Source organism: Mycobacterium sp. SA01 (assembly GCF_041287105.1).
In the GTDB taxonomy this organism is placed as follows: Bacteria; Actinomycetota; Actinomycetes; order Mycobacteriales; family Mycobacteriaceae; genus Mycobacterium.
In genome coordinates this window covers 57,260-112,625 of the sequence record NZ_JBGGNO010000016.1, presented here as the reverse complement: position 1 = coordinate 112,625, position 55,366 = coordinate 57,260, and the positions used below count along the sequence as shown (strand labels likewise).

The 55,366-nt window shown below is 66.9% G+C and carries 61 protein-coding genes and 3 tRNA genes (2 of these 64 cut by a window edge); 27 read left to right on the top strand and 37 right to left on the bottom strand.

Annotated elements, in window-relative coordinates; genetic code table 11:
• The 7 genes in view from AB4879_RS08330 to rpmH are tightly spaced (at most 47 nt apart) and all read right to left on the bottom strand, a layout consistent with a single transcriptional unit that may run on beyond the window.
• A protein-coding gene (locus AB4879_RS08330) for a ParA family protein (RefSeq protein WP_370507216.1) crosses the window boundary here: on the bottom strand, nt 1–375 show its start. Its footprint begins 567 nt before the window's first position; the window shows 375 of its 942 coding nt (coding positions 1–375); it begins with the start codon at nt 373–375; its stop codon lies off the left edge, out of view.
• Entirely contained in the window at nt 372–1,079 is a 708-nt protein-coding gene (gene rsmG, locus AB4879_RS08325; RefSeq protein ID WP_370507215.1) for a 16S rRNA (guanine(527)-N(7))-methyltransferase RsmG, read from the bottom strand. The genes AB4879_RS08330 and rsmG overlap by 4 nt, the downstream gene beginning before the upstream one ends.
• A 47-nt stretch (nt 1,080–1,126) precedes the next feature.
• On the bottom strand, nt 1,127–1,690 hold the full coding sequence (locus tag AB4879_RS08320) for a protein jag (RefSeq protein WP_370507214.1): 564 nt from the start codon (nt 1,688–1,690) through the stop codon (nt 1,127–1,129).
• A 34-nt stretch (nt 1,691–1,724) separates the two neighbouring features.
• Nucleotides 1,725–2,807, bottom strand: coding sequence for a membrane protein insertase YidC (yidC, locus tag AB4879_RS08315; protein WP_370507213.1), 1,083 nt, complete (start codon nt 2,805–2,807; stop codon nt 1,725–1,727).
• The gene (gene yidD / locus AB4879_RS08310) at nt 2,800–3,078 is read right to left on the bottom strand and encodes a membrane protein insertion efficiency factor YidD (protein WP_102805824.1); all 279 of its coding nucleotides are present in this window, start codon (nt 3,076–3,078) and stop codon (nt 2,800–2,802) included. Before yidD ends, yidC begins: the two co-directional genes overlap by 8 nt.
• Nucleotides 3,075–3,431, bottom strand: a complete 357-nt coding sequence (gene rnpA / locus AB4879_RS08305) for a ribonuclease P protein component (protein WP_102805823.1) — start codon at nt 3,429–3,431, stop codon at nt 3,075–3,077. Before rnpA ends, yidD begins: the two co-directional genes overlap by 4 nt.
• Before the next feature lie 18 nt (nt 3,432–3,449).
• Complete coding sequence (gene rpmH, locus AB4879_RS08300; protein ID WP_046365060.1) at nt 3,450–3,593, bottom strand: 50S ribosomal protein L34; 144 nt, start codon at nt 3,591–3,593, stop codon at nt 3,450–3,452.
• Nucleotides 3,594–4,150: 557 nt separating this feature from the next.
• On the opposite strand from rpmH, the gene dnaA reads away from it, so the two are divergent.
• The 10 genes from dnaA to AB4879_RS08250 all read left to right on the top strand — a co-directional run bounded on the left by dnaA (nt 4,151) and on the right by AB4879_RS08250 (nt 16,068).
• The gene (gene dnaA, locus AB4879_RS08295) at nt 4,151–5,653 is read left to right on the top strand and encodes a chromosomal replication initiator protein DnaA (RefSeq protein WP_102805822.1); all 1,503 of its coding nucleotides are present in this window, start codon (nt 4,151–4,153) and stop codon (nt 5,651–5,653) included.
• A gap of 511 nt (nt 5,654–6,164) precedes the next feature.
• Entirely contained in the window at nt 6,165–7,352 is a 1,188-nt protein-coding gene (dnaN, locus tag AB4879_RS08290; RefSeq protein ID WP_036342279.1) for a DNA polymerase III subunit beta, read from the top strand.
• Nucleotides 7,353–7,379: 27 nt separating this feature from the next.
• Nucleotides 7,380–8,273 (top strand): phosphogluconate dehydrogenase (NAD(+)-dependent, decarboxylating), encoded by an 894-nt coding sequence (gnd, locus tag AB4879_RS08285; protein WP_370507212.1) that lies wholly within the window; start codon nt 7,380–7,382, stop codon nt 8,271–8,273.
• A gap of 9 nt (nt 8,274–8,282) precedes the next feature.
• Nucleotides 8,283–9,431, top strand: a complete 1,149-nt coding sequence (gene recF / locus AB4879_RS08280; RefSeq protein WP_370507211.1) for a DNA replication/repair protein RecF — start codon at nt 8,283–8,285, stop codon at nt 9,429–9,431.
• Complete coding sequence (locus tag AB4879_RS08275; RefSeq protein ID WP_370507210.1) at nt 9,428–9,991, top strand: DUF721 family protein; 564 nt, start codon at nt 9,428–9,430, stop codon at nt 9,989–9,991. Before recF ends, AB4879_RS08275 begins: the two co-directional genes overlap by 4 nt.
• A gap of 223 nt (nt 9,992–10,214) precedes the next feature.
• Nucleotides 10,215–12,227, top strand: coding sequence for a DNA topoisomerase (ATP-hydrolyzing) subunit B (gene gyrB / locus AB4879_RS08270; RefSeq protein WP_370507209.1), 2,013 nt, complete (start codon nt 10,215–10,217; stop codon nt 12,225–12,227).
• A gap of 38 nt (nt 12,228–12,265) precedes the next feature.
• Nucleotides 12,266–14,797 (top strand): DNA gyrase subunit A, encoded by a 2,532-nt coding sequence (gene gyrA / locus AB4879_RS08265; protein WP_370507208.1) that lies wholly within the window; start codon nt 12,266–12,268, stop codon nt 14,795–14,797.
• 29 nt (nt 14,798–14,826) lie between these two features.
• On the top strand, nt 14,827–15,723 hold the full coding sequence (locus AB4879_RS08260) for a DUF3566 domain-containing protein (protein ID WP_370507207.1): 897 nt from the start codon (nt 14,827–14,829) through the stop codon (nt 15,721–15,723).
• A 69-nt stretch (nt 15,724–15,792) separates the two neighbouring features.
• Nucleotides 15,793–15,866: transfer RNA gene (locus AB4879_RS08255), tRNA-Ile, on the top strand.
• A 129-nt stretch (nt 15,867–15,995) separates the two neighbouring features.
• Nucleotides 15,996–16,068, top strand: a tRNA-Ala gene (locus AB4879_RS08250).
• A 21-nt stretch (nt 16,069–16,089) separates the two neighbouring features.
• On the opposite strand, the gene AB4879_RS08245 is transcribed toward AB4879_RS08250, so the two are convergent.
• Nucleotides 16,090–16,236, bottom strand: coding sequence for a hypothetical protein (locus AB4879_RS08245; protein ID WP_370507206.1), 147 nt, complete (start codon nt 16,234–16,236; stop codon nt 16,090–16,092).
• Between the two features lie 200 nt (nt 16,237–16,436).
• Nucleotides 16,437–16,844 carry a cell wall synthesis protein CwsA gene (cwsA, locus tag AB4879_RS08240; RefSeq protein ID WP_370507205.1) on the bottom strand — a complete coding sequence of 136 codons (408 nt, stop codon included), beginning with the start codon at nt 16,842–16,844 and terminating at the stop codon, nt 16,437–16,439.
• 107 nt (nt 16,845–16,951) lie between these two features.
• On the opposite strand from cwsA, the gene AB4879_RS08235 reads away from it, so the two are divergent.
• The gene (locus AB4879_RS08235) at nt 16,952–17,479 is read left to right on the top strand and encodes a peptidylprolyl isomerase (protein WP_036342285.1); all 528 of its coding nucleotides are present in this window, start codon (nt 16,952–16,954) and stop codon (nt 17,477–17,479) included.
• A gap of 69 nt (nt 17,480–17,548) precedes the next feature.
• Here the strand turns inward: AB4879_RS08235 and AB4879_RS08230 are convergent, their stop codons facing one another.
• Together AB4879_RS08230 and crgA are read right to left on the bottom strand one after the other, a co-directional pair.
• Nucleotides 17,549–17,968: a PH domain-containing protein gene (locus AB4879_RS08230; RefSeq protein ID WP_370507203.1), complete on the bottom strand. Its 420-nt coding sequence runs from the start codon at nt 17,966–17,968 to the stop codon at nt 17,549–17,551.
• 155 nt (nt 17,969–18,123) lie between these two features.
• Entirely contained in the window at nt 18,124–18,405 is a 282-nt protein-coding gene (gene crgA, locus AB4879_RS08225; RefSeq protein ID WP_036342287.1) for a cell division protein CrgA, read from the bottom strand.
• A 49-nt stretch (nt 18,406–18,454) separates the two neighbouring features.
• On the opposite strand from crgA, the gene AB4879_RS08220 reads away from it, so the two are divergent.
• Together AB4879_RS08220 and AB4879_RS08215 are read left to right on the top strand one after the other, a co-directional pair.
• A complete protein-coding gene (locus tag AB4879_RS08220; protein ID WP_370507202.1) occupies nt 18,455–19,246 on the top strand; it encodes a DUF881 domain-containing protein in 792 nt (263 codons plus the stop codon).
• Nucleotides 19,247–19,274: 28 nt separating this feature from the next.
• A complete protein-coding gene (locus AB4879_RS08215; RefSeq protein WP_370507201.1) occupies nt 19,275–19,997 on the top strand; it encodes an aminodeoxychorismate/anthranilate synthase component II in 723 nt (240 codons plus the stop codon).
• Here AB4879_RS08215 and pknB read toward each other — a convergent pair.
• From pknB to AB4879_RS08180, 7 genes are all read right to left on the bottom strand, one after another.
• Complete coding sequence (gene pknB, locus AB4879_RS08210) at nt 19,981–21,864, bottom strand: Stk1 family PASTA domain-containing Ser/Thr kinase (protein ID WP_370507200.1); 1,884 nt, start codon at nt 21,862–21,864, stop codon at nt 19,981–19,983. The genes AB4879_RS08215 and pknB overlap by 17 nt on opposite strands.
• Complete coding sequence (locus tag AB4879_RS08205; protein WP_370507199.1) at nt 21,861–23,138, bottom strand: protein kinase; 1,278 nt, start codon at nt 23,136–23,138, stop codon at nt 21,861–21,863. Before AB4879_RS08205 ends, pknB begins: the two co-directional genes overlap by 4 nt.
• Nucleotides 23,135–24,610, bottom strand: coding sequence for a D,D-transpeptidase PbpA (gene pbpA / locus AB4879_RS08200; RefSeq protein ID WP_370507198.1), 1,476 nt, complete (start codon nt 24,608–24,610; stop codon nt 23,135–23,137). Before pbpA ends, AB4879_RS08205 begins: the two co-directional genes overlap by 4 nt.
• The gene (locus AB4879_RS08195) at nt 24,607–26,010 is read right to left on the bottom strand and encodes an FtsW/RodA/SpoVE family cell cycle protein (protein WP_102805810.1); all 1,404 of its coding nucleotides are present in this window, start codon (nt 26,008–26,010) and stop codon (nt 24,607–24,609) included. The genes pbpA and AB4879_RS08195 overlap by 4 nt, the downstream gene beginning before the upstream one ends.
• Nucleotides 26,007–27,605, bottom strand: a complete 1,599-nt coding sequence (locus tag AB4879_RS08190; protein WP_370507197.1) for a PP2C family serine/threonine-protein phosphatase — start codon at nt 27,603–27,605, stop codon at nt 26,007–26,009. The genes AB4879_RS08195 and AB4879_RS08190 overlap by 4 nt, the downstream gene beginning before the upstream one ends.
• A complete protein-coding gene (locus tag AB4879_RS08185; RefSeq protein WP_370507196.1) occupies nt 27,602–28,069 on the bottom strand; it encodes an FHA domain-containing protein in 468 nt (155 codons plus the stop codon). Before AB4879_RS08185 ends, AB4879_RS08190 begins: the two co-directional genes overlap by 4 nt.
• Before the next feature lie 150 nt (nt 28,070–28,219).
• Entirely contained in the window at nt 28,220–29,665 is a 1,446-nt protein-coding gene (locus AB4879_RS08180; RefSeq protein ID WP_370507195.1) for an FhaA domain-containing protein, read from the bottom strand.
• A gap of 225 nt (nt 29,666–29,890) precedes the next feature.
• Here AB4879_RS08180 and AB4879_RS08175 point away from each other — a divergent pair.
• Nucleotides 29,891–29,973 (top strand) — tRNA-Leu (locus AB4879_RS08175).
• A gap of 72 nt (nt 29,974–30,045) precedes the next feature.
• Here AB4879_RS08175 and AB4879_RS08170 read toward each other — a convergent pair.
• From AB4879_RS08170 to AB4879_RS08160, 3 genes are all read right to left on the bottom strand, one after another.
• Entirely contained in the window at nt 30,046–30,312 is a 267-nt protein-coding gene (locus AB4879_RS08170; protein WP_370507194.1) for a hypothetical protein, read from the bottom strand.
• Complete coding sequence (locus AB4879_RS08165) at nt 30,309–31,382, bottom strand: GGDEF domain-containing protein (protein WP_370507193.1); 1,074 nt, start codon at nt 31,380–31,382, stop codon at nt 30,309–30,311. Before AB4879_RS08165 ends, AB4879_RS08170 begins: the two co-directional genes overlap by 4 nt.
• Nucleotides 31,383–31,545: 163 nt before the next feature.
• On the bottom strand, nt 31,546–32,646 hold the full coding sequence (locus AB4879_RS08160) for a GGDEF domain-containing protein (RefSeq protein WP_370507192.1): 1,101 nt from the start codon (nt 32,644–32,646) through the stop codon (nt 31,546–31,548).
• Nucleotides 32,647–32,798: 152 nt separating this feature from the next.
• Between AB4879_RS08160 and AB4879_RS08155 the strand changes: the two genes are divergently transcribed.
• Nucleotides 32,799–33,068, top strand: coding sequence for a YdeI/OmpD-associated family protein (locus AB4879_RS08155; protein WP_370507191.1), 270 nt, complete (start codon nt 32,799–32,801; stop codon nt 33,066–33,068).
• Here AB4879_RS08155 and AB4879_RS08150 read toward each other — a convergent pair.
• Complete coding sequence (locus AB4879_RS08150) at nt 33,065–33,670, bottom strand: TetR/AcrR family transcriptional regulator C-terminal domain-containing protein (protein WP_102805803.1); 606 nt, start codon at nt 33,668–33,670, stop codon at nt 33,065–33,067. The genes AB4879_RS08155 and AB4879_RS08150 overlap by 4 nt on opposite strands.
• Nucleotides 33,671–33,746: 76 nt before the next feature.
• On the opposite strand from AB4879_RS08150, the gene AB4879_RS08145 reads away from it, so the two are divergent.
• From AB4879_RS08145 to AB4879_RS08125, 5 genes are read left to right on the top strand one after another with little or no spacing between them, the layout of a single operon-like run.
• Nucleotides 33,747–34,730 (top strand): nitrilase-related carbon-nitrogen hydrolase, encoded by a 984-nt coding sequence (locus AB4879_RS08145; protein WP_370507190.1) that lies wholly within the window; start codon nt 33,747–33,749, stop codon nt 34,728–34,730.
• A complete protein-coding gene (locus tag AB4879_RS08140) occupies nt 34,727–36,358 on the top strand; it encodes an amidohydrolase (RefSeq protein WP_370507189.1) in 1,632 nt (543 codons plus the stop codon). The genes AB4879_RS08145 and AB4879_RS08140 overlap by 4 nt, the downstream gene beginning before the upstream one ends.
• Nucleotides 36,355–37,698, top strand: a complete 1,344-nt coding sequence (locus tag AB4879_RS08135) for an APC family permease (protein ID WP_102805800.1) — start codon at nt 36,355–36,357, stop codon at nt 37,696–37,698. Before AB4879_RS08140 ends, AB4879_RS08135 begins: the two co-directional genes overlap by 4 nt.
• The gene (locus tag AB4879_RS08130) at nt 37,695–38,438 is read left to right on the top strand and encodes a YqjF family protein (RefSeq protein ID WP_370507188.1); all 744 of its coding nucleotides are present in this window, start codon (nt 37,695–37,697) and stop codon (nt 38,436–38,438) included. Before AB4879_RS08135 ends, AB4879_RS08130 begins: the two co-directional genes overlap by 4 nt.
• A 27-nt stretch (nt 38,439–38,465) precedes the next feature.
• Nucleotides 38,466–38,741 carry a hypothetical protein gene (locus AB4879_RS08125; protein ID WP_370507187.1) on the top strand — a complete coding sequence of 92 codons (276 nt, stop codon included), beginning with the start codon at nt 38,466–38,468 and terminating at the stop codon, nt 38,739–38,741.
• Here AB4879_RS08125 and AB4879_RS08120 read toward each other — a convergent pair.
• The 12 genes from AB4879_RS08120 to AB4879_RS08065 all read right to left on the bottom strand — a co-directional run bounded on the left by AB4879_RS08120 (nt 38,738) and on the right by AB4879_RS08065 (nt 48,352).
• The gene (locus AB4879_RS08120; protein WP_370507186.1) at nt 38,738–39,616 is read right to left on the bottom strand and encodes a MerR family transcriptional regulator; all 879 of its coding nucleotides are present in this window, start codon (nt 39,614–39,616) and stop codon (nt 38,738–38,740) included. The genes AB4879_RS08125 and AB4879_RS08120 overlap by 4 nt on opposite strands.
• A 1-nt stretch (nt 39,617) precedes the next feature.
• Complete coding sequence (locus AB4879_RS08115; RefSeq protein WP_370507185.1) at nt 39,618–41,120, bottom strand: flavin-containing monooxygenase; 1,503 nt, start codon at nt 41,118–41,120, stop codon at nt 39,618–39,620.
• A 3-nt stretch (nt 41,121–41,123) separates the two neighbouring features.
• Nucleotides 41,124–42,044, bottom strand: a complete 921-nt coding sequence (locus AB4879_RS08110) for a ferritin-like domain-containing protein (protein WP_370507184.1) — start codon at nt 42,042–42,044, stop codon at nt 41,124–41,126.
• An 8-nt stretch (nt 42,045–42,052) separates the two neighbouring features.
• Nucleotides 42,053–42,871 (bottom strand): SDR family NAD(P)-dependent oxidoreductase, encoded by an 819-nt coding sequence (locus tag AB4879_RS08105; protein WP_370507183.1) that lies wholly within the window; start codon nt 42,869–42,871, stop codon nt 42,053–42,055.
• Nucleotides 42,872–42,873: 2 nt separating this feature from the next.
• Complete coding sequence (locus tag AB4879_RS08100) at nt 42,874–43,662, bottom strand: alpha/beta hydrolase (protein ID WP_370507182.1); 789 nt, start codon at nt 43,660–43,662, stop codon at nt 42,874–42,876.
• 247 nt (nt 43,663–43,909) lie between these two features.
• Nucleotides 43,910–44,683, bottom strand: coding sequence for a cyclase family protein (locus tag AB4879_RS08095; RefSeq protein ID WP_102805798.1), 774 nt, complete (start codon nt 44,681–44,683; stop codon nt 43,910–43,912).
• Nucleotides 44,684–44,712: 29 nt separating this feature from the next.
• The gene (locus AB4879_RS08090) at nt 44,713–45,534 is read right to left on the bottom strand and encodes an acyl-CoA thioesterase domain-containing protein (protein ID WP_370507181.1); all 822 of its coding nucleotides are present in this window, start codon (nt 45,532–45,534) and stop codon (nt 44,713–44,715) included.
• A gap of 26 nt (nt 45,535–45,560) precedes the next feature.
• A complete protein-coding gene (locus AB4879_RS08085) occupies nt 45,561–45,902 on the bottom strand; it encodes a GNAT family N-acetyltransferase (RefSeq protein ID WP_370507180.1) in 342 nt (113 codons plus the stop codon).
• Between the two features lie 8 nt (nt 45,903–45,910).
• Nucleotides 45,911–46,876, bottom strand: coding sequence for a pirin family protein (locus AB4879_RS08080; protein ID WP_370507179.1), 966 nt, complete (start codon nt 46,874–46,876; stop codon nt 45,911–45,913).
• Nucleotides 46,877–46,904: 28 nt separating this feature from the next.
• Complete coding sequence (locus AB4879_RS08075) at nt 46,905–47,321, bottom strand: EVE domain-containing protein (RefSeq protein WP_370507178.1); 417 nt, start codon at nt 47,319–47,321, stop codon at nt 46,905–46,907.
• Nucleotides 47,322–47,393: 72 nt separating this feature from the next.
• Complete coding sequence (locus AB4879_RS08070; RefSeq protein WP_370507177.1) at nt 47,394–47,708, bottom strand: hypothetical protein; 315 nt, start codon at nt 47,706–47,708, stop codon at nt 47,394–47,396.
• 44 nt (nt 47,709–47,752) lie between these two features.
• Nucleotides 47,753–48,352 (bottom strand): TetR family transcriptional regulator, encoded by a 600-nt coding sequence (locus AB4879_RS08065; protein WP_370507176.1) that lies wholly within the window; start codon nt 48,350–48,352, stop codon nt 47,753–47,755.
• A gap of 57 nt (nt 48,353–48,409) precedes the next feature.
• Between AB4879_RS08065 and AB4879_RS08060 the strand changes: the two genes are divergently transcribed.
• The gene (locus tag AB4879_RS08060; protein ID WP_102809769.1) at nt 48,410–49,558 is read left to right on the top strand and encodes a Rieske 2Fe-2S domain-containing protein; all 1,149 of its coding nucleotides are present in this window, start codon (nt 48,410–48,412) and stop codon (nt 49,556–49,558) included.
• 21 nt (nt 49,559–49,579) lie between these two features.
• Here AB4879_RS08060 and AB4879_RS08055 read toward each other — a convergent pair whose 3' ends face one another.
• Nucleotides 49,580–49,990: a WhiB family transcriptional regulator gene (locus AB4879_RS08055; protein ID WP_102809768.1), complete on the bottom strand. Its 411-nt coding sequence runs from the start codon at nt 49,988–49,990 to the stop codon at nt 49,580–49,582.
• 129 nt (nt 49,991–50,119) lie between these two features.
• Here AB4879_RS08055 and AB4879_RS08050 point away from each other — a divergent pair, with 129 nt between their 5' ends.
• From AB4879_RS08050 to AB4879_RS08025, 6 genes are read left to right on the top strand one after another with little or no spacing between them, the layout of a single operon-like run.
• Nucleotides 50,120–50,860 (top strand): helix-turn-helix domain-containing protein, encoded by a 741-nt coding sequence (locus AB4879_RS08050; RefSeq protein ID WP_370507175.1) that lies wholly within the window; start codon nt 50,120–50,122, stop codon nt 50,858–50,860.
• A complete protein-coding gene (locus AB4879_RS08045) occupies nt 50,857–51,645 on the top strand; it encodes a C40 family peptidase (RefSeq protein ID WP_370507174.1) in 789 nt (262 codons plus the stop codon). Before AB4879_RS08050 ends, AB4879_RS08045 begins: the two co-directional genes overlap by 4 nt.
• Before the next feature lie 47 nt (nt 51,646–51,692).
• Nucleotides 51,693–52,052 (top strand): DUF4226 domain-containing protein, encoded by a 360-nt coding sequence (locus AB4879_RS08040; RefSeq protein WP_370507173.1) that lies wholly within the window; start codon nt 51,693–51,695, stop codon nt 52,050–52,052.
• 58 nt (nt 52,053–52,110) lie between these two features.
• Entirely contained in the window at nt 52,111–53,508 is a 1,398-nt protein-coding gene (locus AB4879_RS08035) for a DUF4226 domain-containing protein (protein ID WP_370507172.1), read from the top strand.
• Between the two features lies 1 nt (nt 53,509).
• Complete coding sequence (locus AB4879_RS08030) at nt 53,510–53,827, top strand: ESX-1 secretion-associated protein (RefSeq protein WP_102809763.1); 318 nt, start codon at nt 53,510–53,512, stop codon at nt 53,825–53,827.
• Complete coding sequence (locus AB4879_RS08025) at nt 53,824–54,129, top strand: DUF2694 family protein (RefSeq protein ID WP_370507171.1); 306 nt, start codon at nt 53,824–53,826, stop codon at nt 54,127–54,129. Before AB4879_RS08030 ends, AB4879_RS08025 begins: the two co-directional genes overlap by 4 nt.
• Before the next feature lie 4 nt (nt 54,130–54,133).
• On the opposite strand, the gene AB4879_RS08020 is transcribed toward AB4879_RS08025, so the two are convergent.
• Nucleotides 54,134–54,259 (bottom strand): hypothetical protein, encoded by a 126-nt coding sequence (locus AB4879_RS08020; RefSeq protein WP_286145665.1) that lies wholly within the window; start codon nt 54,257–54,259, stop codon nt 54,134–54,136.
• Nucleotides 54,260–54,296: 37 nt separating this feature from the next.
• Nucleotides 54,297–55,366 carry the 3' portion of a lipase LipE gene (gene lipE / locus AB4879_RS08015; RefSeq protein WP_370507170.1) on the bottom strand. The gene runs 184 nt beyond the window's last position, so the window shows 1,070 of its 1,254 coding nt (coding positions 185–1,254); the start codon falls outside the window, past its right edge; the stop codon is at nt 54,297–54,299.

Genomic DNA, 55,366 nt, shown 5'->3' with positions numbered 1-55,366 from the left:
TAGCGGGATCTCCCCGAGGAGCACTTCGTAGGACGACGGCGTGCCGGATTGCCGATCGGCGATCCCGAGCGCGGTGCTGGCATTGCCTTGGGGATCGAGATCGACGACCAAGGTCTTCAGTCCTTGGACCGCGAGGGCGGCCGCCAAGTTCACCGCGGTCGTCGTCTTCCCGACCCCGCCCTTCTGATTGGCGACGGTGAACACCCGGCGCCGGCCGGGCCGCGGCAGCTGGCCGGCGGTGGTGTGGAGGACCTGCATCGCGCGTTGTGCTGCGGCGCCGATCGGGGTCTCGAAGTCGTCCGGCGGGTTCCATGTTTCACGTGAAACATCGGTGCCCGCGGTTCCGGAGGAATCCGGGTTCGATGGGATGGTCATGATCCCCTTTTCTCCGACGTTCGCGCGGACTTCTTCTTCCCGCCTGGCGCTCGCTCCCCCCGCACCGCGATCACCACGGTCGCGGGAGGATCCGAATAGCTCTCGCCACATCTCACCACCCTCACATCGGTTGCGCCCAACGACGCCATCCCGCGCCGTCCCTCGACGACTTCCTCTTCGGCACGTTCGCCTTTCATCGCCAGCATGCGCCCGCCGGGCCGCAGCAGCGGAAGGCACCATCGGGTCAGCTTGTCGAGCGACGCCACCGCCCGGGACACCACCACGTCCGCGCCGCCGGCCGAAGTGCGGACATCCGGCTCCTCCGCGCGGCCGCGGACGATCTCGATAGGAAGTCCCAGTGCCGAGACTGACTCCTCGAGGAATTCCGTCCGGCGCAACATCGGCTCGATCAGCGTCACCCGCACGTCGGGTCGCGCGATCGCGATCGGCAGTCCGGGCAGACCGCCACCGCTCCCGATATCGAGAACCTGGGCGTCGGGCTCGATGAGTTCCGCCACCGCGGCGCTGTTGAGGATGTGTCGCTCCCACAGGCGGTCGACTTCCCTTGGGCCGATCAAGCCCCGCTCGACGCCGGGGCCCGCGAGCAGATCCGCGTAGCGCTGAGCCAGATGCACCCGGTCGCCGAAGACGACCTCGGCCGCCGGCGGAGGAGGGGGCGCAGTGCCATGTTTCACGTGAAACATCCTCCGGTCATAGTGGCGTCCGGGTCACGAACTACACCGATGTAACTTCAGCCCTTCAGGACGACAACGCGGCGCGACGGTTCCACGCCTTCGCTCTCGCTGTGCACGCCGTCCACCGCGGCAACCGCGTCGTGCACGATCTTCCGCTCGAACGGAGTCATGGGGGCCAGTTCCTCGCGATCACCCGACTCCAGCACGCGGCGAGCCACCTTGTCGCCCAGTGCGCTGAGCTCTTCGCGGCGACGGCGGCGCCAGTTCGCGATGTCGAGCATCAATCGGCTGCGCTCGCCCGTCTTCTGGTGGACTGCCAGTCGGGTCAGCTCCTGCAGTGCATCGAGGATCTCGCCCTTGCGGCCGACCAGTTTCGAGAGGTCTTCGCCGCCGTCGATGCTGACGATCGCGCGGTTGCCCTCGACGTCGAGGTCGATGTCGCCGTCGAAGTCCAGGAGGTCCAGCAATTCCTCCAAGTAGTCGCCGGCGATCTCGCCTTCGGCGACGAGGCGCTCCTCGAGGTCCTCGCCCTTCACTTCGGCCTTGTCCGAGGTCTGGTCAAGGTCGTTGTCGACCGCGATGTCAGATTCGGTCACTTCAGTGGTGTCGGCATCCGCCATGTGTCTCTCCCTCTTTCGCCGGAGTGATCTCCGGTCAACGCTTACGTTTCTTGGGCCGCGCTCCCGGGCGCGGTGTGCGGCTGGCCGGTGCGTCGTCGGCCGCCTTCGCCGGTTCGGCGTCGGTGTCGATCTCCCCGTCGCCGGCTGCCGCGTCGGTTGCCTCGACCGCGGCACCGTTCGTCGCGGCGGGCGCACCCTTCTTCGGCTTGGTCGGCTTCACGCCGGGCGCCGGTGCGTTGGCCGCCCGACGGGCCAGCGCCTCTTCTTTCTTGGCTTCTTCTTCCTTCTCGATCCGGCCGAACACATAGTGCTGCTGGCCGAAGGTCCAGATGTTGTTGGACACCCAGTAGATGATGATCGCGATCGGCAGGAATGGACCGCCGACGACGACACCGAGCGGGAAGACGTACAGCGCGAGCTTGTTCATCATCGCGGTCTGCGGGTTGGCTGCCGCCTCCGGACTCTGGCGCGCGACCGACGCCCGGCTGTTGAAGTAGGTGGCGATACCGGCAAGAACCATGAGCGGAATGCCGACGGCGATGACGGCGGGTCGGCTGAAGTCGAAGTTCTTGAACGCCTCCAGGCCGGAGCTCTGGGTCATGCTCGCACTCAGCGGGGCACCGAACAGATTCGCGTCGAGGAAGTGTCCGACGTCGGTTGCACTGAAAACGTAGTTTCCGGTGGCCCGGTTCTCTTCCACCGAGAGGCCGAGCTGACCGAATCCGTGCTGGGTCCGGTTGAAGGAACGCAGCACGTGATAGAGACCGAGGAACACCGGGATCTGCGCAAGCATCGGCAGACAGCCCAGAATCGGATTGAACCCGTGTTCGCGCTGAAGCTTCTGCATCTCCAGCGCCATCCGCTGACGGTCCTTGCCGTACTTCTTCTGTAGCGCCTTGATCTGGGGCTGCAACTCCTGCATCTGCCGGGTGGTACGGATCTGGCGGACGAACGGCTTGTAGAGCAGAGCACGCAGGCTGAAGACCAGGAACATCACCGACAGCGCCCAGGCGAAGAAGTTCGTGGGTCCGAGGATGGCGGCAAACAGCTTGTACCAGAGCCACATGATCCCGGACACCGGGTAATAGATGAAGTCCAGGCTGAACCAATTAAACATGCGTGCTCCTGCGTTCGTTGCACTCGGACCCGGGCACCTGCGGGCGCCGCTCGGGTATTGGGTCCCATCCTCCCCGATGCCACGGACCACACTTCCCGAGGCGGATAACGGTCAGCCAACCACCGCGAATCAATCCGTACTCGGTCAGTGCGTCCACGGCGTACTGACTGCAGGTCGGGGTGAACCGACAGGTCGGCAGTCGTAGTGGCGAGATGGTGTGTCGGTAGAGCTCGACGAGAAAGATCACGACGCGAGCCGGGAGACGACTCACTGCGTTTTCTCCATCAACGAGTGGGTCCGCCGGATGCTCGTTCGCAGCTGCTGTTCGAGGCGGGCCGAGATCGCGTCGCGGCTACTGGGCAGCGCGCGGATCACGATGCGTTCATCTGCCGTCAGATCCGGGAGAACAGATCGGGCCACGTGGCGCAGACGACGAGACACCTGGTGTCGTTGCACCGCGTTACCGACCGACTTCGACACGACCAAGCCGATCCGGGGTCCGTCGGCGCAGTCGATCATCCGTCGTGCGTGCACGACAAGATCCGGCTGCGCCGCTCGCACCCCGTGCTTGATGGTGGCGCCGAACTCCGCAGACCGTGTCATCCGGAACTGAGCCGGGAGCACGCCGCGTGATCCCGTGGATCAGGCAGTCAGCGACTGACGACCCTTGCGGCGCCGGCCCGACACGATGGCGCGCCCGGCGCGCGTCCGCATGCGCAGACGGAAGCCGTGAACTCGCGCCCGGCGCCGGTTGTTCGGCTGGAAGGTCCGCTTGCCCTTGGCCACGGCTATATCTCCTCGTCGTTTGGCGGTCGCTGTCCGAAGCACACGCTTGCGCGTGTACACCGGCTTTCGCGACTGCCGTTGGTAAGCTCTGGTCTCGCTCTAACCGGCGCGGTCCCGAATCGGTCGCAGCCGTATCGCCGACGTATGGGCGACTGTTCGAGGGTACTGACCTCACTTCCCCTGGTCAAACCGCCTTGTCGTGCCGTCGATCACCGCACCGTCCACTGCTGCCACAGCCGTCACCGTTCCCGCACGGCGCCGTTATCTCGTCGTGATCCGAATGTTGCAGAACGGTTGGCACTCGCCCCGAAAACTGTTAGCTTCTGCCAAAGCCGTTTCAGATCGAGGCGGCGCGCAATCACCAAGCGGGGGAACAGGTCGGCGAGCGGTCCACACGAGATCAATGCGGGGATTACTGCCGACCCGTGACCCTTCGCCGATATGCTCCGAGGCGAGCCGACTGTCCTGTCCACACCTGTGGATAACTTTGTGGACAGATCGTTCGTCGGCTCAGCTATTGGTTTCTTGCCCGACCTTGCGACCAGGGGGATCTGTCGTTGACCGATGATCCCGGTTCAGCGTTCGCCACGGTGTGGAGTTCGGTTGTCGCCGAGCTCAACGGCGACGGAACTGCGGACCAGCGCCCCAGTAACGGAACTGGTGGCGATGCACCGCTGACTCCGCAGCAACGCGCGTGGCTCAAGTTGGTTCAACCACTCACCATCGCCGAAGGCTTCGCTCTGCTGTCAGTGCCGAGCAGCTTCGTGCAGAACGAGATCGAACGTCATCTGCGCACCCAGATCGTCGACGCCCTCAGCCGGCGCCTGGGTCAGCGGGTCGAGCTCGGTGTTCGGATCGCCCCGCCAGCCCTGGAAGAAGAGAGCGAACCCGCCGCCGCGGAGCCGGCCGTCGTCGACTCCGACCTCGACGAGGTGGACGAAGACCGCGAGGCACTAGCCAGCGCTCACGAGACCTGGCCGAGTTACTTCATCGAGCGGCCGCGCAGTAACCCGTCGGCCGAAGCGCCCGGCATCAGCCTCAATCGCCGCTATACCTTTGACACCTTCGTCATCGGTGCCTCGAATCGGTTCGCACACGCGGCGGCCCTGGCGATCGCCGAGGCACCGGCCCGCGCATACAACCCGTTGTTCATCTGGGGTGAGTCCGGACTGGGCAAGACCCACCTGCTGCACGCCGCCGGAAATTATGCGCAACGGCTGTTTCCCGGCATGCGGGTGAAGTACGTCTCCACCGAAGAGTTCACCAACGACTTCATCAACTCGCTGCGGGACGACCGCAAGGTCGCGTTCAAACGCAGCTATCGCGACATCGATGTGCTCCTGGTGGACGACATCCAGTTCATCGAAGGCAAAGAAGGTATCCAGGAAGAGTTCTTCCATACCTTCAATACGCTGCACAACGCCAACAAGCAGATCGTGATCTCCTCGGACCGGCCGCCCAAACAGCTGGCCACCCTCGAAGATCGGCTGCGGACCAGGTTCGAGTGGGGACTGATCACCGACGTCCAACCGCCCGAACTCGAAACCCGCATCGCGATTTTGCGGAAGAAGGCGCAGATGGAGCGTCTCGACGTCCCCGATGACGTCCTGGAGCTCATCGCCAGCAGCATCGAGCGCAACATTCGCGAGCTCGAGGGCGCGTTGATTCGTGTCACCGCGTTCGCCTCGCTGAACAAGACACCGATCGACAAGGCACTCGCCGAGATCGTGTTGCGCGACCTGATCGCCGATGCCGGCACGATGCAGATCAGCACCGCGGCCATCATGGCGGCCACCGCCGAGTACTTCGACACCACCGTCGAGGAATTGCGGGGGCCCGGCAAGACCCGGGCACTGGCTCAGTCGCGGCAGATCGCCATGTATCTGTGCCGGGAGCTCACTGACTTGTCACTGCCCAAGATCGGGCAGGCGTTCGGCCGTGATCACACCACGGTCATGTACGCGGAGAAGAAGATTCGCGGTGAAATGGCCCATCGGCGTGAGGTGTTCGATCACGTCAAGGAGCTCACCACCCGGATCCGCCAGCGTTCCAAGCGCTGAAATCTCCACTTTTTCTGTCATCGCCGCGAAAAACTTCGGCCACTGTCGTACCACCCGTCACACTCTGGGCTTGTGCACACAGTTGTGGACAACACCTCACATCGCGAGGGAAGTATCGGAATGACAATGAACAACCGCCGGCTGTGCACACCAGTCGTGTGATTCGCCCGCAGTCATGCACAACTGGTCCACATGCCGTCACACCGCCGGAGCAGGCAATCGATCGGCTAGTCCACAGGTTGCACAGGCCCTATTACTATTACCGTTCTTTCTCTTCCATTTACCTCTTTGAAGACAGGGTTGGGGAGCAGCCGGTTCACAGGGCATCCGGCACGGTGTCGCGGTGCTCTTGTCACCGCGATCGATTAGCTTTCAAGATGGCGTCCGACGCTCTACGGTTGTTGTTCTGACTGCCGTTCAGCGGCTGTCGCTCACAGATCACGCTCATCCGTGCTCCGGCACGCGGTGGACGCTGGTCGGGGTTATTGGGTGATGAAGGGACTGTGTAGACGTGGCAACGACGACGGTTGGCTCCGACCTGAAGTTCCGCTTGGTGCGGGAGGACTTCGCCGACGCGGTGGCCTGGGTTGCCCGTAACCTTCCGACCCGGCCGACGGTGCCGGTGCTGGCCGGCGTGCTGCTGACCGGCACCGATGAGGGTTTGACCATCTCCGGCTTCGATTACGAGGTGTCGGCCGAGGTCCGGGTCCCCGCCGAAATCGCTTCTCCTGGAAGCGTTTTGGTATCCGGTCGGTTGTTGTCCGACATCACCAGGGCGCTGCCGGCCAAGCCGGTCGACGTCAGCGTCGAAGGCACCCGCGTGGCGCTGAGCTGTGGAAGCGCGCGGTTCTCGCTGCCGACCATGGCGGTCGAGGACTACCCGGCCCTGCCGGAATTGCCGGAGGAGACCGGTGTCATCTCCGCCGATCTGTTCGGCGAGGCGATCGGCCAGGTGGCGGTTGCCGCAGGCCGCGACGACACGCTGCCGATGCTGACCGGCATCCGGGTGGAGATTTCCGGTGAGACAGTGGTTTTGGCGGCGACCGACCGGTTCCGGTTGGCCGTGCGTGAACTGACCTGGTCGACCTCCTCCCCCAGCCTGGAAGCCGCAGTGCTGGTGCCGGCCAAGACGTTGGCCGAAGCGGCCAAGGCGGGGACGTCCGGCTCTGAGGTTCACCTGGCTCTGGGTGCCGGTTCGGCCGTGGGCAAGGAAGGCCTGTTGGGAATCCGTAGCGGCGGCAAGCGCAGCACCACTCGCCTGCTGGACGCCGAGTTCCCGAAGTTCCGTCAGCTGCTGCCCGCCGAGCACACCGCGGTGGCGACCATCGGAGTCGGTGAGCTCACCGAAGCCATCAAGCGGGTGGCGTTGGTTGCCGATCGCGGCGCGCAGGTTCGGATGGAATTCGGCGACGGCGTGTTGCACCTGTCGGCTGGTGCCGACGACGTCGGCCGCGCCGAGGAGGACTTGGATGTCGAGTTCGCCGGCGAGCCGTTGACGATCGCCTTCAACCCCACCTACCTGACCGACGGTCTGGGGTCGCTGCATTCCGACCGAGTGACGTTCGGGTTCACCACTCCCAGCCGCCCAGCGGTGTTGCGGCCCGCGAATGCGGAAACACAGGTGGATGGCACCGGACCGTTCCCGGCCGTTCAGACCGACTACGTATACCTGTTGATGCCGGTCCGCCTGCCAGGCTGACCGGGTCCCCGACGTAGAGAGGTAGTCATGCAGCTGGGTTTGGTCGGTCTTGGAAAAATGGGCTTCAACATGCGCCAGCGGTTGCGCGAGGGCGGACACGAAGTCATCGGGTACGACCCGAGACCCGAGGTCACCGATGTACCGACCCTGGCCGCACTCGCCGAGGCGCTCAGCGCACCGCGGGTGATCTGGGTGATGGTGCCGTCCGGGCCGATCACCGATGACACGATCAGCTCACTGGCGGAGGTGCTCAGCCCGGGTGACCTGGTGGTCGACGGCGGCAACTCCAAGTACACCGAAGACGGTCGGCACGCGGAATTGCTTGGCAAGAACGGCATTTCGTTTGTCGACGCGGGTGTCTCCGGCGGTATCTGGGGTTTGGCTGAAGGCTACGGCCTGATGGTCGGCGGTAGCGACGAGGACGTCGCCCGGGTGATGCCGATCTTCGACACGCTGCGGCCGCCCGGGGATCTGGCCGACGGTTTCGTGCATGCCGGCCCGGTCGGTGCGGGTCACTACGCGAAAATGGTGCACAACGGTATCGAGTACGGGCTGATGATGGCCTATGCCGAGGGATATGAGCTGCTGGCCGCCGAACCGCTGATCACAGACACCCAAGCGGTGATCCAGGCGTGGACCAACGGCACAGTCGTGCGCTCGTGGCTGCAGCAGCTCCTGGCCAAGGCGCTCAAGGAAGACCCCGCGTTCGACGCGATCTCCGGATACACCGAGGATTCCGGTGAGGGCCGCTGGACGGTGGAAGAGGCCATCCGCCACCGGGTGCCGATGCCGGTGATCGCGGCATCGTTGTTCGCACGTTTCGCGTCGCGGCAAGAAGATTCACCGACCATGAAAGCCGTTTCGGCACTGCGTAATCAGTTCGGTGGGCACGCGGTCAAGCGGGTCTCGGTGTCGGGATAACCAGCCGCAATGTATGTCCGGCACCTGACGCTCCGCGACTTCCGGTCGTGGGAAAGCGTCGATCTCGAATTGGCGCCGGGCCGAACGGTGTTCGTCGGACCGAACGGATTCGGCAAAACCAATCTCGTTGAGGCGCTGTGGTATTGCGCAACGCTGGGATCGCACCGGGTCGCCACCGACGCGCCTCTGATCCGGGCCGGCGCCGAGCGTGCGGTGGTCTCGACGATCGTCGTCAACGAAGGTCGGGAATTGGCGATCGATCTCGAGATCGCGGCCGGGCGCACCAACAAGGCGCGCCTGAACCGCTCCCCGGTACGCAGTACCCGCGAAATCCTCGGTGCTGTTCGCGCCGTGCTGTTCGCGCCCGAGGATCTGGCCCTGGTCCGCGGCGACCCCGGCGAACGCCGGCGCTACCTCGACGAGCTTGCCTCAGTGCGGCGACCGCGGGTCGCGGCGATCCGCGCCGACTACGACAAGGTGCTCAAGCAGCGCACCGCCTTGTTGAAATCCGCTGCGGGAGCGCGCTTTCGGGGCGATTCTGGAGTTCTGGAAACCCTCGACGTGTGGGACGGCCACCTGGCCGCACACGGAGCCCAGCTGATGGCGGCCCGTATCGAGCTGACGAATCTCCTGGCGCCTGAGGTCGAGAAGGCTTATCAGCTACTGGCCCCGGCGTCGCGCCCGGCGGCGATCAGCTACCGCAGCAGTGTCCTTGACGGGACGGATGACGGTCACGACGTCGAGTATCTGGAGGCGGCGTTGCTGGCCGGCCTGGCGGCCCGGCGCGGCGCGGAACTGGAACGCGGGATGTGCCTGGTCGGACCACACCGCGACGATGTAGAACTGCGGCTCGGTGATCAGCCGGCCAAGGGGTTCGCCAGTCACGGCGAATCCTGGTCGATGGCCTTGGCGTTGCGGCTGGCGTCCTATGAACTGTTGCGCACCGAGGGCAGCGAACCGGTGCTGATCCTCGACGACGTGTTCGCCGAACTCGACAACGCGCGGCGGTGGGCCTTGGCCGGTGTGGCCGCCGACGCCGAGCAGGTACTCATCACCGCGGCTGTCGGGGAAGACATCCCGAGCGATTGGGACGCCACCCGGATCGGCATCAGCTTGCGCGACGACGACGGCGGCCGGATGTCGGAGGTGGTGACATGACCGAACCAGAGGACGAGCCGGCCGGTCCGCCCGAGCACCTCGCGAATCTGGCCGGGATGGATCTGGTGCGCCGCGCATTGGAGGAAGCCCGCGGTGCGGCCCGCAGCCAGGGCAAGGAAGTCGGTCGTGGCGGCCGCTCTCCCCGGGCCAGGCGAGGCGCCGAGCGGGGCAGTCGCCGGACCTGGTCGGGGCCCGGGCCGGATCGCCGTGATCCACAGACGTTCGGGACAGCCGCCAACGACCTGGCGAAATCGCGTGGTTGGACCGGCCGGGTCGCCGAGGGCGCGGTGTTCGCCCAGTGGGCGACGGTGGTCGGCGAACAGATCGCCGAGCACGCCCAGCCGACCACGCTGCGCGACGGTGTGTTGAGCGTGGCCGCCGAATCGACTGCGTGGGCGACCCAGTTGCGGATGGTGCAGTCGCAGCTGTTGGCCAAAATCGCCGCCGCTGTCGGCGACGGGGTGGTGAAGTCGATGAAGATCACCGGCCCGGTGGCTCCGTCGTGGCGAAAAGGCCCGCTGCACATCTCTGGGCGCGGGCCGCGCGACACCTACGGGTGAGCCGCACCGCCACTGTCGGCTGACAGCCACGAGACGCGCGCCGACCACCGTGTCAAGCGTCACCACGTATGGCAATCCGAGAAATTCCGTGCACGGGTCAACTAGGTGTGTAGAAACGCGGCCGCAGAATCAGTCCGGAACGCACTTACCGGTAGACTGGTCAAGACCCGCGCGCGGCCGGTGACACCGTGCGCTTGCGAACCCCAAGGAGAGCGTTCCGCTAGTGGCTGCCAATGAACAGTACGGTGCCGACTCGATCAAAGTCCTCGAAGGCTTGGAGGCGGTCCGCAAACGTCCCGGTATGTACATCGGTTCGACCGGTGAGCGAGGACTCCACCATCTCGTGTGGGAAGTCGTCGACAACTCGGTCGACGAGGCGATGGCCGGTTTCGCCACGAAGGTGACGGTGCGGATCCTCGAGGACGGCGGCGTCGAGGTCACCGACGACGGCCGCGGAATCCCGGTTGCCATGCACTCCACCGGAATCCCCACCATCGACGTGGTCATGACCGTGCTGCACGCCGGCGGCAAGTTCGAAGAGGGCGCCTATCAGGTGTCCGGCGGCCTGCACGGCGTGGGCGTTTCGGTGGTCAACGCGCTGTCGAGCCGGCTCGAGGCCGACGTCCGTACCGACGGTTACGAGTGGTTCCAGACCTATGACCATTCGGTACCGGGCACGCTTCGTCAGGGCGAGAAGACCAAGAAGACCGGCACCACCATCCGATTCTGGGCCGACCCCAACATCTTCGAGACCACCACCTACGACTTCGAAACCATTGCCCGCCGGCTGCAGGAGATGGCCTTCCTCAACAAGGGCCTCACCATTGAGTTGACCGATGAGCGGGTCACCCCGGAGCAGGTGGTGGACGAGGTCGTCAGTGATACGGCCGCGGCACCGAAGTCGGCCGAGGAGAAGGCCGCCGAGGCAGTGGCGCCGCACAAGGTCAAGCACCGGGTGTTCCACTACCCGGGCGGTCTCGTCGACTTCGTCAAGCACATCAACCGCACCAAGAATTCGATCCAGCCCAGCGTGATCGACTTCGACGGCAAGGGTGAGGGCCACGAGGTCGAGATCGCGATGCAGTGGAACGCCGGCTATTCGGAGTCGGTACACACTTTCGCCAACACCATCAACACCCACGAGGGCGGTACCCACGAAGAGGGGTTCCGTGCGGCGCTGACCACGGTGGTCAACAAATACGCCAAGGACAAGAAGCTCCTCAAGGAAAAGGACGCCAACCTCACCGGAGACGACATCCGCGAGGGCCTGGCCGCGGTCATCTCGGTGAAGGTTTCCCAGCCGCAGTTCGAGGGGCAGACGAAGACGAAACTCGGTAATACCGAAGTGAAGTCGTTTGTCCAGAAGATCTGCAACGAGCAGCTCACCCACTGGTTCGAGTCCAACCCGACCGAGGCCAAGACCGTCGTGAACAAGGCGGTGTCATCGGCGCAGGCACGGATCGCGGCGCGCAAGGCGCGAGAGCTGGTGCGACGCAAGAGCGCCACCGATATCGGTGGCCTGCCCGGCAAGCTCGCCGATTGCCGCTCCACCGATCCCAGCAAGTCCGAACTGTATGTGGTGGAGGGTGATTCGGCCGGCGGCTCGGCAAAGAGCGGCCGCGACTCGATGTTCCAGGCGATCCTGCCGTTGCGCGGCAAGATCATCAACGTCGAGAAGGCCCGCATCGACCGGGTGCTGAAGAACACCGAAGTCCAGGCCATCATCACCGCGCTGGGTACCGGCATCCACGACGAGTTCGATCTGGCCAAGCTGCGCTATCACAAGATTGTGCTGATGGCCGACGCCGACGTTGACGGACAACACATTTCGACGCTGCTGTTGACGCTGTTGTTCCGGTTCATGAAGCCGCTGGTGGAGAACGGCCACATCTTCCTGGCGCAGCCGCCGCTGTACAAGCTGAAGTGGCAGCGCAGCGAGCCCGAGTTCGCCTATTCCGACCGCGAACGCGACGGTCTGCTGGAGGCGGGTAAGGCGGCCGGCAAGAAGATCAACGTCGACGACGGTATCCAGCGCTACAAGGGTCTCGGCGAGATGGATGCCAAGGAGCTGTGGGAGACCACCATGGACCCGACGGTCCGGGTGCTGCGGCAGGTCACCCTCGACGACGCGGCCGCGGCCGACGAGCTGTTCTCCATCCTGATGGGCGAAGACGTTGAGGCACGTCGCAGCTTCATCACCCGTAACGCCAAAGACGTTCGCTTCCTTGATGTTTAGTGACGTTTCGCCCTTCGTAGGGACAACAGAGGAATCACATGACTGACACCACCCTGCCCCCCGGCGACGAGGCCGGCGACCGCATCGAACCGGTCGACATCCAGCAGGAGATGCAGCGCAGCTACATCGACTACGCGATGAGCGTCATCGTCGGCCGTGCGCTTCCCGAGGTTCGTGACGGCCTCAAGCCGGTACACCGCCGGGTGCTCTACGCCATGTTCGACTCCGGATTCCGGCCGGACCGCGGCCACGCCAAGTCGGCGCGGTCGGTCGCCGAGACGATGGGTAACTATCACCCGCACGGTGATTCGTCGATCTACGACACCTTGGTGCGGATGGCGCAGCCGTGGTCGCTGCGTTACCCGCTGGTCGACGGCCAAGGCAACTTCGGTTCACCGGGCAACGATCCGGCGGCCGCCATGCGGTACACCGAGGCGCGGCTGACGCCACTGGCCATGGAAATGTTGCGTGAAATCGACGAGGAGACAGTCGATTTCATCCCGAACTACGACGGCCGCGTCCAGGAACCCACCGTCCTGCCGAGCCGGTTCCCGAACCTGCTGGCCAACGGATCCGGCGGTATCGCCGTCGGTATGGCCACCAACATCCCGCCGCACAACCTGCGCGAGCTGGCCGAAGCCGTCTACTGGTGCCTGGAGAACCACGAAGCCGACGAAGAGGCGACGCTGGCCGCCTGCTGCGAGCGCGTCAAGGGTCCCGACTTCCCCACCCACGGTTTGATCGTCGGATCCCAGGGCATCCACGACGCGTACACCACCGGTCGCGGCTCGATCCGGATGCGCGGTGTCGTTGAGGTCGAAGAGGATTCGCGCGGTCGGACCTCGATCGTGATCACCGAGTTGCCGTATCAGGTCAACCACGACAACTTCATCACCTCGATCGCCGAGCAGGTCCGCGACGGAAAGCTCGGCGGCATCTCCAATATCGAAGACCAGTCCAGTGACCGGGTCGGCCTGCGCATCGTCGTCGAGATCAAGCGCGACGCCGTGGCCAAGGTGGTGCTGAACAACCTCTACAAGCACACCCAGCTGCAGACCAGCTTCGGTGCCAACATGCTGTCGATCGTCGACGGGGTGCCCCGGACGCTGCGCCTGGACCAGATGATCCGCTACTACGTCGAACACCAACTCGACGTGATCATCCGACGCACCCGGTACCGGTTGCGCAAGGCCAACGAGCGGGCCCACATCCTGCGCGGTCTGGTCAAGGCCCTCGATGCCCTCGACGAGGTCATCGCGTTGATCCGCGCGTCGGAAAGTGCCGACGTGGCCCGGGTGGGCTTGATGGAGCTGCTCGACGTCGACGAGATCCAGGCGCAGGCCATCCTCGACATGCAGCTCCGCCGTCTGGCCGCATTGGAGCGCCAGCGCATCGTCGACGATCTGGCCAAGATCGAGGCCGAGATCGCGGACCTGGAGGACATCCTCGCCAAGCCGGAGCGGCAGCGCGCGATCGTCCGCGACGAACTCAAGGAACTCGCCGACAAGCACGGCGACGACCGTCGCACCCGGATCGTGGCCAACGACGGCGACGTGTCCGACGAGGACCTGATCGCCCGCGAGGACGTCGTCGTCACCATCACCGAGACCGGCTACGCCAAGCGGACCAAGACCGACCTGTACCGCAGCCAGAAGCGCGGCGGTAAGGGTGTGCAGGGCGCCGGCCTCAAGCAGGACGACATCGTGCGGCACTTCTTCGTGTCGTCGACGCACGACTGGATCCTGTTCTTCACCACCCAGGGCCGGGTGTATCGAGCCAAGGCCTATGAGCTGCCGGAGGCCTCGCGCACCGCGCGCGGCCAGCATGTGGCCAATCTCCTGGCGTTCCAGCCCGAGGAGCGCATCGCTCAGGTCATCCAGATCAAGAGCTACGAGGACGCGCCGTATCTGGTGCTGGCTACCCGCAACGGCCTGGTGAAGAAGACCAAGCTCACCGACTTCGACTCCAACCGCTCGGGCGGAATCGTCGCGATCAACCTGCGCGACGGCGACGAACTGGTCGGTGCGGTGCTGTGCTCGGCGGAGGAAGACCTGTTGCTGGTCAGCGCCAACGGCCAGTCGATCCGGTTCTCGGCCACCGATGAGGCGCTGCGGCCGATGGGCCGGGCCACCTCGGGTGTGCAGGGCATGCGGTTCAACGAGGACGATCGACTGCTGTCGCTCAACGTCGTGCGGGAGGGAACGTATCTGCTGGTCGCGACCGCCGGCGGTTACGCCAAGCGCACCGCCATCGAGGAGTACACCGCCCAGGGCCGCGGCGGTAAAGGCATCCTGACCATTCAATACGACCGGCGACGTGGCAGTCTGGTGGGCGCATTGGTGGTCGATGAAGACAGCGAGTTGTACGCCATCACCTCAGGTGGGGGTGTCATTCGCACCGCTGCACGTCAGGTCCGCAAGGCCGGACGCCAGACCAAGGGCGTTCGCTTGATGAACCTGGGTGAGGGCGACACACTGTTGGCTATCGCCCGCAATGCCGAGGAGCAGGACAGCACGGACGAAGTGGGCGGGCTGGACTCCGAATCCGACGACACGTCCGACGAGACGTAGCGCGGCGGGGCGACAGGTTAGGAGTGGTGGTGAGCGCACCGAACGAGCCGGGTCAACCCGGACCGAGTGAGGGCCCGGCCAACGGGACCGGCTCGGCCGAGCGGACCGGTCCCCGACTCACCAACGGTGAGTCCGGCGAGGCCCCACCGTGGCAGCGCGGTGCTGCGCGAGCGCGGCAGGGCGGCGCACCCCAGCGACCGGCCGGTGAGGGGCAACCTCGCCAGGCGCAGCCGGGAGGCCCGGGCCTCGAGCAACGGGTGAACCGCTTCATCAGCGGCACCGCCGCACCCGATCAAGGGTCGGGCGGTCCGCAACAGCCGGAGCGCAAGCCGGAGCCGCGGGCCGAACTTCGTCCCGACGCCAGGCCCGAACCTCGTCCGGAAGCCAGGCCGGAGCCGCGCGCCGAGGGCAACCGTCCCGAGGGCTACGTCAGCGAGCTACCGGATCTGTCGGGCGTTACCCCGCCCAAGCCGGTTGCGCAGCAACGCAAACCGGCGCCCGAGCAGCCGACGCGATCGGCCGGGCCGTCCACCCGCGTTCAGGTCGGTGCCAACCGCGCTCGCGGACCGGTGCGGGCCAGCATGCAGATTCGGCGTATCGATCCGTGGAGCGCACTGAAGGTGTCGCTGCTGCTGTCGGTGGCGTTGTTCTTCGTGTGGATGGTCGCGGTGGCGTTCCTGTATCTGGTGCTCGGCGGTATGGGCGTGTGGAGCAAGCTGAACAGCAACGTCGGCGACTTGCTGACGGCCACCAGCGGTGGTGGCGGCGAGCTGGTGTCCAGCGGCGCGATCTTCGGCGGAGCGGCGCTCATCGGGCTGGTGAACATCGTGCTGCTGACGGCGATGGCCACCGTCGGAGCGTTCATCTACAACCTCAGCACCGACATCGTCGGCGGTATCGAGGTCACGCTGGCCGACCGGGACTAGCGCCGGTGCACCGGTTTGGGTGCAGCACCTCCGGTGCGGTAATCTCGGCGCTCGGTCGTATGCAAATACGGGCCTATAGCTCAGGCGGTTAGAGCGCTTCGCTGATAACGAAGAGGTCGGAGGTTCGAGTCCTCCTAGGCCCACGATGTCTCGGTCATCGGGAAGGGCGCCCGTGCGGATTGCATTGCTGTTGGCAATGTTGGTCGCGGGCGCCGCGGTCATTCGGGCCCGCCGCGGCGAGGTCTGGCACACCCTCGACGAGTGAGACGTACGGGGCCTTAGCTCAGTTGGTAGAGCGCTGCCTTTGCAAGGCAGATGTCAGGAGTTCGAATCTCCTAGGCTCCACAAGAATGGCGCGAGGCGCAATCAGCCCCTGGCCGGTACCGCCAGGCGACGCGGAAGCGTCTTCTTGCACCGGCGACAGGTGAACGTGTCCTTGTCGATGAACAGCGTCTGCTCGTGGCTGCAGATCGCGCACTTGACCTTCTGATGCGAAAGGCTCCCCCAACCCATGCCGAACATAATGCACGTTAGGGCGGACCCGGCAAAGCAAAATCGCTGACAGACCGCAATATGTAATTGAGTAGTTCAGCAAACTAAGATTCGGCGCTGTCGCGGGCAGGGCGATCGCGACCGCAAATGTTGTTGCGCAGCAACCGGACTCAATACCCAGCGGCATACCGACGGCTGGCAACAGCCGCCCGGCTGCCGGGTCAAATCTTCGGCGACACCTCGACGCTCGGCGGCCGGGGCGACGGCTCGGGCGTCGACGACCGTCGTGCGATTACGAACGCCACAGCCCCGCCGACGGTTGCCAGCCCCAGGAAGCCGAACACGAACAGCCGCCGACGCCGCCGATGCCGCGCGGTGCGGACGTCCTGAAGTATTTGGGGAAGCTCGGCCACCACCTGCTTGACCGCTTCGACCTCGGCGCCGACCTCCTGCTGCACGGCACGGGCCTCCCGAGCCCGGCGCCGGAGCGCGACCGCGGCCGATTCCGCTGAACGCGCGGTGATGCCCGCGACGCCGCGGGTGATGTCCACCGGGCCGACGGCGGTGTAGTGCAGTCCGCGGTTCAGCCGCTCCCGCGATGTGAGCGTGGGTTCACTCTTGCGGCCCATTTCGTCCTCCCGACACCGGCGCAGCGTTGATGCCGTCAACACTGCCACAGCGCCACGGGGGTGGCCGCGGGATCGGGCACCGGCTGCTAGTGGCACACTGAGTTCCCGTGACGAGCGACATCGCAACCGCAACAGCGACCCTGCACACGAACCGCGGCGACATCAAGATCGCCCTGTTCGGTAACCACGCCCCCAAGACCGTCGCCAACTTCGTTGGTCTGGCTCAGGGCACCAAGGAGTACTCGACGGAGAACGCGTCGGGCAGCACCTCGGGCCCCTTCTACGACGGCGCCGTCTTCCACCGCGTCATCGACGGATTCATGATCCAGGGCGGTGACCCGACGGGTACCGGCCGCGGCGGCCCGGGCTACAAGTTCGCCGACGAGTTCCACCCGGAGCTGCAGTTCGACAAGCCCTACCTGCTGGCGATGGCCAACGCAGGACCGGGCACCAACGGCTCACAGTTCTTCATCACTGTGGGCAAGACCCCGCACCTGAACCGTCGGCACACCATTTTCGGTGAGATCGTCGACCCCGAATCGCAGAAGGTCGTCGACGCGATCGCCACCACGGCGACCGATCGCAACGACCGGCCCACCGACGATGTGGTGATCGAGTCGATCACCATCTCCTGACCGCGCATTGAGGCAGTACTGAGGGCGAGGATTCCGCGGAATCCTCGCCCTCAGTGCGTTCTCAACGGGCTAGTGGCGGCCGGCGAATCCCGCGTCGGTCAATGCGTCCAGAACATCGACCGGGTTGGTTCCCAGGTCCCACCGACTGAGCACGATCAGCCGGTCGGCGGTCGTGTCGATCTCCAGTAGACGCGTCTTGCGGCCGAGCCGGCGGAACTCGGTGATCCGGATCAGTGTGATGTCGGATCGCCGCAATGTCTGGGCGCTGAACCATCCGCGATACACCAGCGCGTCACCGGTGATTGCCAGCCGGGGTCGCGCTCGCCATGATCCGACCGCGAAGGCGACCAGTCCGAGCGCAGCAATGCCGGTGAGAATCCGGCCAGGCACATCTGTGATGACGGTCACACAGACGATTGCCATCAAGAGACCGCCGATCCCCAGAGCTGCGATGGCAGCAGTTTTCGGGGCCCACTCAGTTTGCTGCATGGCTGCCCCCGGCACCTCTACCGCGTGGTATGCAGTTATCCACAGGTGCTATCAACAATGGGGATGAATCACACGCGTGTGATTGGGTGACCAGGAGGTTGCCAGCCTGGGAACGGCGTTCGCACAGCATGGGGCCGCCGAGGTGTCGCAGCCGCTCAGCGCCACCGCATCGTCAGCAACAACCCGGAGATCATGAAGCCGAAGGCGATCGCATAGTTCCAGGGGCCCAACTTGGCCATCCACTGCAGCGCGCTCGGGGTGTCATACCCGGACGCGGCCAACTGGAACACCAGCAGCCAGGCCAGCCCGATCAGCATCAGGCTGATGAACAGCACCACGAACCACACGCTCGACGGTCCGGCCTTCACCTTGACCGGAGTGCGGCTCACCGGATTGACCGTGAAGTCGTTTTTCTTGCGAACCTTGGACTTGGGCATGGGTACCTTCGGGACGGGATCTTCTGCGACGATGGTGCGCAGATCGCTTATGAGATTAACGCAGCGGCGCCGTGACCCGACAATTCCGGCGGCAGCGACGACGGGTGCCACGCGCTCGCCGTGGCGGTTCGGCGTCCCGGTGGTGTGCCTGTTGGCGGGCGTACTGCTGGCTACCACCCACGGTGTGTCCGGCGGCAGCGAGATCCGCCGCAGCGACTCCCCCCGGCTCGTCGACCTGGTGCACGACGCGCAGCAGTCGGTCGACCGGCTCAGCGCTCAGCGCGACGCCCTGGCGTCCCAGATCGACTCCACCCACGGCGGCGCATCCGGCACCGCGCTGGCGGCCATGCAGGCCCGCGCCGACGAGCTGGCTGCCACTGCCGGGCTGAATCCGGTACACGGGGCCGGCCTGGTGGTCACCCTCTCCGACGCACAGCGCGACGCCAATGGGCGCTTCCCCCGCGACGCCTCCCCCGACGACCTGGTGGTCCACCAGCAGGACATCCAGGCCGTCCTCAACGCGCTGTGGAGCGCCGGCGCCGAGGCGATCCAGATGCAGGATCAGCGCATCATCGGGACGTCCGCTCCGCGATGCGTCGGCAACACCCTGTTGCTCAACGGGCGTACGTACAGCCCGCCGTACAAAATCATGGCGATCGGCGACGCGTCCGCCATGCAGGCCGCACTGGCGTCGGCTCCCCTGGTCACGCTGTACAAGCAATACGTCGTGCGGTTCGGCCTGGGCTACAGCGAGCAGGTCCGCGACGACGTCCAGGTCGCCGGCTACACCGAACCGGTGCGGATGCGCTACGCCCAGCCGGCGGGTCCGGTGGGCTACTGACCTGCACCACCCCAGGTAACCTGGCCTGATGCAGGTTTTGGTCGTCGACAATTACGACAGCTTCGTGTTCAACCTCGTCCAGTATCTGGGGCAGCTCGGGGTCGACGCACAGGTCTGGCGCAACGACGACGAGCGCCTGGCCGACGAAGCCGGCGTCGCCGCCGAATTCGACGGGATCCTGCTCAGCCCGGGACCCGGCACGCCGGAACGGGCCGGAGCGTCGATCCCGCTGGTCCGTGCGTGCGCCACGGCGGGCACCCCGCTACTGGGCGTGTGCCTCGGGCACCAGGCGATCGGGGTGGCTTTCGGCGGCACGGTCGACCGCGCACCCGAGCTGCTGCACGGCAAGACCAGCACCGTCTACCACACGAATATCGGTGTGCTGCACGGACTTCCGGACCCTTTCACGGCGACGCGCTATCACTCACTGACGATTTTGCCGGAGACCATGCCGGCCGAACTCGAGGTGACCGCGCGCACCGAGGGCGGTGTTGTCATGGCTGTCCGCCACGTCGAACTACCGATCCACGGTGTGCAGTTCCACCCGGAGTCGATCCTGACCGAGGGCGGTCACCGGATGCTGGCCAACTGGCTGGGCTACTGCGGGCAGGCCCCCGAAGAGTCGCTGGTGTGCCGACTCGAGCAAGAGGTCGCCGACACCGTGCGGCATGCCCTCGGCGGGCAGGAGCGCAGCGACCGGGGAATTAACATCGGCGGGCAGCAACCCTTAGAAGCTACGACGCAAAGCTGAGGGTAAGAGAGTCACTGAACTTGACCGGCGTGCCCGGCGCCGGACTCTGGGTCACCACAGCATGGGACGGCTGACCGCTGTTCTGCACGTCACCGCCCTTGTCGAGTATCCCCGTCCACCCCAACGCCGCTAGCCGCTGTGAGGCGTCAGTCCAGAACATGCCCCGCAGGTCGGGCATCACGAACTGATTGCCCTTCGACACCTTGATCTGGATCACGGTGTCCTGAGGCACGGTCTGGCCGTTGGGGGGATCGGTACCGACCACCTGCCCGGACGGCTCCGTGCTGTCGGTCGGAACCGGCAGCGTCTTGAGGAATCCCGACGCCGTGAGGATCTGTTGAGCGACGTCGACCGTCTGCCCCGCGACCACCGGTACCTCGGCGGTCTGCGGGCCGTTGCCGACGACCACGGTGATCTCGTTGGTGATCGCCGACGTCTGGTTGGCCGGCGGAATCGTGGACAGCACCTTGTCCTTCAGCTCCGGCGCGGAAGCTGAGGCCGTCTCCTTGAACTTGGAGAAGCCGGCGTCCTTGAGCTTCTGGACGCATTCGCCGTAGGACAGGTTGTTGGAGCAGTCCGGAACCTCGCGCTGCTCAGGGCCGGTCGACACGTTGATCACGACTTCGTCGCCGGCGCTGGCCTGTGAGTTGGCCGCCGGATCGGTGTCGATGACATTCTGCGGGGGCACGGTGTTGTCCGGCTTCTGCTGAGTGCGGATCTTGAAGCCCTTGTTCTGCAGGGCGGCGATCGCGTCGGCCTGGCTCTGCCCGCGCACATCGGGTACCTGCAGATTGCGGGGATTACCGCTGACCATGTTGATCCCGATGGTCACCACCACGGTCAGGATGGCCAGCACCGCGACGACGATCAGCCAGCGGCCGATGGACCCGCCTGCCCGGTCACTCTCGACAAGAGCGCCGTGCCGCGGGATCTCGTCGGTGTCGTCCCTGCGGGAGGGCGCCGCCGGCGCCGCGTTGAGCAGCGAGGTCCGTTCGGCGGCGCTGAGCACTTTCGGCGCCTCGGGAGCCTCGCCGTTGTGCACCCGCACCAGGTCGGTGCGCATCTCGGCGGCCGTCTGGTAGCGGTTGTCCGGATTCTTGGCCAGCGCCTTGAGCACCACCGCGTCCAGCTCCGGCGAGATGCCCGAATGCTTCTGCGACGGCGGCACCGGATCCTCGCGGACGTGCTGATAGGCAACTGCCACCGGCGAATCACCGACGAAAGGCGGCTCGCCGGTCAGGATCTCGTAGAGCACGCAGCCCAGCGAGTAGACGTCGGAGCGGGCGTCGACCGGTTCCCCGCGGGCCTGCTCGGGCGAGAGGTATTGCGCCGTCCCGATGACCGCCGCGGTCTGGGTGACGCTGTTGCCCGCGTCGGCCAGTGCCCGCGCGATGCCGAAGTCCATCACCTTCACCGCGCCGGTCTTGGAGATCATGATGTTCGCCGGCTTGACGTCGCGGTGGATGATGCCGTGCTGATGGCTGAAGTTCAGCGCCTGGCAGGCGTCGGCGATGATCTCGATGGCCCGGCGGTACGGGATGGGGCCGTCGGTGTGGACGATGTCGCGCAGGGTCACGCCTTCGACGTACTCCATCACGATGTACGGCAGCGGACCGTTGGCGGTCTCGGCCTCGCCGGTGTCGTAGACGGCCACGATCGCGGGATGGTTCAGCGCGGCGGCGTTCTGCGCCTCGCGGCGAAACCGCAGGTAGAAACTCGGGTCGCGGGCCAGGTCGGCGCGCAGCACCTTGACCGCGACGTCGCGGTGCAGGCGTGTGTCGCGGGCCATGTGCACCTCGGACATGCCGCCGAAGCCGATGATCTCGCCCAGCTCGTAGCGGTCGGACAGGTGCTGTGGGGTGGTCATCGTGGTTTCTCGTCGGTGTGAACAGCCTCGGACAGCGAGCCAACATCCACGCTGGCAGCGCTGAATCGGGGTACCCCGATCTGTCCTCCAGGATTACCGGCGATGTGGTGATCCGTCCAACCTGACGGCGCCGCCTGGCTGGTGGGGGTGACGGTGTCGGTGACCGTCTGCTCGACGGGCTTGTTGTCTTTGCGGTCCCGGTCGGCCAGCACGATCAGGATGGCGCTGATGATCGCCAGGGCGCCCAGCACGCCGGCGGCCCACAGCAGCGCCCGCTGGCCGGAGGAGAAGGTGCGACGCGGCGGCGGCGGGCGGTGACTGCCGGTGTTGGCCCGCGGCCGCATCCCGGTCGCCGGCGCAGCAGGCAGCCGCGGCGAACTGCCCGGGATCGCGGCGGGGGTGGCCCGAATGGTCGGCGCAGAGTTGGGCCGCGGGGGACGCCGGCCCGCCCTGACGGCGGCGGTCGCGTCGGCGAACTGTCCACCGTTGCGATAACGCATGCCCGGGTTCTTCACCAGGGTGATCTCGATCAGCTCGCGCACGTTGGGCGGCAGGTCAGCAGGCAGCGGCGCAGGCGTTTCCTTGATGTGCTTCATCGCCACGGTCAGCGCACCGTCACCGGTGAAGGGCCGCTTACCCGAAACCGCCTCGTAGCCAACAACTCCCAGCGAGTACACGTCACTGGCGGCGGTGGCGTCGTGACCCAGCGCCTGCTCGGGGGCGATGTACTGGGCGGTGCCCATCACCATGCCCGTCTGGGTGACCGGCGCCGCGTCGACGGCTTTGGCGATACCGAAGTCGGTGAGCTTCACCTGGCCGGTCGGCGTGATCAGGATGTTGCCCGGCTTGACGTCGCGGTGAACCAGCCCGGCGGCGTGGGCGACCTGCAACGCGCGGCCGGTCTGCTCGAGCATGTCCAGCGCGTGGCGCAGCGACAACCTGCCGGTGCGCTTGATGACGGAGTTCAGCGGCTCACCGTTGATCAGTTCCATCACCAGGTAGGCGGTGCGGCCCTCGCCGTCCATGTCGGTCTCGCCGTAGTCGTGCACGGCCGCGATGCCGGGGTGGTTGAGCATGGCGACGGTGCGCGCCTCGGCGCGGAACCGCTCGACGAACTCGGGGTCCGACGAGAACTCCTGCTTGAGCACCTTCACCGCGACCCGGCGTCCCAGCCGGCTGTCGACGGCCTCCCACACCTGGCCCATACCGCCGGTCGCGATCAGCCGCTGCAGCCGATACCGGCCGGACAGCGTGACTCCAACGCGGGGACTCATGGTGCCCCCTGCAATGCCGCGGCGATCGTCGCCCGGCCGACCGGGGCGGCCAACGCGCCGCCGGTGGCGTTCAACCGGTCACCACCGTTTTCGATCAGCACCGCGACCGCCACTTTGGGGCTCTGTGCTGGGGCGAAGGCGATGTACCAGGCATGGGGCGGAGTGTTGCGGGGGTCGGTTCCGTGTTCCGCGGTCCCGGTTTTGGATGCGATCTGCACGCCGGGGATCGCCCCTTTCTGCTGGGTCATCTGTTCGGCGCCGATCATCAAATCCGTAAGTTTAGCGGCGACCTGCGTCGATACGGCACGCCGCTGTTGCTGAGGTGCTGCCGTGCTGATATTCGACAGGTCCGGCCCCTTGAGGCTGTCCACCAGGTAGGGCTGCATCATCACACCGGAGTTGGCGATCGTCGCCGCCACCAACGCATTCTGCAAAGGTGTCACCGCCACGTCTTTCTGACCCATGCTCGACATCCCCAGCGCGGCGGCGTCGGCGATCGGGCCGATGGTCGACTCCGCTACCTCCAGCGGGATCGGCGCTGGTGGGCTGTCGAACCCGAACGCCTGCGCGGTGTTGCGCAGAGCGTCAGCACCCACCCGGATACCCAATTCCACGAACGCGGTATTACACGAGCGGGCAAACGCCTCCCGCAGAGACGCGGTGGGGGCGTTGCCGCACGGGGTGCCGCCGTAGTTCTCCAGGGTCGCGGTGCTGTTCGGGAGCTGGATCTGGGGGGCGCTGGTGAGCTGATCGTTGTCGGTCACACCGTTCTGCAACGCCGCCGCGGTGGTGATCACCTTGAACGTCGACCCGGGTGGGAAGGTCTCGGCGATGGCCCGGTTGGTCAGCGGCGAGGCGGGGTCGTCGCGTAGCTGCTGCCAAGCGGCGCCCTGTTCTTCGGTGTCGTGGGTGGCCAGCAGGTTCGGGTCGTACGACGGCGAGGACACCATCGCCAAAATCTTTCCGGTGGACGGCTCCAGGGCCACCACCGAGCCGCGGCATCCACCGGTGCAGCCCCGCTGCATCGCTTCCCACGCGGCTTGCTGAATACGCGGCACGATCGTGGTGTCGACGTTGCCGCCGCGCGGGTCGCGGCCGGTGAAGAAGTCGGCCAGCCGGCGGCCGAACAAGCGCTGATCGGAGCCGTTGAGGATGCCGTCTTCGGCGCGCTCGAGCCCGGTGCTGGAGTAGCGCAACGAGTAGAACCCCGTAATCGGTGCGTAGACCAGGGGATTCGGATAGACGCGCAGGAAGCGGTAGTGGCCGTTGGTAGACACCGAGTAGGCCAGCAGCTGACCGCCCGCGGTGATCTGGCCGCGCTGGCGGGAGTACTCGTCGAGCAGCACACGCTGGTTGCGGGGGTCGGCGCGCAGACCATCGGCGCGGAAGACCTGGGTGATCGTCGCGTTGAGCAACAGCAGCACGATCAACGCCATGATCATCACCGAAACGCGGCGCAGGGAAGTGTTCATACGCGCTCGATCACCTCGGTGCTCGACGACGCGATCGGCGCATGCGGATTGGTGATGATCGGGCGGCGGGCGGCGTGCGAGATCTTCACCAGGATGGCCAACAGCAGATAGTTGGCCACCAGCGACGAGCCACCGTAGGACATCCACGGTGTGGTCAGGCCGGTCAGCGGGATCAGCCCGGTGACACCGCCGACGACGATGAACAGCTGGATCGCCAGCGTCGAGGCCAACCCGGCGGCCAGCAGCTTGCCGAAGCTGTCGCGTACGGCGATCGCAGTGCGCAGCCCACGCACGATCACGATCGCGTAGAGCATCAGCACACCGGCCAAGCCGACCAGGCCCAGCTCTTCACCGACCGCGGCGATGATGAAGTCCGTCGACGCGGCGGGCACGGTGCCCGGCTGGCCGTTGCCCAGCCCGGTGCCGAAGATGCCGCCGGTGGCAAAACTGAACTGCGACTGCACCATTTGATACCCGGTGCCCTCGGGGTCGCCGAACGGATCCAACCAGGTCTGAACCCGCACGCGCACATGGCCGAACAAGTAGTAGGCCACCACGCTGCCTGCGCCGAACAGCGTCAGTCCGATGACCACCCAGCTGAACCGCTCGGTGGCGATGTAGACCATCACCAGGAATGAGGCGTACAGCAGAAGCGAAGTGCCCAAGTCCTTTTCGAACACCATGACACCGACCGAGACGATCCAGGCCACCAGCAGTGGCGCCAGGTCGCGCGGGCGAGGCACGTCGGTGCCGAGGAAATGCTTGCCGGCGCTGGTGAACAGGTCGCGCTTGGCCACCAGCACCGCGGCGAAGAAGATCAACAGCAGGATCTTGGAGAACTCAGCAGGCTGAATGCTGAAGCCGGGGAACCGAATCCAGATCTTCGCACCGTTGGTCTCGGAGAAATGACTGGGCAGCAGCGCGGGGATCGCCAGCAGCACAAGCCCGACCAGACCGCAGGTGTAGCCGTAACGGGCCAGAATGCGGTGGTCTTTGAGGAACACGACCACCAGCGAGAAGCCGAGCACGCCGACCAGCGTCCACAGCATCTGCTGTTCTTCGCTGGGTCCGCGTTGCGGGGCGATCGCGCCGCCGATGAGGTCGAGGCGGTGGATCATCACCAGGCCGAGCCCGTTGAGCAGCGCGACAACGGGTAGCAGGACCGGGTCGGCGTAGGGCGCGAACCGCCGGATGGCCAGGTGCGCGCACACGAACAAGGTGAGGAACGCCAGCGTGGAACTGGCCAGATCCCAGCTGATGCCCTGCTCCTGGTTGGCCTCCACGATCAGCAGTGCCACGACGGTGATGAAGGTTGCGAAGCACAGCAACGCCAGTTCGGCATTGCGGCGGGTCGGTGTCGCCGGCGCCAGCGCGACGGGTGCCTGCGGCTGGGTACTCATGCCGCCGCCCGGCAGTCGGTGCCCGGCTTCTGCGGCGCTGCGGGTAGTTGGGTCACCGTCGGAGCGGGGCTCGGCGCAGGCGTCGGAGCAGCCGAAGGCGTTGGGGCGACGCCACTTTCAGTGGGAGATGGGGCGAGGCTCGACGAGGCCACCGGCGGCGATGGCGTGCTCGGCGACGGTGCGGGGGCCAGCGAGGAGGTCGACGAGGAGGTCGGTGCGGGCGCCGACGGCGAGGTCGACGCGGCCGTGGGAACGGGCGCCGGCCCCGGCGCGGGAGATGCGCTCGGAGCCGGAGTCGGGGTGGGGGTCGGTGTGCTGGTCGGGGGCGGCGCGCACGGGGGCAGCACCGAGCTGTGCGCCAATTCCCGCAGCTGCCCGATTGCATCATCGAGGGTTCCGGCCGGGAGCCCGGCCGAGACCTGCGCGCGCTCCGAGGGCCGAAGATCCTGCAATCGCATCAGTTGGCAGCCCAGCGAGTCGGTCGGCTGGCCATAGCTGATCTGCGACAGCTCGTTGCGGTCGTTGAGGCAGCCCAGCAGGTACGGCTCCTGCAGCTGATAACCCAGGATCGAGCCCTGGATACCGCGCATGATCGCGACGGTGCCGTTTTCAGCGCTGACGTAGTAATTGCTGCGGATGATCTGCCGGCCGACCGCGACCCCGGCGAGGACCACCAACAGGACCAGGGCGGCGACGATGATCATCCGCCGCCGCGAGCGGGGCTTGGGCGGCGGCTCAGGCTCGGCCACAACGCGCTTGGCGGGCGCAGGCCGGGGGTTGAAGGCCGACGCGCGCCCGGCTGCGGTGTTGGGCGGGGCGACGTGGTCGTCGTCCCCCGAAACCGCACCGGCCAGGATCGGCTGGGTCTGGCCGCCGTAGTCATGGTCGACGACATCGGCCACCACCACGGTGACGTTGTCCGGTCCGCCGCCGCGCAGCGCCAGTTCGATCAGCCGGTCAGCGCTCTCGGCGACGTCGTCGATCTGCAGTGCTTCCAGGATGGTCTCCTGGCTGACCGGGTCGGACAAGCCGTCGGAGCACAGCAGATAGCGGTCGCCTTCTTTGGCTTCCCGCATGATCAGCGTCGGCTCGACCTCGTGACCGGTGAGCGCGCGCATGATCAGCGAGCGCTGCGGATGGCTGTGGGCCTCCTCCGCGGTGATGCGCCCCTCGTCGACGAGGGTCTGCACGAAGGTGTCGTCCTTGGTGATCTGGGTCAGCTCGCCGTCGCGCAGCAGATACCCGCGGGAGTCACCAATGTGGACAAGGCCAAGTCTGTTGCCCGCGAACAGGATTGCGGTCAGCGTGGTACCCATGCCCTCGAGCTCGGGCTCCAGTTCGACGTGCGCTGCTATCGCGGTGTTGCCGTCGCGCACCGCGGAGTCGAGTTTGCTCAGCAGATCGCCGCCGGGCTCGTCGTCGTCGAGGTGCGCCAGCGCGGCGATCACCAGCTGGGAGGCCACCTCGCCGGCCGCGTGGCCGCCCATCCCGTCGGCCAGGGCAAGCAGGCGCGCGCCCGCGTAGACGGAGTCCTCATTGTTGGCGCGCACCAGGCCGCGGTCACTGCGGGCGGCGTAGCGAAGGACAAGGGTCACGGGCGCAACTCGATCACCGTCTTGCCGATGTGCACCGGTGTGCCAATCGGAACGCGTACTGCCGTCGTCACCTTCGCCCTGTCGAGGTATGTGCCGTTGGTCGATCCTAGGTCTTCCACGTACCAGTCGGCACCGCGTGGCGACAGCCGGGCGTGCCGGGTCGAAGAGTAATCATCGGTCAGTACCAGCGTGGAGTCATCAGCGCGGCCGATCAGCACCGGCTGGGTGCCCAAGGTGATCCGGGTGCCTGCCAGCGCTCCATCGGTGACCACCAGGTAGCGGGCGGCGTGCCGTTGCTGGCGGGACGGCAACAGCGTGCCCCGCAGCGCCAGGCCCCGGCGGACCATCACCGCGCCGGTCGGCGCGTAGATGTCATTTCGCAGGACGCGGAGCACCGACCAGATGAACAGCCACAGCAACAGCAGGAAGCCGGCGCGCGTCAGCTGCAGAACTAACCCCTGCATCTGGCGTCCTCTCCGTCCTCGTGCCCCGCTCGCCGTCCCCGCGATACCAGCAGGCACCGGGCCGACTTCGGCACCGTCACGATACTTGGACGCCGGTGGGTACGCGGGTGAAGCCACTCCGCGTCAACCAAGCTGAGACCTTCGCCGACCTCAGTGAACGCGGACGATGATCTCGGAGTGCCCCAGCCGGATGACGTCGCCGTCGGCCAGCTGCCACTCCTGCACCGGGGCGTTGTTCACCGTGGTCCCGTTGGTGGAATTCAGGTCGGACAGCAGCGCAACCTGGCCGTCCCACCGGATTTCCAGATGCCGGCGCGAGACGCCGGTGTCGGGCAGCCGGAACTGGGCATCCTGGCCGCGGCCGATCACGTTGGCACCCTCGCGCAGCTGATAGGTGCGTCCGCTGCCGTCGTCGAGCTGCAGGGTGACCGCGTGTCCGGCGGACGGGTATTCGCCCTGGGCGGGCGGCTGGGCGTACCCGCCGTAACCGCCACCGGCGGGCTGGCCGTAGTCGTAGTCCCGCCCGGCGGGTTCGGCGTAGCCGCCCTGCTCGTAGCCGCGGCCTGCCGGCTGACCGTAGTCCGGCTGGCCGTACTCCTGGCGGCCGTAGCCGCCGGCGGGCTGGCCGTAGCCCTGCTGCTCATAGCCACCCTGGTCGGGGTAGGCGGGGCGAGGCTCGGGACGGCCGTAGCCGGCGTCCTCGTGACGGCCCGGACCGCGGCCGTAGTCATAGTCGCCGGCCGGCGGACCCTGAGGTGCGTAACCGCCACCCTGCGGCGGGCCGTAGGACGGGGCGCCGTATCCCGGCGGCGGGCCCTGCCGGTAGCCCTGGTCATAGCCCTGGCCCTGGTCGTAGCCCTGGCCGCCGTAGCCGCCGGCCGGGGGACGCTGCTCGGGAGCCTGGCCGTACCCCTGGCCGCCGCCGTATCCGCCCTGCTCGGGGTAGCCGGGCCGCTGGCCGTAGCCCTCGTTGGGCGGGGGCGCGTAGCCGCCTTGCTCGGGCGGGTACGGGCCGCGCTGCTCGGGGACGCCGCGCTGCTCGTCCTGCGGGCGCGGGTAGCGCTCGTCGTAGTAGTCGTCGCCGGGCCGCCCCTGACCCTGGTCGCCTCGGTAGGTGGGGTCGTTGCTCATCGCTGGTACTCCTGGTTCTGCGGTGTACGCCTGGTTCGATTCTGGCGGGGCGGTTGTGGCGAGGGACGGGTGGGGGTCGACGTCAGGGTTGACGACGCCGCGCGCACGGTACTGGCCGGTGTGCAGATTCGGCGACTGCTCGAACCTGACGACCAGCTCACCATACGTTTGCCATCCCTGATCACGGATGTAGCCGCCCAAGTGTTTGGCAAAAGTGTCCGTGGTGAGATCGCGATCGGCGCTGACCTTCTCGAAGTCAGCTGCACTGAGGGTAATGACGTACTCGTTCGGGGCCAAAAATCGTTCATGGGGCAGGGTTTGCACACCCGCAGAGGCTTCCCGCCGGAGGGCGGCTTCCACCTCTGCCGGGACAATCGATCCGCCGAAGACCCGGGCGAACGCGTCGCCCACGGTGTTCTCGAGTCTGCGCTCGATGCGTTGAACCAGACCTCTCTGGTTACTCATCTCACCGCCTAGCTCGAGTACATGTGCGTGTTGCGTCGACGCTCGTTCACCTTGATGCTATCGGCCCAGGTCGACGCGCCGTCACCATGAGAATTCTGAGAATCGTGTTAGACCAGGTCAGGGCATCGGGGATGGCACTGTGACGGGGGCCGCTAGGCTGGTCTGAGCCGCGGGCGCGAGTTGAGGTGCACCCCCTCGACCGTGATACGCTCCCCCGGTTGTTTTGGGCGAGTGGCGGAATGGCAGACGCGCTGGCTTCAGGTGCCAGTGTCCTTCGGGACGTGGGGGTTCAAGTCCCCCTTCGCCCACACACACAGTGGAGAAAAACCCCGGCTTCCGGCCGGGGTTTTTCCATTGACGGCGCGCTCGTCGACCCGGTGTTATCGCCGAACAGCGCGATCTTGCTCAGGCGTGCCCGGCGTGATTCGTGCCGGACGGCGGGTCGTCGTCGGGATCGATGACGTTGCCGTACTCGTCGACCCACGGGGCAGAGGAGTTCGGGCGTAGCCGTAGTAGTGGCCGGTCGGCGACCACAGGAACGCGACCAGCGCCGCTTTGGCGATGACGATCAGCACCGTCACCGGCGGAGCGGCCGGAGGGTAGTCACCCGACCACGGTAGCCCCGGCCAGCGACGACCGAAGATCACCGGGCGGCGTGACTTACCTGATTTCCGCCGGCGCGCTTGGCCGCGTACATCGCGGCATCGGCCGCCTCGACGAGTTCGTCGAGGAGCCTCAAGTTGACTTGTGAGCCGTTTCTCAACGGCGCGCAGGCGGTGCCGATGCTCGCCGTCACCGGTACCGGCAACTCGGCGATGGCTCGGCGAAGCCGCTCTGCAATCACCTCCGGTGGCTCGGGGTGGTCGACGTCGGCGATGACGAATTCTTCGCCGCCGGACCTGCCGATGATGGCGGAGTGTCCGCAGTTGTCGGCCAGCGCTGCGCTGATCCTGATCAGCGCGGCGTCGCCGGCCGCGTGGCCCGCGGTGTCGTTGAGGTTCTTGAAGCTGTCCAAATCGATGACGATGACCATCAGCCGGCCGGCCTCGGTGTCGTTGCGCATGATCAGCTCGTAGGCCGATTGGTGGAACGACCGTCGGTTGTGCAGCCCGGTCAGGGGATCGCGGCCGGAGCTGCGCAGGTCGGACCGCAGCGTCTGGGCCAGCGACAAGACTCCGAACGGCAGGCCCACGTTGAGTGTCGCCACGATCGCGAACGCCGCTGCCATCAGATAGATGTCGCCGGTCGATAAAACGAGTCGGGTGGCCAGAATCAGCGCGCAGACGACGGCGACCGCGCCGTTGGCGATCACCTCGTGGACGGTGTGGAAATAGGCGACGAAGCCGCCGATCACGGCGAACGTCGCGCACCCCATCAGGCCCACGTAGTCGTTGGAATAGGACAGCGCGGCGGCGGCGATGGTCGCGGTGGAGGTGAACGAGAACACCAGTGATTGGCGGCGGGTGGGCCAGTGCAGCAGAAACGGCACGGCTGCCGCGAACGCCAGCGCGGCCGCGACGACGCAGATCGTCACCGCTACCGGGCCCTCGGGACCCTGCGGGCTCTTGATCATCAACGCGGTCGACGATGCGAGAGCCAGGGTCGCGGTGAAGATCAGCGTCCGCCAGATCCCCTGCTCGTCGCGGTCATGCAGGTAGACGCTGATCCAGTCGTATTGGTCGGCGTGCCGGGGTGGCAGCGCTCCCCACCGAAGCATGTGTCATCCCCATTCCTACGGGAAGTCGTGCCGTGATTGCGGAATCAATTTTGCCAGCTATGAGCCGAAGTGCTCAGTCCTTGGTTTCTCGTCAGATCCGGCAACGGCGTTTCGGCAGTTCTAGCGCGGAATCAGCGACTCCGCGAGCGCCCGGTGGTCTCTGTCAGCGGTCGACGCGGGCGGGTCGGCTGATCCGCGTCTGGTTGCCGCCGGCCCGCTTGGCCGCGTACATGGCGGCGTCGGCGGTCCGGATCAGATGGTCCATCGTGGCGGCACTGTCCCAGCGCACGATGGCCGCGCCGACGCTGGCGGTCACCGGTTGGGGTAGGGCGGCGACCGCCAGGCACAGCTGGGCGGGCAATTCCTCGGCCAGCTCGGCCGGCACGGCGTCGACCACGATGAACTCCTCGCCGCCGAACCGTCCGATGATCGCCGAGCTGTTGCTGTTTTCGCGAAGCGCCCAGCCCACAGCGGTCAGCGCCTGGTCGCCGGCGATATGGCCGTAGGCGTCGTTGAGCTTCTTGAACTTGTCGAGATCGATCATCACGACGATCAGGTGAAGATCGTTCCCGGGCGATGTCAGCAGCAGCGTCGCCCGCTCGTAGAAGGCGCGCCGGTTCAGGACACCGGTGAGCGGGTCTTGATCAGAGCGCACCACATCGGCGCCCATGGTGCGCATCACCGCTTGGATCGCCAACGGAAAGGCGAGGTTCAGTTCGACCACCAACCACCAGCCGGCCGCGGCGACAGCCCAGCCGTAATCCGGGACCACCCGGATCGCGCACAGCGCGCTGACCGCCATGCCGAGGACGACGATGAATGTGATCGCTTTCGAGTTGTGGAAGAACGCGGCGTATCCACCGATGATGGCCAAGCCGCCGCAGCCCATCAGAGCGACCATCGGATAGGACTGCATGACGCAGCCGACGGCGACGAGTGAACTGCCGAAACAGGCCATCCGCAGCGATTGCCGCCGGGTCAGCCAGCCGCGCAGCCACAGCGTGCAGTAGGTGATCCCGGTGAGCACCGCGGCGGCGCCGAACGTCCACGCCCAGATCGGCGGCACGTTGCGCATGGTCGGGGTGGCTGCGCCCATCAACATCAGGCCAATCGAGATGAGGGCCATCAATACCCTGGTGGGCCATGCCAGGCCGCGCGCCCTCAAATACCCGGACAGCCATTCGAATTGATCGGGTAACCGCCACCATCGCGCGAGCGGCCCCCCGGCCTGGTTGCCCGGTCCGACGGCCCGCTGTTCGGTCACCGCGCCGTCGCTCCCCGCATGGCGTTCACGGTAATACGAGCAAATCGATAGCGAGGCGAAATATCAACGCCGGCAGAAAATAGATCCTGCGTGAGCCGACTCGGGCGGCCGGGTGCCGTCTCGGGCGGCGTTCGACTGGCTAACCTGTTTGGATGGGCACGCACACGATCCCCGGCGGAGTTGTGCACAAGCTTCCGGCAGATTTGCGGACTGCGCTGCTGGGCAACGAGACCGCGCTGGCGGCCTGGAACGACATCACGCCCCTGGCGCGCAACGAGTTCATCTGTTGGGTCGAGGACGCCAAGCAGCAGAAGACTCGCGAGCGGCGGATCCGCCGCACCCAGGAGGAACTCGAAGAAGGTATGCGCCGGCCATGCTGCTGGCCGGGCTGCAAGCACCGGGAGCGAACCGGCAAGCCTTAGCGGCGGGGTGTGAGCCCGCGCAGCAGTACCGCCAACCCGTACTCGAATGCGTCGTCGGCCCGCGCGGGCTTGGGCGCTCCGGTCGCCAGCGCGGCGGCCAGTTCGGGGCCGACCTCCGCACCTGATTCCCACGGCTCCTCGGGCGCGGCCAGATCCAGGGCCGACCCCAGCACGAAGCAGTCCATCAAAGTGATGGCCCGCAGCGTGTCGGCGGCGTCGAACCCGGCGCGGTGCAGGGTCACCGCCAACATGTTGTACATCCGGATGGCGTGGCTGCTGTTCACGGCGTAGGCGGTCAGTAGGGGAATCAGCCGGGGATATCGGGCGTAGCTGCGGCGGTAGGACCGCAGGATGTCGGCCACCGCCTCGGCCCACGGTCGGTCCGGTTGGTCGTCGGGAAGCTGCACCTCGGACATCGCGCGCTCCCGCAGCAGCTCGACGATCTGACCGCGGCCGGACACGTGGTTGTACAGCGATGACGGACTGACCTGCAGTTTCCGCGCAAGGTCGGGCATGGTGAATTCGCCGGTGGCACGCACCAGGTCCATGGCGGCCGATGCGATCCGGTCGGTCGACAACAGCGGTGTCGGCGGACGGCCCATCAAAGTCTCTCTTCCTCTTGCGAAGAAGTATGAGCCAGTTCACACTAAAACGAAATAGATTCGTTTTAGGAGTTCGATGATCACCTTGACTGCCCGAGCGCCCGAACCGCTGTCCCGGTCGGCGCCCTCACAGCGCCCGCCGCTGCGGGTCGGCCTGGTCCAGCACCGGTGGCGACCGGACCGTGTGGAACTCCTCGCCACCGTGCGTGCCGGCATCGACACCGCCGCGGGTGAGGGTGCGTCGGTGGTCTTCCTGCCGGAGATCACCTTGCTGCGCTATCCGGCAGATCGCCCGGCCGGTGCCAACCCCTCGGCACTTGCCGAGGATCTGGAAAACGGCCCCACCTTCGACCTGGCGGCAAGCGCGGCGCGGGCCAACGGGATCTTCGTGCACGCCTCGCTCTACGAACGCACTCCCGATATGCACGACGGCCTGGGCTACAACACCGCGATCCTGGTCTCCCCCGGCGGCGAACTCGTCGGCCGGACCCGCAAGCTGCACATCCCGATCTCGGCCGGCTACTACGAGGACACCTATTTCCGGCCCGGCCCCGACGCCGACCCGTATCCCGTCTATGCGCCGGACGGGCTGGACGCTCGCATCGGTATGCCGACCTGCTGGGACGAATGGTTCCCCGAGGTCGCGCGGAACTACTCGCTCGCCGGCGCCGAGGTGGTCGTCTACCCCACCGCCATCGGATCCGAGCCGGTCTTCCCCGACTTCGACACCCGGCCGCTGTGGCAGCAGGTCATCGTGGCCAATGGCATCAACAGCGGTCTGTTCATGGTGGTGCCCAATCGGGTCGGCGACGAAGGAACCGTGACGTTCTACGGGTCCTCCTTCATCTCCGATCCGTACGGCCGGGTACTGGTGCAGGCACCGCGCGACGAGGAGGCCGTCCTGATCGCGGACCTCGATCTCGATCAGCGCCGAGATTGGTTGGAGCTCTTCCCTTTCCTGTTGACTCGACGGCCTGACACCTACGCCGCGCTGACCCGGCCCGTGGTCGCCGACGAGCCCTACGGTGCCGGTCACGCCGCGACGGCGGTGGTCAAGTGAGCTCGACGCTGTTCACCGGCGGTGTGGTGTGGACCGGAACCGGCGTCGAGACCGAGGCGCTTTTGGTCACCGATGGAGTGGTGCGCGCGTTGGGCGACGACGCCCGAGAGATGGCCGCCGGAACGGACTGCGAGCACGTCGACCTCGCCGGCGGGTTCCTGATGGCGTCCTTCGGCGACGGCCACGCACATCCGCTGTACGGCGGGCTGGAAGCAGTCGGGCCGCCGGTCCGTGGCTGCGGCAGCATCGACGAAATCGTCACCGCGGTCAAGGTTTACGCCGAGGACCACCCGGACGAGGAATGGATCGTCGGCGCATCGTATGACGGCAGCCTGGCCGAGGGCGGACTGTTCGATGCCCGATGGCTCGACGCCGCGGTGCCGGATCGCCCGGTGGTGCTGCGGGCCTGGGACTACCACACAGTGTGGTGCAACACCGCGGCCATCGAGCGTGCCGGCATCACCGCCGACACACCTGACCCGGTGCTCGGCGAAATCCCCCGCCGGCCGGACGGCTCCGTGCTGGGCACGTTGCGGGAATGGGGCGCAACAGATTTGGTGATGAACGTGATGCCGCCTCGTGACGAGCGGCAGCGCATCGGCGCGCTGGGCACAGCAGCCGACTACTACCTCGCTCGTGGCGTCACCTGGGTGCAGGACGCCTGGGTCGAACCGGGTGATGTGGCCACCTACGTCGAGGCGGCCCGCCAGGGAGTACTGCGCATGCGGTTCAACCTGGCGTTGTACGCCGACCCGCGGCACTTCGATTCGCAGATCGAGCAATTCGCGGCCTCGCGGCGAGCCGTCGAGGATGCGGGCTCGCCGCTGCTGACCGCGAACACGGTCAAGTTCTTCGCCGACGGCGTCGTCGAGAACGAGACGGGTGCCTTGCTGGCACCGTATTGCTCGGGGCTGCACAGCCACGGTATGCAGAACTGGGAGGGCGACTCACTCGCCGAGGCGGCCCGCCGGGTCGATGAGCTCGGACTGCAGATCCACATCCACGCCATCGGCGACGCCGCCGTCCGCCAGGCCCTCGACGCGATCGAGTACACCGTGTCGCACAACGGGATTCGGGACCGCAGGCCGGTGATCGCCCACGTCCAGCTGGTGGACGACACCGATATCGGCCGGTTCGCGGAGCTTGGCGTCATCCCCAACATGCAGCCGTTGTGGGCGCAGATGGACGCGCTGATGACGGTGCTGACCATCCCGCGGCTCGGGGTCGAACGCAGCGACCGGCAGTACCAGATGCAAACGCTGAACCGATCCGGCGCAGCGCTGGCGTTCGGCTCGGACTGGCCGGTGTCCTCGGGTGCCCCACTGGACGGCATCGCCGTGGCGACGTCCCGGCTCACCGCCGAGGGCCAGCCCGACGGCGGTTGGACACCGCACGAGATCGTGCCGATCGAACGCGCGCTGTCGTCGTACACCGGCGCCGTCGCCTACCAGGCCTACGCCGAAAACACCTGGGGAGTGATCACTCCCGGCGCCAGCGCCGATCTGGTGTGGCTTGACCAGGACCCGCGGAACACACCGCCGCTGGATCTGCCGCGCGTGGGCATCCACGCCACATACTTGCGCGGTGCGCAGGCCTACCGGGCTGACGAAGGAAAGGTACGACCATGACCGCGGAATTCATCGCCGACCCCCATGAGGGGCACCTGAAACGAGCGCTCGGCCTGCCGTCGCTGGTGCTGTTCGGCTTGGTGTACATGGTCCCGCTGACGGTGTTCACCACCTACGGCATCGTCACCGAAACCTCGGGCGGCCGGCTGCCGCTGGCCTACATCGTCACGCTCATCACGATGGTGTTCACCGCGCTGTCCTACGCGCGGATGGCCGCGGCGATACCGGTCGCGGGTTCGGCATACACCTACACCCAGCGGACTTTCGGCGCACCCGTCGGCTTCCTGGCCGGGTGGTCGCTGCTGCTGGACTACCTGTTCCTGCCGATGCTGAACTATCTGGTCATCGGGCTCTACCTGAACGCGGCGCTCCCGGCACTCCCGGCGTGGGTCATCGTCCTTGTGTCGATAGCGATCGTCACGGTGCTCAACATCATCGGCATCGTGTCCGTCGCGCGGGCCAACTTCCTCATTATCGCCATCCAGGCGATCTTCATCGTGGTGTTCGTTGCCCTCGCAGTCGCCAAGACCACCGGCTACGGAAGCGTCGACCTGCTGGCACCCTTCACCGGTGACGGCACCGCGGGTGGCATGAGCCCGATCCTGGCCGGGGCGGCGATCCTGTGTCTGTCGTTCCTCGGTTTCGACGCCGTCTCCACGTTGTCCGAGGAGGCACGTGACGCCAAACGCACGGTGCCGCAGGCGATCATGATCGCGACGATCGTGTCGGGGATCATCTTCATCCTGCTGTCCTATGTGTCGCAGCTGGTGTTCCCGTCCAACAAGTTCGCCGATGTGGACACCGGTTCGACCGACGTGATGATGGCCGCGGGAGGGGCGTTCGTCAACACCTTCTTCACCGCGGCATACGTGGCCGGTGCGCTCGGTTCGGCGTTGACCTCGCAGGCGTCGGTCGCCCGGATCCTGTACGCGATGGGCCGTGACGGCATCCTGCCGCGCAAGGTCTTCGGGCATGTGTCCGCCAAGTACAGCACCCCGGTGTACGCCATTCTCACCGTCAGCGTCATCTCGCTGCTCGCGATCTGGATCGACCTGACGATCCTGGCGTCGGTCGTCAGCTTCGGTGCGCTGGTGGCGTTCTCGGTGGTGAACCTGTCGGTGATCAAGCACTACTTCGTCGACATGCGGGAGCGCAACATCCTGCTCAACGTGATCGCTCCCCTGATCGGCTTCTTGCTCACCGCCTGGCTGTGGACCAGCCTGTCGGGCTCCGCGCTGACGATCGGGTTGATCTGGCTGGCAATCGGATTCGTCTGGCTGCTGGTCGTCACTCATGGCTTCCGCCGGCCCACCCCGGTGTTGGATCTGGAATACGAGTGAGCCCGCAGGGCTCGGACCCGCTGGCGGGCTACCCCGTCGCCGCCCCGCCCCTGCGGGGGCGGGTGTGGTTCGACCAGAGCTGGCTGGACCTGACGTTCGTGCACTGGCCGGTGCGTCCGGCCGACGTCGCGCACCTCTACCCGGCCGGCGCGCGTCCGGATGTGTTCGAGGGTGTGACGTACGTCGGGCTGGTGCCGTTCCGGATGGGTTACACCGCAATCGGTCCGACCCCGCCGGTGCCGTACTTCGGTTCCTTCGCCGAAACGAATGTGCGGCTCTATTCGGTGGATGACGCGGGACGGCACGGCGTGCTGTTCCGGTCGCTGGAAGCCGCCCGGCTGGCGGTGGTTCCGGCGATCCGCATCGCCATGGGAATTCCGTACACCTGGGCCCGGATGCGGATCACCCGGACACCCGAGCAGATCAGCTACGACAGTGTCCGGCGCTGGCCGCGGCGCGGGCTGCGCAGCCGGGTAACGGTGTGCCCGGGCGAGCCGGTCGAGCCGACCGCGTTGGAAACCTGGCTGACCGCGCGCTGGGGCGCCCACACCCGCAAGGCCGGCCGGACCTGGTGGGTGCCGAACTATCACGGCCCGTGGGCTCTGCAGTCGGCGCGGGTGGTGGACCTCGACGACGAGCTGGTCGCCGCCGCCGGGGTGCGCACCGCCGGGGAACCGCTGCGTGCGCTCTACTCCCCCGACATGCGAACGCAGTTCGGCCGTCCGATCGCGGTCGGCTGAGACCGCATTCGCAGTAAGCTCACAGCCATGGCTGTGCGGGTGCGGATGTCGAGGGCGCTGATGGCCGCCGCGTGCGGCGCGCTGTTCGTGGCCGCGCCCGTCGTGATCGCCGCCCCGGCCAATGCCTGCCCGACCGGGCATCTGGCCGACCCGATCACCGGACAGTGCTATGTGGCCAACGGTGTTCCGAGTGTCGGTGGCATCCCGTGCATTCCGGGCAAGTCGATGGGGACCTGCCTGGGAATTCTGCAGAACCAGTCGCCGCGCGGCGGCGGGCCGCCGGTCGGCGGGCCCTGGCCCTAGGGCTGATCGTCTGCCGCGTCAACCCTGGCGACGTCGACGGCTTGCGCCAGAATGTTCGCCACCACCGACTCGACCCTCGACTCGATCGAGAACGCCAGCGTCGAGCTCACCGCGGACACCGCCTGGGTGCGGAACCGAACCAGCATCGTGATCATCTCGGTGACTTCGGGATCCGGTGGCAACGGTGATCCGGGATGGAGCCGTTCGCCGACGTGATCCACACCGGCCCGCACCAAGATCCCGCTGATCTGGTCGATCAGGGGCGCAATCTGCTCGTGGAGGTCGATGAGCGTTCCGAGTGCCACGCCGTACTGGCGGATCTCGTTGAACGCCTCGACCAACTTGGGCCGCACCACCGTGGCGTCGTGCCCGCCGTCCTCCAGCCTGATCATCTCGAGCCCGACCATTCGGTCGAATCCGTTGTCGTCGTCGACGAGCCTGCGCGCTTCGGCGATCGACATCCGTTCGGGTTTCTCGGTGGCCCAGCTTCCCGCGATCGCCGATTCCAGCCCCAGCATGTCCCCGACGTTCTTGCCCTGTTCCCACGCCGAGAGCATCTCGTTGACGTGGGCAATGTTGTACCCCCGGTCCAGCAGCGAGGTGATCATCCGCAGCCGGGTCAGGTGGGTGTCGTTGAACAGCGCGATCCGCCCGACACGCAGCGGTGGGTGCAGCAGACCGCGGTCGCGGTACACGCGGATGTTGCGGGTCGTGGTCCCGGCCAGTCGGGCCAACTCGTCGATACGGTACTCGCCCGCGGCCGCCACTCCGTGCGGCTGCACCGCGGCGTCGAAGAGTTGCGACACCGCCGCTTCGACGACGTCGCGGGATCCGCGGCGCAGCCGTCGCAGAATGCTCGGGATCGGACCCGTCATCTCACGCCGTCGACACGGCCACACGCGGCTGGGCATCCAGTGCCACGGCCTCGTAGTCCTCGAACCGGAACTGTCGCATCTGTCGAAGATACTGCGTCGCGAAACCCGGATACATCGAGGCGTTGAACCCATCGGCCGTGAGGTACCAGCTGTTGCAGCCCGACATCCACGTGGTCTTGGTCAGTCGCTTCTGCATGCGGGCGTTGTAGCGGCGTTGCACGTCTGCGCGCACGTCGAGGTAGCGCAGGTTTCGGCGCAGGATGGCGGTGACTCCGGTGACGGCATAGTCGATCTGGCCTTCGACGTAGACCAGTAGCGAATTGTGGCCGGGCCCGGAGTTCGGGCCGGTCATGAAGAACAGATTGGGGTAGCCGTGCGCGCTCGCGCTCTTGTATGCCTCGGCGTGTTCGCGCCATTCCTGTTGCAGGCAACGGCCATCGAGCCCGGTGACCGAGAACGGCGGACCCGACAGGTGCACGTCGTATCCGGTGGCGAACACGATGGCGTCGACGTGATGCTCGATGCCATCACTGGTCCGGATGCCGACCGGGCTCAGGGTGGCGATGGGCCAGTCGATCAGCTTGCAGTTGTCGCGCTGCAGCGCCGGATAGTAGTCACTGGACACCAGCATGCGTTTGCAGCCGGGGGTGAACTCCGGGGTGAGCTGGCGGCGCAGCCACGGGTCGGCCACCGAGCGTCGCAGGTGCGCCTTTCCGAGCCGTGCGACCAGCCGGCTGGCGGGGGTGTCCCAGACCAGCGCCGCCGCGCTGGCCTCATGGCCCCAGTACAGCGCCTGGCGCGCCAATGCCTGGGTGGCCGGCACCTTTTCGAACAGTTCCTGCACTGCGGTCGGCATCGAGATGTCCAGTCGCGGCAACACCCAGCCTGGCGTGCGTTGGAACACCTTGACGGCCGCGGCGGTCTTCACCAGTTCGGGGACGATCTGCACCGCGCTGGCGCCGGTACCGATCACCGCGACCCGCTTGCCGGCGAAGTCGTAGTCGTGATCCCAGGCCGCGCTGTGGATCTTGCGCCCGCGGTAGCTGTCGATGCCCCGGATAGCGGGAAACGTGTGATCAGCCAGCGGACCGGACGCGAGAATCACCGTGCGCGCCTGAATCTGCCTACGGCCCTTGGTGGTAACGGTCCAGACGCCAGGCTGCTCGTCGAAACTCAACCCGGTGACCTCGGTGTCGAATCTGATCAGCGGCCGCAATCCGTGCCGGTCGGTGAGATCCTCGATGTGGTCGCAGATTTCGGCGCCCGACGGGTAGGCCCGTGACCAGCTGGGGTTCTTGACGAACGAGAACGAGTACAGCAGCGACGGGATGTCGCAGGCCACGCCGGGGTACGTGTTGTCCCGCCAGGTGCCGCCCACGCGGCCGTTGCGTTCGACGATGACGATGTCGTCGACGCCGGCTTGTTTGAGTTTGATGGCGGTGCCCAGCCCGGTGAAGCCCGCGCCGACGATGAGAGTGTCGTGGATGCGCTTGACGCCAGCCATATCTCAGGCCGCCGGCTCGTGGGTGAGTTCCTTGAACCAGCTCGGAATCGGGTGGAGTAGTCTGCGCGGTATCCGGTCGGAAGCCCACACCATCGGGTTGGCGACCCAGTGATAGGGGTTGTTGGGTTTGATCACCATGCGGGCGTGCAGTTTGAGGATCTGATAGGTCGGGACCCGGTGCGTGTACTCGCCGCGCTCGCCGAGGGTGCGGAACCGCTTGACGGCGTTGTAGAGCCGCTCGGGCTCCAGTCCCATCCCGACGATCTCGTTGCGGATCCGGTTGAGCAGCGGGATGTACATGATCGCGCCGATGATCAGCCCGGGGGTGGCGACGCTGCCGACGAACTCGATCGCCAACCGCCTCAGATCAGCCTGCCCGATCATGTTCAGGACCTCGAAATCGACGGCGAGGTGCCGGGATTCGTCGTTGTTGATTTTTTCGAAGACCTGGTGGCAGACGGGATCGTCGACCTCTTCGAGCAGGAACTTGAGCAGGGCGCCGTCGAGCGCCACCTCGAGCATCGGGATGACCGTGCCCAGGATCGACAGCGACATGGAGTCGGCATAGGTGTCCAGCCAGTCCATCGACAGGCGGATGTTGACGTTGGGTTCGGGCATCTCGCCGTCATCGAGCATGCCCCAGCGCTTCATCAGCGCGAGTTCGGCATTGGCGTGGCGCTGTTCCTCGGCGTGGAAGTAGCGGTAGATCTCGGCGATGGTCGGGTTGGGCGCCTTCTTGGCCAGTGCGGCGAACCCGCGTGCGCCGATGTTCTCGATCCAGCACAGATCGGCCATGAACGCCTTGAGTTTCGGGCGTTGCTCGTCGGTGATGCGTTCGGCACCAGGGGCATTCCAGTCGATGTCGGCCAGCGCCCACTGCCGGTCCTTGATCTTGGCCAGCATGACGTCCATGTCGATCGCCATCGATCCTCCTAGGTGGTGACGCGGGTGATGAGACCGGCGGCGCGGGTGTACACCGTCGGGGTGAAACGCTTGATCCCCCAGCCGATTCGGGCCTCGGGCTGTGGCATGCAGTAGAGGCCGCCGCGGTCGAGGGTGTCCAGGCACATCCGGGCGACGCGGTCGGCGGAGAAGCCGGTCCACCGCATCAGCTGGTCGGCCCGGTGCGTCGTCTCGGCTGGGATGCGGCCGGATTCGAGGATGTTGGTCTTGACGAAGGTGGGGCAGAGAACTGTGACCTGCACAGCGGTCCCGGACATTTCGGCGGCCAGGGTTTCCGAGAGCGAGAGGGTGCCCGCCTTGCTGACGTTGTAGGCGGCCATCCCGGGTGCGGCGCCGAACGCCGCGGCCGACGCCACGTTGATGATCCCGGCGGGACGGCCGGCGTCGCGCAGGATCGGGGCGAAGACGTGGCAGCCGTGGATCGGTCCCCACAGGTTGACGTTCAGGACCCACGTCCAGTCGGCGAGATCGATGTCGCCGATCGTCTTTCCGCCGGCCCCCACACCGGCGTTGTTGACGACCAGTGTCGGTGGCCCGCCAAACCACGACTGGGCCTGTTCGGCTAGGCGGAACACGTCCTCGACCTGGGTGACATCACAGGCGACCGCCAGTGCGCGGTCGCCGATTGCCTCGGCGGTCTTGTGTGCGGCGCCCTCATCGATGTCGCTGCACACCACGCGGCCGCCCCGGGCAGCCAGCTCGGCGGCGAAGGCGGCGCCGATGCCGCTTCCTGCACCGGTGATGACGGCGTCGGCGTTGCGGCTGCGTTTCGTTCCGAAGATCCCCATGCTCAACCCACCTGTCCGACGTTGTTGTCGCGCAATGCATTCGAGATGAATCCTGTGATCTCACGCATCGCGGGCGCGGCTGCGGGGGTGAGACGCGGCAGGGCCTGGAAGACGTGCACCTGGTCAGGCCAGATGCGTAGGTCGCATTCGCCACCGGCACGGCGCAGGCTGTCGGCGAGTGCGATGGCGTCGGCCGCGAGCATCTCCGCGCCACCGGCGTGGATCAACGTGGAGGGCAGTAGCCGGCCGCCCGCGACGTCGAGCGCCAGCCTTGGGTGCGCGGGTTCGACACCGGCACAGTACAACTCGATCAATCGTGCGGCGTCACGGGATCGGATGGCCGGGTCACGCCCGGTGCGCTCCCATGTCCGGGCGAGTCCGAATGTGAGGTCCAGCAACGGCGACAGCAGCACGAGGGCGGCGGGATGCGGGACTTCGGGCTGTAGCAGCAGATCAACCGCGAGGTGGCCGCCGGCGGAGTCGCCGGCGATCGCCAGGCTTTCGGGCGACATCCCGCAGTCGCCGACCAGCCAATCCCAGCCGGAGCGAACATCGTCTGCGGCTGCGGGAAACCGGTGCCGCGGCGCCAGTCGATAGTCGACGCTGAACACGGGCAGACCCGTCAACTGCGAGAGCCATGATGTGAGGCGGCGGTGGGTGCGCGGCGAGCAGAGCGCATAGCCGCTGCCGTGCACGAAATAGATCGCCCCAGCCGTGACGTCTGGGCTGACACCTCGGCCGTAAACCCATTCGCCGACGAGGCGACGACCGTCGGACGTTCGAGTGTCCACGGGAACGGTTGTCGTCCCGGACAGGGATGGTCCGAAGGTGTCCATGATGCGAGCCACGATCTGGCGCGAAGCCCAGAGCCCCCACGCTTGATCGGGCGGGAGCACGGCGCTGAGCTGTCGCAGGGTCAGGCTGCTCGCGACGTTCGCGCTTCGACTTCGCCACACGGATATCGACTCGCCGAACACACGGTGGATACAACGCCCAATAGTGCCATTTGTCAATGGCACTATTGGTCAATGTCAATGATCAGTCGTCGAAGATCGCCACCGCGCGGGTCCAGCCAGCCGACGCCGCGTGAACCTTCACCGGGAAGCATGCGACCTCAAAGCCATTGGGCGGCAACGATTCCAGGTTGTGCAGCTTCTCGATATGCGAGTAGCCGACCGTGCGACCGGCGCGGTGGCCTTCCCAGATGATCGACGCGTCGTGGTCCCTGGCGTACCGCTGCGCGGTGTAGGAGAACGGCGCATCCCAGCTCCAGGCATCGGTTCCGGTGAGCCGTACGCCGCGCTCGAGCAGGTACAGGGTGGCGTCGCGGCCCATGCCGCAGCCGGTCCCGACATAGTCGGCATGGCCGTAGCGGGTGCCTGCGCTGGTGTTGACCAGCACGATCTCCAGCGGCGACAGGCTGTGTCCGATGCGGTCCAGCTCCGCTTCCACGTCGGCGGCGGTCACCACGTAACCATCCGGGAAGTGGCGGAAGTCGAGCTTGATCGCCGGCTGCAGACACCACTCCAGCGGAACCTCGTCGATGGTGATCGCGCGCTTGCCGCCGTCCATCGTCGACGCGTAGTGGTACGGCGCGTCGAGATGGGTGCCGTTGTGGGTGGTGATCCGAACCCGTTCGATCGCCCACCCTTCGCCGTCGGGCAGATCGTCGACGGTTGCGCCGGGGAAGAAAGACACCACCTCCGCGGCGGTCTGCTTGTGGTCGTAGTAGTCGATCTCCGGCAGATGCCCCGGTGGGTCCGAGGCGATGCCGGCTTGCAGCGGAACCGAAATGTCGACGAACCTTCGCATCGGAACCCCTTACGTTCTGAGATGGAACGTTACGCCCGGGGGTGGAACGATTCGGCCGGGTTCACCAAGCCGACGGTGATCGCATTGCCGATCTGCCCGTGTGCGTCGAACACCGCGACCGCACCGCAGGCGATCCCGTCGTTGCTGTTGTGCGACGTGGCGGCCAAGCCGATGTAATCCCCGATCGGCTCACGCGCCAAGGTCAGGGTGTAGTCGGCGTTGATGTAGCGCAAACCGCCTGTGCCCCAATGGGATGTCGCACTGGCTGCGTCGGCGGCCATCGCGACGGTGACGAACGGGGAGGTCGCCTCGCCGTCGACCAGCGCGCGGACCTGCCGGATCCAGGCGTACTTGGGGCCGGTGGCGTCGTGCCATTCGGTGAAGGCCATCGCTCCGCCGGACTCGCCCTGTCCCCCGTAACCCCAGACGAACATCATCAGGTCGTCGGGCAGCGGTCCGGGATCCGGTGGCAGTGGCGGCATCGTCACCGGCGAGGACCAGATGTCGCCGGCCGGGTGCTCGCCGCGGCGCAGGAACATCGCACTGGCCCGGGACACCACGGTGTCGTTCTGGATCAGTTCGGCGTCGACCAGCCGGATCCGACGGCCGTCGCGGCGCATCGTGGTGCGCACTTCCAGGGGCGTGATCGCGGTGGGCCGCAGCAGGTCCACGGTCAGCCGGGCCGGTACGAATCCGGGGGCACCGCCCACCTGTTCCAGGGCCCGCGCCAGGATGCCGCCCACGACGTGTCCGCTGATCGTGGGACCCCAGGGCCCCTGCGATGCCGGGCCGGGCAGCAGCACGTCGCCGTCCGACACCAGATACGCCCGCGATGCGCCCAGATCCGTCACGAGGTCACACGATAGCGGCGCCCGAGTCAGCTGCTCAGCACCCGCTGTACGTAGCGTTCGGTATCCGCGGTCGCGGGGTCCGTCATGTCGTCGAACTCCGGGTGCTTCTCGATGTACTTCGCCACCATCGGGCACGCCGGCACGATGCGCAGCCCGGCGTCGCGGGTGGCGGCCAGCGCTTCGCCGACCATGATGCTGGCCAGTCCGCGTCCTTCGAACGCGTTCTCGACCTCGGTGTGGTGGAAGATCCGTTGACCGTCGTGGTCGACGTAGTCGGCGACGCCGACCTGCTCGCCCTCGACGGTGATGGTGAATTGGTCCCTGCCGGCGGTGACGGTGGTGTCGGCGCCGGTTTTGTCTTGTGTCATGGAACTCCTCAGGTTCGGCGGCGCGGGCGCAATCGGATGGCGGGCAGCGCGGGTGCCGGTAATCGCTGGACGGAACCCGGGTACCCACTCACGGCGCCGAAGCGATCGTCGCCGCTTTCCCACTGCCGGCGGTACTCGGCGATCTCCTCGTGGCTGCGGCCGACGAAGTTCCACCACATCAACAGTTCTTCGGTGAACGGCGCCCCGCCCAGCAGCAGCATCCGGGAGGCCAGGCCGGCCGCATTGTGCAGCCGCAGCGTCGTGGACCCGGTTCCCAGGTAGGCCAGCTGCCCTGACTCGAGTGCCCGCCCGGCCACCTCCACCTGGCCGAGGTCGAGCAGGACGCCGTGCTCGAAGGACGGATCGACGTCGAGGTCGAGGGTGCAGCCGGCGGCCAGATCGACCTGGGCGCCGAGCAGCGGTGTGAAGGTGTGCACCGGAGAGCGCTGGCCGGCCAGCTCACCGAGGAACACCCGAATGGATGCCTCTCCATGGGAAAACGGCTCGGGGACATAGTGATCGAAATCCCTGGCGGCGTTGCGATCCGCATCCGGCAGCGCCACCCACAGCTGCGCGCCGTGCAGGATCGTGGTCGACGGCGTCGACACCTCCGAGTGGCAGATCCCCGCCCCGGCGGTCATCAAGTTCAGCTCCCCCGGGCGGACGGTCTGGTGTACACCGGCGCTGTCGCGATGCTCGATCTCGCCGCGGAACAACCAGCTGACGGTCTGCAGCCCGGTGTGCGGATGCGGGGGCACATCCATGCCGGCGGCTTCGCGTACGTCGTGCGGGCCGTAATGATCGGCGAAACACCAGGCACCGATCAGCGAGCGCCCACGTTGGGGCAAGGTCCGGCGGACCGGAAGCGCGCGCGGACCGCCGAGCGGGACCTCGCGGGGCTCCAAAATCTCGATGCCATCGAAACTTGTTGCACCGCAGGGAACTTCACGCGGAGCGGTCTCGAGGTTGCTCACCACCTCGAGCTTACCCGCGGTGCGTCGCTCAGGCCGCGAGCTGCCGGGTCATCGCTGAACGGATGAGCAGGAAGTCCGGCTCCTCGATGCGGAACACCCCGAACCGGAACTTGTAGCCCCAGCGCTGCGGATCGACAACGAATTCCAGCTGGTCCAGCAGCGGTCGGATGGGTGTCGCCGTGCAGGGCAGGAACTCCATGGCGCGCCGCCAGGGGTGCGACGGGTGCTCCTGGTACGGCTCGTCATCGGTGACCCGACCGATGGCGGTGAACGCCTGCAGCGGCTCCCCGTGCTCGAGTGCGGTTTTCGGCGAATAGAAGATGATCCAATCGCCACGGGCCATTGTGCGCAGCATGTGCGGCTTGCCATGGTTGGCCTGAGTGAAGCCGCCGGCGACGCCGCGTTGTACGTGGTCGGCGCTGACGGTATTGATCCAGTACGTCATGGGCTCACGCTAGGTCGGGGGTCCGACAGGTCTGGGCAGCAGCGATGCCCGTCTCCGCGGGCGGCTCCCCCGCTAGTCAGCGCGGGCGTCGGACGACGGGCCGCGACCATCGGCCGAGATGTCCGGCGCGAACAGCTCCGGGCTCATCGACGGGTCGACGGGCTCGACGTGCGGCGTCTCCGTCGACTCCCCTGCGGCGGCTCGCTTGTGATCGGCACGCCAGTCGCGCAACAACAGCACGATGCCCACCACCGCGAGCACGACCACTGCGACAGCCGCGTAAGTGCTGTCGGTCAGCACCGCTACCACCAGTGCGATCAACCCGGCCAGGGCTACCGCGACCACGATCCGCACCCGCGCGCCTCCCAACGTCTGCTGTGTCGACACAGTTCTATCCGCATACCGACTCCCCTGCCCGGGAATTGCCGCAGTCAGCGAGTCGCCGGCGCCGGCGCCGGCGCGGCGGTCAGCATCGCGGCGAGCATCGTCACGATCTCCTCGAGACTGTCGGCATCAGTGTCGCCGGATTCCACCCGCCGCTCGTGGTCGGCGAGCAGGGCGAACATTGCGGTGGCGACGGCACCGACCCGGTTCTCCCGGGCGCTGCGGTCCTTGAGCGGAACTAGTCGGGCCAGCGCGTCGAGGATCCGTGGCCAGGCCGATTCCGCCGGGCTCTGCGGTTCCCGATTCAGCCGGATCCGCACCACCTCGAGGAACCGCGCGTAGTGGGTGCCTTCACTGTGGAAGAACGGCCCGACCAGGATTCGCAGCACGGCGTGCGCGTCGGCCATCTGCTCACCCGACATGCGGTCCAGCAGGGCTTGCCGCTCGACCTCCATCGGGGTCAGGCGTCGGGCCACCACCGCATCGATCAAGTCCTGCCTGCTGCGGAAGTAGTAGTTGACGGCGGAGTTGTTGCGCTGGCCCGCGGCCACCGCGATCTCCCGCAGCGGCACCTCGAAGCCGTGCTCGGCGATCAGCCGTTCAGCGGCGTCGAGCAGTACTTCCCGTGATCGGGCACCGCGGTCCACGTCGAGCAGTCTAAATCAGTGCTAGGCAGATTTAAGCACATGTGCTTAAATGAGCGCATGAACCAGATCCGGGAGATCGACCCCGGCACGCCCATGACGCGCTACGCGCGCGGTTGGCACTGCCTGGGCCTGGCAGAGGATTTCCGCGATGGCAAGCCGCACGGCATCAATGCGTTCGGCGGCAAGTTGGTGGTGTACGCCGACTCACAGGGCGACATCCATGTGCTCGACGGCTACTGCCGGCACCTGGGTGCCGACCTCGCCATGGGCACGGTCAAGGGCGACAACCTCGCCTGTGCGTTCCATGACTGGCGCTGGAACGGCGCGACCGGGCGCTGCGTCGAAATTCCCTATGCCCGAAGGGTTCCCAAGCTCGCCCGCACCCGCAAGTACCAGACCATCGAGGTCAACGGGCAGCTGCTGATGTGGCATGACCCGGAGGGCTCCACGCCACCGGCCGAACTCACCCCGCCGACCATCGACGGCTATGACGAGGGCCAGTGGTCGAAGTGGGCGTGGAACTCGATGGTCATCGAAGGCGCGCACTGCCGCGAGATCGTCGACAACAACGTCGACATGGCGCACTTCTTCTACATCCACTACGCCTACCCCACGTTCTTCAAGAACGTCTTCGAAGGCCACACTGCCAGCCAGTACATGGAATCCAAGGGACGCCAAGACTTCACCGAGCACCCGGAGCGGCTGTGGGAGGGCACCAAGCTGCGCTCGGAGGCCACCTACTTCGGGCCGTCGTACATGATCAACTGGCTGCACAACGACCTCGGACCGGACTTCACCGTGGAGTCGGTGCTGATCAACTGCCATTACCCGATCGACCAGAACTCATTCATGCTGCAGTTCGGGGTCTCGGTGCAGAACATGCCCGGGCTGTCGGACGAGAAGGCGGCCAAACTCGCCCAGTCGTATTCGAAGATCTACGAGGTCGGCTTCCTGCAAGACGTCGAGATCTGGAAGCACAAGACGCGGATCGAGAATCCGCTGCTGTGCGAGGAGGACGGCGCGCTCTACCAGTACCGGCGGTGGTACGAGCAGTTCTACGTCGACGCCGCCGATGTCACCGCGGACATGACCGACCGCTTCGAACTCGAGGTCGACACCACTCACGCCTATGACGTGTGGCAGCGCGAGGTCGACGAGAACATGCAAAAGCGTTCTGCGGCAACGGCAGTCGGCTCGGCCGGATAGCCGCCGAAGCCAGCTGGAAGTTCAGGCCGCGGTACGGGGCCGGCCCAGCGGTAGATGCACGACGGTTGCCACCTGGGCGGGCAGCGCTTCGCTGCGGTCCAGCAGCTCGGCGCTTTCGGGCAGTTCGCGCGGATTGAGCTTGCCGTCGGCGATGCGCCGCAGAACCTCGTGCGCGTGCGCCAGCTGATGGCGCTTGCGGTATTGGCCGCCCGGCAGTTTGATGCCGGCCCACACCCCGTATTCCTCGCCGCTCTCGACGGCGCTTCTGGCGCACGCGCGCTGCTGGGCGAGGGGGCACCGGCGTAGACAGATGGTCCGGGCGCGGGTGGCCGACTGCTCGTAGACGCGGGCCTTGGCCGCGCCGTCGCTGGCGTCGTCGTCGGCGTAGCCGAACCACAGATCGGGCTCGACCGAGCATGGGCGGTAGTTCATCGGAGCCTCCTTGGCCGGATTCAATGACGGAAGCGTATATGCGGCATTCACAAGGCGCAAGAGGAACGTAGAAGAAAACGTATAAACCGATAGGCCTGTGTACGATCCGTATATGGCTGGAGCCCCACCGTGAGCCGAGAGGCGGCGGGTGCGGCCATCCGGACTCTGCGCGAAGCGAGGGACTGGTCGCTGGCCGAGCTGGCCGCCGCCACGGGGGTCAGCATCATGGGCCTGAGCTTCTTGGAGCGCGGTGTCCGCAAGCCGCACAAAGGCACAGTTCAGAAGGTCGAAAATGGACTGGGGCTGCCGCCGGGCACCTACGCGCGGCTCGTCGTTGCCGATGATCCAGCCGCTGAGATCGCCCAATTCCTGACCGGCGGACCGGCCGAATCCACGCCGCCGCGGACCGCCACCGGCATCGTCGTCAGCCGGCACAGCGACGCTGATGTGCTCGAAGCGCATGCCGAAGCGCACCTGGAATCGCTGAACTCGTTGATAGCCCGCCTGCCAGCGGAGACGTCAAACGAATATGAAACGTATATTCAGTCCGTGATCGAGCAATGCGTGAAGGCCGAGCTGCTGGCCGCCAACTCGTGGCGCGTCGCGGTCAACGCGGGGGCCGAATCGGTGGACCGCCTGATGACCCACCTCAAGTCCCTGGAAGCGATCCGGAGCGGGCTGCTGGCCCGTATGCCGGGCAGTATCAGCGCGCGCTTCGACCAGGCGTGTGCCCGCTCCGAGCTTCCCGAGCCGGTGATCGCGACACTGATCGGAGTCGACGTCGAGCAGCTGTGGGACATCCGCAACCGCGGGGCCATCCCACCCGGAGTGCTGCCGCGGGTGCGGGCGTTTGTGGAGGAGCGGGCATGACCGCCCCCGAGGTGGAGATCCTCAGCCGGGCCCATGCGCTGTTCTCCGGCCGGCAGGCGGTGGGGGTGCTCGATGCGGCACCCGCGGTGGCGTCGTCCCCGGGCGAAGGGTTGCCCACCGCCTATCACCGTGCGGCCGAACGGGGACGGACCGACCTCGACGGCGCCCGCCGTGTCGACGCCGAGGTGTCGGCAATCCTGGCCCGTGTCCAGCGCGATCATCAGGAGGCTCAGCGACAAACCCGGGCCGTGCTCGACGCCGCCCACGCCGATGCCGCCACCACCCCGGACAACCCGGTCGCTCAACGAGAGTTGCTGCGGCGCAGGGCCGCCCGGCTGCGCGCCCAGCACGCGCACGTCCTGGCCGCCCGTCGTCGAGCCCGGCGTCGCCTCGCGCTGTTGCGCGCGCTGCGATATCGGCGTGGGCACCGCCGGGTGTCGGCACCGAATTCACGGGCTGCGCTGGCCGTGCGCGCCGCGCTCTCGCGGCTGGGCTGCCCCTACGTGTGGGGAGCTACCGGCCCGGATCGCTTCGACTGTTCGGGCCTGGTGAAGTGGGCCTACGCCCAGGCGGGGGTGCCACTGCACCGCACCACCTACGACCAGATCAATGACGGGGTTCCGGTACCGCGTTCCCACATCCGCCCCGGTGATCTGGTGTTCCCGCATGCCGGCCATGTCCAGATGGCGATCGGCAACGGACTGGTGGTCGAGGCGCCCTACTCCGGTGCCAACGTCCGGATCAGCCGACTGGGTCCCGACATCGCGATCCGCCGGCCGGCTTAGCCGAGTGGTGAGTTGTTCGGCGAAATCTCGCTGAGTACCGTCGACGCATGGCAGAGCACGTCGGAGCCTCGGCCGAGGCCCTCGAGTCGGCTCGATCGCTGCTCGCCGCCCGGGACCGCGACCTCGCCGGGGCGGACGCCGAACTGGCCGAGGTGGTGTCGGCCGCGCATGCTGTCGCAACCGAGGCGATCCGCAAGCTCGACGCGATCAACGCCGAGATCGAGGCGGCGGTCGCTGCGAACACTGTCACCGCGCCCGTCGAGGGACGCGAGTTCGCGCGGTTTCTGCTCGCCAAGCAACGCGAAATTAGCGATGTGCTGATCGCCGCGCGCGCCGAAGCCGACGCCAAAACCGCGGCGCTCCAGCGACTTCTGGATCGCTACCGGGTGTCGTCCACACCTTCCTGACGGGTGAATTGTCACCCGAACACCGCCTGGATACAGTCGCCGGCATGAGAGGGCACCGGTGGCGAGTTACCAAGACCTGCTCGACGTGATCGCGCGCGTCGGTGCGGTCACCGGTGACAGCCGGGCCTGGCTGACGGGGCTCTCGGACACTGACCTCGCCACGATCACCAGCCCGGTCAGTGTGGTGTCGCCGAGCGCAATCGACAACGTAGTGGCCAAGATTCGCGCGCAGCATCGCGCCGCCCTCGACCCGGTGGCACCCATCGACCAGTCGCCCGGCGTGGGGGAGGGGCGGGCCGCGGACGCCATTCGGACGGCTGAAACATCACTGGCACATCAGAATTCGGTGAGCGCACAGCTCGACCTGCAGGTGATCACCGCGGTTCTCAATGCCCATGCCGTCCATACCGCGGGCCGGGAAGCCCTCGATGGTCTGCAGAGGGACATCGAGGCCGCCGTCGCGGCCCGCACCGACCTCGACACCCCGGCCGGTGCGCGCGCGTTCCAGCGGTATCTGATCGACAAGTTGCGCGATATCAAGACCGTCGTGGAGACCGCGGGACTGGACGCCACCTCGAAGGCGTCCTTGGCCGCCGCGCTGGCATCGCTGTACGTCGGTGCCACCCCGGACTCCGCTGCCGAGGCCGCACCCGATGCCGCCCCGGCGGCCGCGACACCGGCTGAGCCGGCCGTCGACCTCCCGCCGGATCTCGGCCCGGACCCGTTCATCGATGGCCTGTTGCCCGACGACCTCGCGCCGCCGCCTGACCCTGCCGCCGCCGGCGGCCAGCCGGTCGCCGCGCCGATGATCCCGCCCATGGCCGCGATTCCCGCGACGGGCGGCGGAACCGGTGCGGGTGCGCCGGCCGGTCCGAGCCCCGTGCCGCCGACATTCGACAATCTCACCCCGCCGCGGCTGCCGTCCGCAGACACCTCTGACCTGCTCGACGAGCCGGTGCCGGACGAGCCGATCGACGACGCTCCGGCCGATCCGGCGGCCGACGACGACAGCAGCGTGGGGGAGGAGTCCGATACGCCGCCTCCCGACGACTCGACCGTCGTCACCCTGCCCACCGGTGAAACGGTGACGGCGCCGACGCCTCAACTGGCGGCAGCCATCACCGCCGCGGTGGCCGGAACGCCCATCCCGGAGGCGTTCCGGCAGCAGGGCATCACGATCCCGGCCCCGGGCACCGCGGTCTCGCATCCCGTCGACGCCGCCCGGGTGTCGCCCGGTGACATCGGGATGCTGACCGACCGGCATGCGCTGGCGGTGGGCAACGGCAAGGCGGTGCTCAACAACCAGATCCAGCCCATTGCCAGCGTCGCGGGCCCGAGCTTCCTAGGGTGGGAGCATCCGCCTGAGCCGGGCGCCGGAACCACGACCCCGAGACCCGACCGACCCGCGCCGACCCGGCCCGCGGTGACAGCCGGTCCGCCGGCGATAGGAGAGTGACATGGCAGAGCGCATCCACGTGGTACCCGACGAGCTGCGCCGCGCGGCCCGCGACCACCAGGACACCGCCGAGCAGCTGAGCACGGTGCCCGCCCGGCACGCCGACATCCTCGCCAGTCTCGACTCGCTGGGCCCGATCTTCGGTGAGTTGCGCGACGCCGGCCGCGAACTGCTCGATCAGCGGCGGGCCTGCTACGAGCAGCAGGCCGCGGCCCACGCCGAACTCGCGACCAATCTGAGCCACGCCGCCGACGTCTGGGAACACCAGGACAGCGCCGCCGCCGCCGAGCTCGGCCGCATCACCCGGGACGGTTCATGACCGAACCCGATCCCGAATTCGACGCGGTCCATCCCAGCGGGCACATCCTGTTCCGGTCCTGCCGGGGTGGTTACCTGCACAGCGTGGCCCTGGCCGAACCCGCGATGGACGCCGACGCGCAGACCCTGGCGCAGGGCATCCTGCTGACCGCGGACGTGTCGAATCTGAAAGCGCTGATGCAGGTGCGCGCCGAGATCGTGGCGGCGGGCCACACCCCGTCAGACGATGTGGCGAGCAGCCGCGACCTCGAGCTGGCCACCGAGGCGCTGCGGCAGCATCGGCTGCGGCCCGACGAATCCTGAGCGGTTACCGGTCGCCGTCGGCGGAGGCAACCTCCGGCGGCGCAACGGGATTCGGGCCGAACAGCTCGCGTGCCCGCTGCAGCAGCGCACGCACCTCGTCGAGTTGTTGCTGCAGCAGCGAGTCACCCATGGTCGGTACGTTATCGACCGTGCCGGGCCGGCACAATTCACCCGCGGACGCGGGGGATCTCAGCGTTGATGCGATCCAGCACGTCGGTGTAGCGGCCGGCTTCGCGGTGCTGTCCGGGTTTACCGCTGCTGACCAGTCCGACCGACAGTCGGCGTTCCGGATCCGCCCAGACCGCGATGTTGGTCAGCCCGGTGTGGCCGACGGCGCCGGCTGCGTCGCGTCCGAACGGCCCGAACCGGGTGGATCCGAGCATGTAGCCGGTGCCCCAGCGCATCGGTGCGAACCCGGTCGCGATATCGGGCCGCAGCCGGCGTGCGGGTGCCACCGCCGCGCGCAGCGTCTCCGGACGCATGACCCGGACGCCGTCGAGTTCACCTCCGCGCCGCAGGATTTCGGCGAAGCGCGACAGTTCGTCGGCGTTGGACACCGTGCTGGACGATGGGACGACACCGGTCAGGAACAGCGGGGTGTTGGAGAACGGGATGATCTGCTGCGGGGTTCCGCCGACGGCGGCCCGGAACGCTTTGGCGATCGGCGCAGGCAGTGGTTTACCCGTGACGTGGCTCGGCGCCACCAGCGGGACATCCTGTTCTGCCACGCCGTAGTTCGTCCACCGGAACCCCAGCGGGTCCAGGATGTCCTCGGCGAGGATGTCGCGGATGTTGCGCCCGGTTGCGGCCGAGACGATCTCGCGGACCAGCGGACCCCAGGTCAGCCCGTGGTAGATGTGCATCAAGCCCGGCCGGTGGATGGGCTTGAGCTCACCGAGTTTCTCGCGCGCGTAAGCACTCTCGTTCATCCGTTTGAGGTCCGGTCGTGGCCCGGTGGCGAACGGCACGCCGGCGCTGTGGGTGATCACGTGCCGGATGGTGGTGCGGTCCTTGCCGTGGCTGGTGTAGTTCGGCAGATAGTCGCAGACCCGGTCCTCCAGGGAGAACTCGCCGCGCTCGACGAGCATGTGCACCACCGTCGTGCTGATGGCCTTGGCCGCGGAGTACACACAGAACGGGGTGTCGACGGTGACAGGCACCTTCTCGGCGTCCGGCGGGTCGGCCGGACCGTTGCCCCAACCGTGGCCGATCGCGCGGTTGAGCACGACTCTTCCGT

What these genes read in the sequence shown, in the direction of transcription:
- rsmG (WP_370507215.1), bottom strand. Translation starts at nt 1,079, where the DNA reads ATGTTTCACGTGAAACATGGCACTGCGCCCCCTCCTCCGCCGGCGGCC.
- AB4879_RS08320 (WP_370507214.1), bottom strand. Translation starts at nt 1,690, where the DNA reads ATGGCGGATGCCGACACCACTGAAGTGACCGAATCTGACATCGCGGTC.
- yidC (WP_370507213.1), bottom strand. Translation starts at nt 2,807, where the DNA reads ATGTTTAATTGGTTCAGCCTGGACTTCATCTATTACCCGGTGTCCGGG.
- gnd (WP_370507212.1), top strand. Translation starts at nt 7,380, where the DNA reads ATGCAGCTGGGTTTGGTCGGTCTTGGAAAAATGGGCTTCAACATGCGC.
- recF (WP_370507211.1), top strand. Translation starts at nt 8,283, where the DNA reads ATGTATGTCCGGCACCTGACGCTCCGCGACTTCCGGTCGTGGGAAAGC.
- AB4879_RS08275 (WP_370507210.1), top strand. Translation starts at nt 9,428, where the DNA reads ATGACCGAACCAGAGGACGAGCCGGCCGGTCCGCCCGAGCACCTCGCG.
- gyrA (WP_370507208.1), top strand. Translation starts at nt 12,266, where the DNA reads ATGACTGACACCACCCTGCCCCCCGGCGACGAGGCCGGCGACCGCATC.
- AB4879_RS08245 (WP_370507206.1), bottom strand. Translation starts at nt 16,236, where the DNA reads ATGGGTTGGGGGAGCCTTTCGCATCAGAAGGTCAAGTGCGCGATCTGC.
- cwsA (WP_370507205.1), bottom strand. Translation starts at nt 16,844, where the DNA reads ATGGGCCGCAAGAGTGAACCCACGCTCACATCGCGGGAGCGGCTGAAC.
- AB4879_RS08230 (WP_370507203.1), bottom strand. Translation starts at nt 17,968, where the DNA reads ATGCAGCAAACTGAGTGGGCCCCGAAAACTGCTGCCATCGCAGCTCTG.
- crgA (WP_036342287.1), bottom strand. Translation starts at nt 18,405, where the DNA reads ATGCCCAAGTCCAAGGTTCGCAAGAAAAACGACTTCACGGTCAATCCG.
- AB4879_RS08220 (WP_370507202.1), top strand. Translation starts at nt 18,455, where the DNA reads ATGAGATTAACGCAGCGGCGCCGTGACCCGACAATTCCGGCGGCAGCG.
- AB4879_RS08215 (WP_370507201.1), top strand. Translation starts at nt 19,275, where the DNA reads ATGCAGGTTTTGGTCGTCGACAATTACGACAGCTTCGTGTTCAACCTC.
- pknB (WP_370507200.1), bottom strand. Translation starts at nt 21,864, where the DNA reads ATGACCACCCCACAGCACCTGTCCGACCGCTACGAGCTGGGCGAGATC.
- AB4879_RS08205 (WP_370507199.1), bottom strand. Translation starts at nt 23,138, where the DNA reads ATGAGTCCCCGCGTTGGAGTCACGCTGTCCGGCCGGTATCGGCTGCAG.
- pbpA (WP_370507198.1), bottom strand. Translation starts at nt 24,610, where the DNA reads ATGAACACTTCCCTGCGCCGCGTTTCGGTGATGATCATGGCGTTGATC.
- AB4879_RS08195 (WP_102805810.1), bottom strand. Translation starts at nt 26,010, where the DNA reads ATGAGTACCCAGCCGCAGGCACCCGTCGCGCTGGCGCCGGCGACACCG.
- AB4879_RS08185 (WP_370507196.1), bottom strand. Translation starts at nt 28,069, where the DNA reads ATGCAGGGGTTAGTTCTGCAGCTGACGCGCGCCGGCTTCCTGCTGTTG.
- AB4879_RS08180 (WP_370507195.1), bottom strand. Translation starts at nt 29,665, where the DNA reads ATGAGTAACCAGAGAGGTCTGGTTCAACGCATCGAGCGCAGACTCGAG.
- AB4879_RS08165 (WP_370507193.1), bottom strand. Translation starts at nt 31,382, where the DNA reads ATGCTTCGGTGGGGAGCGCTGCCACCCCGGCACGCCGACCAATACGAC.
- AB4879_RS08155 (WP_370507191.1), top strand. Translation starts at nt 32,799, where the DNA reads ATGGGCACGCACACGATCCCCGGCGGAGTTGTGCACAAGCTTCCGGCA.
- AB4879_RS08150 (WP_102805803.1), bottom strand. Translation starts at nt 33,670, where the DNA reads ATGGGCCGTCCGCCGACACCGCTGTTGTCGACCGACCGGATCGCATCG.
- AB4879_RS08145 (WP_370507190.1), top strand. Translation starts at nt 33,747, where the DNA reads ATGATCACCTTGACTGCCCGAGCGCCCGAACCGCTGTCCCGGTCGGCG.
- AB4879_RS08135 (WP_102805800.1), top strand. Translation starts at nt 36,355, where the DNA reads ATGACCGCGGAATTCATCGCCGACCCCCATGAGGGGCACCTGAAACGA.
- AB4879_RS08125 (WP_370507187.1), top strand. Translation starts at nt 38,466, where the DNA reads ATGGCTGTGCGGGTGCGGATGTCGAGGGCGCTGATGGCCGCCGCGTGC.
- AB4879_RS08120 (WP_370507186.1), bottom strand. Translation starts at nt 39,616, where the DNA reads ATGACGGGTCCGATCCCGAGCATTCTGCGACGGCTGCGCCGCGGATCC.
- AB4879_RS08115 (WP_370507185.1), bottom strand. Translation starts at nt 41,120, where the DNA reads ATGGCTGGCGTCAAGCGCATCCACGACACTCTCATCGTCGGCGCGGGC.
- AB4879_RS08110 (WP_370507184.1), bottom strand. Translation starts at nt 42,044, where the DNA reads ATGGCGATCGACATGGACGTCATGCTGGCCAAGATCAAGGACCGGCAG.
- AB4879_RS08105 (WP_370507183.1), bottom strand. Translation starts at nt 42,871, where the DNA reads ATGGGGATCTTCGGAACGAAACGCAGCCGCAACGCCGACGCCGTCATC.
- AB4879_RS08095 (WP_102805798.1), bottom strand. Translation starts at nt 44,683, where the DNA reads ATGCGAAGGTTCGTCGACATTTCGGTTCCGCTGCAAGCCGGCATCGCC.
- AB4879_RS08085 (WP_370507180.1), bottom strand. Translation starts at nt 45,902, where the DNA reads ATGACACAAGACAAAACCGGCGCCGACACCACCGTCACCGCCGGCAGG.
- AB4879_RS08075 (WP_370507178.1), bottom strand. Translation starts at nt 47,321, where the DNA reads ATGACGTACTGGATCAATACCGTCAGCGCCGACCACGTACAACGCGGC.
- AB4879_RS08060 (WP_102809769.1), top strand. Translation starts at nt 48,410, where the DNA reads ATGAACCAGATCCGGGAGATCGACCCCGGCACGCCCATGACGCGCTAC.
- AB4879_RS08055 (WP_102809768.1), bottom strand. Translation starts at nt 49,990, where the DNA reads ATGAACTACCGCCCATGCTCGGTCGAGCCCGATCTGTGGTTCGGCTAC.
- AB4879_RS08045 (WP_370507174.1), top strand. Translation starts at nt 50,857, where the DNA reads ATGACCGCCCCCGAGGTGGAGATCCTCAGCCGGGCCCATGCGCTGTTC.
- AB4879_RS08040 (WP_370507173.1), top strand. Translation starts at nt 51,693, where the DNA reads ATGGCAGAGCACGTCGGAGCCTCGGCCGAGGCCCTCGAGTCGGCTCGA.
- AB4879_RS08030 (WP_102809763.1), top strand. Translation starts at nt 53,510, where the DNA reads ATGGCAGAGCGCATCCACGTGGTACCCGACGAGCTGCGCCGCGCGGCC.
- AB4879_RS08025 (WP_370507171.1), top strand. Translation starts at nt 53,824, where the DNA reads ATGACCGAACCCGATCCCGAATTCGACGCGGTCCATCCCAGCGGGCAC.
- AB4879_RS08020 (WP_286145665.1), bottom strand. Translation starts at nt 54,259, where the DNA reads ATGGGTGACTCGCTGCTGCAGCAACAACTCGACGAGGTGCGTGCGCTG.